The sequence below is a fragment of the Wandonia haliotis genome (assembly GCF_039523435.1).
Classification (GTDB): domain Bacteria; phylum Bacteroidota; class Bacteroidia; order Flavobacteriales_D; family Crocinitomicaceae; genus Wandonia; species Wandonia haliotis.
In genome coordinates, this window is the sequence record NZ_BAAAFH010000022.1 from 39,436 (window position 1) to 97,106 (window position 57,671).

Below are 57,671 nucleotides of genomic sequence, written 5' to 3' on the forward strand. Positions count from 1 at the left end.
CCACCTTCACAGGTGTCCCATTGATCCCCAAGCGTTCTGACCCATACAAGTGGCGCTCATCCAATTGGTAATTGCGCTGATCCGGATTGGCAGTATACACCCCCATCACCTGTCCGTTCGCATCATAACTGTAATAGGTATACTTCCACTGCGACGGATTGATAACATTACCGCCCTGACGCGGTTTCTCCACCTTCAGGATCCGTTGACCAAATGGATTGTAATAGAATTCTAGTTCAGGGCTGTCTGCATCCGTTCGTTTTATCCCTGACAGTTTATGATCCCCTAATCGCCAATCCAAAAGGATCCCCTCCGATGCGTCTTCGGTCAACTCACCAATCTTGTTGTAGGTGTAATTCCCTGCAACCTGACCGGGTTTAATATCATCATACCCCGGATGGTCTATGGCATCATCTACAACGTAACTCAATCGATTCGATCGTTTACCTCCCAATATATAATAACCATACGAAAACCGATCCATATCTACTGCGGAACCAAAACCATTTCTTTCTAAAGATAGTAAATTTCCGTTACGGTCGTACTTGTAATGAGAACCATAGTCTTCCGTTGCATACGAGTGATTCCAATCAAAATCAGGCCCTTCTTTTCGGTAGGTATTTACCTTTATGAGTCGCTGCAGCTGATCATACCGGTATGCGTACCCCTGAACCTCCATGCCCTCTATGGCCGTGACCATGTGGCGGATATTACCATTGAAAAGATCAGGAGCTCCATTACCAAAATTAGTTCCCATATAGGTCGCTTCAGCCGGTATGCCCCCTATTGGATCGTAATCTCTGTCAAAATACCCGAGCGAAAAACCTACTACATCCTTTACACAGATGACGTTGAATTCCCTTCAAAGTCTTCCGTTTTTTTTCATTGGAAAATTACAACAAATCATACGAGCAATAAATCTGATACACGTAGTACGTAATTATTGAATAATAGGTCGAATAAAACACGAAAAAAGGGCAATCTAATGATTCCCCTTATCGAACTATTCTTGCTAAAACCTCCTCTACCACCTGAAAAACAAATGGTTAATTAAACAAATTTCATTCATCAATAAATCTGGTACACTACCGAAGTTACATACATTTTTTACCGTCAGGTGATAGTTTGAGACACTACCGAATACACTACCTATTTTTTACTCACACACCAATATGTTTTATTTTTTTTCAAGAAAAAAATGTTTCCTTTTTTCACCTTTCGCAATTCACATTTGAATTCATCTAAAAATGTATTATTAAGAACTCCGAATTTCTTACTCTGTTCAATTTTTCTAACGGAATCATAGATTATTCTCGAATAGTTTTGATTAGGACCTGTAGCATATAACACACCTTCTTTCAGAAGAAAACTTATCATGTTATTTTGAATATCTACCAGTTTAAACATTCCATCCTCAGGTTGAGAGATATGCATCGAACCAAAAAAACCTCCCCATTTTTGTAGACTATTCTCCTGTACATATCTTTTAATTTTCAACGCCATGAGACTATCTCGAAATATCGAATCATCTAAATTTCCTGATTCGTATACTTCAAAATTGATATATGTCTCTTCAATACTCTGAATTAAAGTTAAAAATTCTGATTGATACTTTAGTAATAAAGGAGTTATGTGCGTTCTAATTCGCCCCAAGTAATCCATTAAAAACGGAATATTTAACTTTTTTGTTTTAAACAGTTGATAAGTAATTTCCGAATGCTCTCTATAATATTCAGATCCACTCAAAAAATTCTCATAATAAACCTCACGAATTACATTTAGTGCATTTAACAAATCACTCTCAATATCAATTGGAATAATTACAATATTTGATTTCTTAAAAGAGTCCAATTTTAATTTCTGATAGTCATTCTTACCAATAGATGCTTCAAAATATTCACTATATGGCATTTCTATAAAAACAGTATCAATTTCATTTTGAGTTAGTATTTCTATATATTGATCAAGTACATTGTATCTCTCTCGCCCCGAATGATTTTCACCTAATAATATTATTTTCGTTCGACAACTTATATTACCCCTTATCTCAGAAACGTTAATCACTTGTGCATCAAAATTAAAAACACAAAAAAAAACAATAATTACTGTAACTATACTACTCCTCATTCCTATCAATATTCTTAATTTCTTTTTCTTGCTTTACGTCTTTTACTTCGACTCGTAGCTCTCTTTTTTGATAAATCCCATACCCAGTTACTAGTCCTACCATTTCTTAAACGTATTGCTTTTCCAATATAAATCCAATTATATGTTCCTAATTTTGTTTTCCACTTAATTCCAAAAAGAGGAGTAAAGGAACGATCGGTAAATTTCCTAGCTTCTTTATGTCGTGTAAAAATCATATTATGTGTTTTCCAGTTTCTTCCTATTGCTATTGAAATAAAATGAAATTTACGAGACTTGGTCTCTAAGCTAAAAGAAAAGCCCCATCTAACCTTATTTGATCGATTCTTCTTGTTTCGATACTTATCTCTAGCACGAGTCATCCTTAACTTTTTTTCTTTAAAGGTATTTTGAGTAATATTTTCATGTTTATCATCAACAATATGCGACAAAGACTCATCCCCCCCCCTTATCGAATACTTCCAAAAAATAATATCTTCATCATCAGATTGCTCAAAAACACCTCCGTATCTAAGTGCTGGAGAGTCTTTATCTAACTTGATATAAGTAACCTGATCATTTTGTTTCGCTTGATTTAAATTCTCTCGAACAGTTTTGTTAAATAATGCCAGTACATGAACCCTTATCCAATTACCTACTTTTTCACCAAACGATTCACCATATCTAATACCTCCTCCACTATTAATATTAGATATGTCATCCGGAGGTAATTCAGTAGGTAATTCTAACTTTTTCCTTGCTGGACCACCTTCCAAACCTTCAGGGTCGATAAAATATATAGGATTATTATTAAACGCCGTATACGGACTCATTTCAGGATAATCCGCCATCAACGGATCCAACGACTTCCACCTACCCAACCTCGGGTCATATTGCCTGAACTCGGTAGTATAACTATTTCCATTCCCAGACAGTTCCCCATCGTGTTCCATCCCATTGAACTGGTAGCGGTAATCCACTCCCCCATTTCTACCCGGCATGGTCATACCAAACGCATAATAATCACTCCATGAAAGTAGTACAGGGTCGTAGTCACCATCCGTAACATTCCACATTTTCCGGTCGTTTATGACGGCAAGGACGTTCCCCAAATGGTTGGTCAACTCATACCGTTTATTTCCACGTTGATCCGTGTGTACCACGTCTACCCGCTTATGCGCAAACGGTTCTAAATTACCATCGACAATCACCTTCACAGGTGTTCCGTTGATCCCCAAGCGTTCTGCCCCGTACAAGTGGCGCTCATCCAATTGGTAATTGCGCTGATCCGGATTGGCAGTATATACCCCCATCACCTGTCCGTTCGCATCATAACTGTAATAGGTATACTTCCACTGCGACGGATTGATAACATTACCGCCCTGGCGCGGTTTCTCCACCTTCAGGATCCGTTGACCAAATGGATTGTAATAGAATTCTAGTTCAGGGCTGTCTGCATCCATTCGTTTTATCCCTGACAGTTTATGATCCCCTAATCGCCAATCCAAAAGAATTCCCTCCGATGCGTCTTCGGTCAACTCACCGATCTTGTTGTAGACGTAATTCCCTGCAACCTGACCGGGTTTAATATCATCATACCCCGGATGGTCTATGGCATCATCTACAACGTAACTCAATCGATTCGATCGTTTACCTCCCAATATATAATAACCATACGAAAACCGATCCATATCTACTTCGGAACCAAAACCATTTCTTTCTAAAGATAGTAAATTTCCGTTACGATCGTACTTGTAATGAGAACCATAGTCTTCCGTTGCATACGAGTGATTCCAATCAAAATCAGGTCCTTCTTTTCGGTAGGTGTTTACCTTTATGAGTCGCTGCAGCTGATCATACCGGTATGCGTACCCCTGAACCTCCATGCCCTCTATGGCCGTGACCATGTGGCGGATATTACCATTGAAAAGATCAGGAGCTCCATTACCAAAATTAGTTCCCATATAGGTCGCTTCAGCCGGTATGCCTCCTATTGGATCGTAATCTCTGTCAAAATACCCGAGCGAAAAACCTACCACATCCTTTGCCACCCGTAAGTTACGTGCTGCAAATAGTCCTGTTGGGTAAACCGTTCCGTCTTTTCCGGGATCTTTACTTTTGTCCAGCATATTACTGTTCATCCCTTTCAGCCAACCGTTAATGGTGTACATAAAGTCTTGTCCCTGTACCCGCGCACTTCCGATTTCCTTGCGAGCCAACGGTCCGTAGTCGTAATAGCTATACCCCGCTTCCCGGTGATAGTGAATCGCATCCGTACTGCTGTGCACTTCCGTCAAACGGTTCAAAGCATCGTATGTATACGTCTGCGTATGTTGATCGATTTTTTCTGCCTGGTACAGGACTTTCTTCATGTTTCCACTCAGCAGCTCATACTCATATTGCGTAGAAACATTCTCTGTCGGTAATCCATCCAATGGCATATCCTGAATCACTTCTTTCACATTCCCGTGCACATCATACGAATAATGTACAGCACTTTGGTATTTCCCAATCTCCGACTGATAAACCGGATAATACATCACTGAAGCTACACGCATACGCAGATGCTCCTGTTGACCGTTCGCAAACTTACTCTCGACATAAGAATTCAGAGGTTTATCATACTGTGTCCGGGTAATTTCCATCCGATAACTTGAAGTTACCCAACTTTCAAATGCGCTTCCTTTATCATCCACTTTAAGAATCGATTCAGCAGGGGGATTATTTTTAATGAGTCCCACTTCAACAGGTCGTCCTATTTTATCATATAACGTATAACTCAGATACCCCAAGCTTGCCTGATGCGGATTCTGTGAAGCCGCAATACGTCCGTAGAAATCATACCAGAATCGGGTGTCTCCTTCCTGATCCGGGTTGGTTGTGGTTACCAACTGATTGTAACTGTTATATCCATACGAAGTTATAAACGTATGATCCGGAACAACACGAGGCGTTCCCGCCAGTCGGGCCGTATTTACATCAGACTGCGTCGTGGCATCGTTCTGAATAAAGTTTCGATCGCGTCCTTCGGGAGCTACCGTTTGTACAAGATTACCTGCCTGATCGTAATAGAACAAAGTGTGTTGATAGCTATTAAAGGGCGCAGAGTACTCCATCACTTCTGTTTCAAATGCCTGTGAACAGGTTGCCATGTATTGCTCGTAGAAAGCAATACGCTGTTCTTCCACATGCTGTTCATAAGCCTGAGTTGCCTGATAGATTAACATTCCCAGATCCGGCTCATAGCAAGCTTCCTGCCAGGGCATGTCTTCAAGAGAAAGAATGGGTGTAGTATTGCAAAGTTGAGCTGTGGACGGATCGCAAACACAACTTAATAAAGAAACACATCCTGAATTTCCAGTAATCGTACTGACAGCAATCTGACCACAATCCACATAGTACACCTGAATCGTAAAATCACGATCATCCGTACAACCATCTCCCAGAGGTTGAAGGTTTGCAAATCCAATTACCTGCTCAATTCCAAACGAGTTGTCTTCAGGAAACTGCAATGTAAGATTACAGCTTGTCTGGAGTTGAGGGTCTTCGAAATGTAGAATTAGCTCTCCTGCCAATGCTCCAGGTTGAATACTAAATCTCTGATAAAGAGATGGTGTTTCCAGCTTTCCGTATGTCTGGGCATACACTACATTTTCCTGTATCAAGTCAATAGTAGTCGAAGGCGATAAGCTCAACTGTCCGCGTCGGGCGATGAGATCTAACACCGCCGTAAGTGCCTCCGCTTCTTCTGATAGTTCGCATTCCGGCTCTGTAACCGTAGTATTACAAGCTTCCGCAAACTCTCTATAATTCCCATATTGTAATGCAAGCTTAAAACGATCATTCATAAAATGAGTAAGTAATTTACCGTAATTCACAGAATTTTCAGTTATTCCTGTAAATCTGGAAGCAAAAACTGAAGCTGCCGCATCAAACTCAGTACACCCTATACATCTCGTACATGCCAGATTTCCTGGTGCAACCTGTTCTTCATTTTCAAGATTAACCATTTGTAAACCTGACCATACCGCTCCGGGAGTCCATCCAGCTCCAAATGCTTTATCGCAAGCACATAACATATCATCGATATCCGGAATTCGGATACCATATAAATCATACAATACTTCTTCCTTGTTAGCATATTGCAAAGGATTCTGTTGCCACTCATAACGAGCTGTCATCAGCTTATCACATCCACAATCATCAAGTGTCATGTCATTTGTTCCTGTTGACGGAATCTCAGGTTTGGTAAGTAGTAACGGACTACATAAATTGGTTTCGTATCCACTCCCAAGAACATTCGTTAGAATAGTATGTACTTCACCATAAAAATCGAGTGTTACAAACTGATTATTGTTTACAGCAGAAAGTGAATTACACAAATCAGACAACTCTGTTTCAACCTGACTAAGTTGTGAACTTGTAAAACCACATAAACTGAGTTGACCTGTCCAGTCACTCACCAATTGTACACACATTTGTTCCATTGCATCATCAACCTGACTTTGCAAATCTGTATAAAGAGATGATCCATCCTGTAAAAGATTAGGCAACATCAACGAACTTTGGAAACGAGGGTGCTTCGAACTGTAGTCTCCTGGCGTATTACAGGGCTGAGGATCAGTCTTCAGAGAGTTGTATGTCCCACCTGCATGATCAATAACAGCAGTCGGAGAAAATGTCGGATTACCAATACAGCCATTGTAACAGCCATTATCCAGCGCATACTGTTGTTCGGCCAGGTAATAGTACTTCTTCTTTATTGCCTGGTACATAGAGACATAATTTAACCAGATCTGGTCATTAAGACAGAAATCTTCTCCTTTATATTCCGTAATAAGACGTATTGTCCACGGATTATCTAATGATTCATTTGGAAAAACAACTGACCATATTGCTATTTCTGTAATCGTGTAGGGATCTCCATATTGGTTTTGAGTATAATTCTGGAGGTCTGATAACATATCACTATAATAAACAGATCCCGGATAAGTTTGAAAGAAGGGATCTATTACTGGGTTCCCGGATGTACAATCAATTCCCAAATGCACATTCGTAAATTCTAAACGCTTTCTCAGAAAGTTATTCGGAAAGAAACTCAATGGATCCGCCGAAGTAAGATTAAGCGGGTTGTACCAGTGATCACCACATGCATCTTTCTGTTCAATTACAGAACGCATGGCATGATCATAATCATGTGAAGCCTGCTGAGAAGTACAAAACGTGTAATAACAGTATTCTGGATGAAACACAACTAACGCATTGGCCCATGAAGACTTCCATTCCGAGATGAAATCTTCAAAATTCAACAGATTTTGAGGTACAGTTACGGTTTGCCCAAATCCATTTGTAGTAATTAATGCAGGATTACTGACTTGTGGTGTATACCCTCCATTACCATCATCAAATACAGTGATATAAGATGGTGTAACACCATCTTCTTCCATATATACAATAGTGTTATCTTTCCAATTCCCGGAGAGTGAATTAGATGTATTAAATACTGATAAATCAAAAAGTGATGGATTCATTGTATATACACCACCTGACCATTGCTGATATTGCCCATATTGCCCATTCGGACTCACATCCATGTTCATAATAGCAAGGAAATCATCACAACTTGCTCCAGCCGGATTAAAAGGCGCAGGTTCAAAGACTTGTTCACAAACGTCAAATACAGCATTGTTATACAAGCCATTGAAAAAATCAAAGTAACTGGTCGTACAATTTTCAGAATTAACCTCCATACACCAGTAGTCCGGAATAACTTCTGTCGCAATACGTAATTCCTTAGAAATAACATAAACTCCGGTTTCAACAATAAATGGATCTGTAAAAACGTAATCAGCAGAAGCAGTAGAACAGGATTCATCCAATGTATAGGACTGTAAATTTTCCAACTCACTCCCATTAACGAAACGTTGTTCAGAAAGTACAATCTCCCCACAATCATCCTTCACCGTCAAAGTCAATTCGTAAACGCAATCAAAGCAAAGTTCGCTTTCCTGACAAAAGGAGGAAAAGTGCCCGGGAGTAAATCCATAATTAAAGGCTACTTCTGCATCCGTATCGAAAAAGATATGTTGAACTTCCTGACTTACTCCATCAACGGGAGGATTATTTTCATCTATTCCATTAATCATATTAACAGTCATCGACACAGCTCCTACATCATTAATAACAAGCAAATTTGTTGGTTTATTGCCCAATAGAGCACTCGCAATAACACGTCCCGCCATGTCATAATATTCAACATAGTGCTGACCGTTTGCATCGCGCATTACACGCTTCTGGTAATGCGTATTGATCCCTACATCTGTACCAAAAAGAAGATTTAATTCTTCCTGAGATGGAATCACGTAGAAAAACTCTGTTTCATGACCACTACCAATCTGGAATTCTTCTCCATAAGCTCCTGCTCTTTTTATACGTCCTGTCTGATCCGGCATATATTGAATTCGTGCAAAGGGGAATCCTTTCGCATCCGGTATATAGGCATTTTCCCGCTCTTTATCCGGATTATTGACTGAATAGTATTGTCCCGATCCATAGTTTTGGGAAAATCCTTCACTTTGCGGAATACACGCAATCATAGGGTCTGCATCTTTATCAAAAAATGCCGGACCATAATTCACTAACGGATTACTTTCGGGACGGTTGAACGATTCGTAATACGCAAGACTTTCTCCGTCCACCGGAGTACCCAAATCACTGACCACAGGACGACCATGATAATCATAATACACATTGGATACAATAGCTTGTGCTGTTTCTGTATTTCGGGCTATTTGCTGTCTTCCCCTACCTAATCCGTCGGCAAATCCAACACTCTCAAAACGTTTACCTTCCTCCGTATATCCAACGGAGTGAACCCAGTTTTTTTTACCCCCTTCTACTTCTGAAGTTATTACCAACTTATACTCAGATGGAAAACTGGAAATAATACCACTTTCCGAAGCGCTCCATGCTCCTTCCTTACGATGCTCGTAGTTAATACCCTGACGACCTACTCCACGTAAACGAAAAATAAGGTAGCCATGATCAAATAATTTGGGGATTCTGTATGTTGTCCCAAACACCTCAACACGTGTAGAATTTCGATAAAAATCGTACGTAAGTAACGATGGATTTTTAAATACGTTTTCTGTTTCTGTATAATCATTAATATGTACAAATTCCAACTCATAATGAGTTGCTCCAGTAACAGCCGTCCAGTAAAAAGTGACGTAATCCGTTTCACTGGTTGCATCTATTCCTATCCCTAGAGGAACCATCCCGGAAAACAGATACCCTCTCTCCACAGTAATCTCATTTTTAAGAATTACGGAAGCATTAGGCATATTGCCACCTAAACTTACAATTTTCAGCTCTACTTCATGACCCCCAGTAAAAAAATAGGTTGACCGATCAGTAACTACAATTGCTCCATTTGGATCATATTCGATTTCTAATGTTTCCTGTCTGGTATGTGAAACAAAATTCTCATCTTTCCATGTAATATTCACACCAACCGTTGTATTTTCATATACTCCACCAGTAAGCTCGACTGTAGGGTCATATTGTAAACTTACTTTATTTTCAACCGCAAGGTTTTTAAAGGATGAAGTCCAGGAAGTAGGGTTTGATTCCATAAAATTATACTTCTCATCCTGCGACACACACACTTCTCCCGGAGTTAACACCCCTGTAAGCTGATTCGTATATACTTCTGTTTGTCCGTATCCAACAGAAAGAATCATCAGGAGCAAAAGCAATATACTATACTGTCTTAATCGTTTCATTTTTTCTTGTATTGAGCGGTTAGTTTCCTGTGTATCGTTTGCGAATCCCCGTTTGTGTTTCCGATATGGTTTTAATTCCTTCTATCGTTTCTACACGTACCCGAACCAATTGATTATTTTCATCATAATTGTAGAACGTCGTAAAATTGTTTCCATCGTGTGTGGCTATCGGAAGCAAATTATCAGGATCATAGACCGTTGTACTCATCTCAGATTGAACCGGATGAATCCTGAAATCATCTATAAACAGATCTGTTGAACTAGTGTTACTAACCGAGACCGTTACAGCCGTTTGTTGAGCAGGAATCATAAAACGTCCTTCAACTCTCTGCCATCCCTCTAATATAGGTCCTGTTGGTGTTAGAGTGTAAACAGTTCCCCCAACACCTACTGTTACTGAAACATTAGAATAAGAAATTTCCGGCGCATTCTTTTTTACCCATGTACTCAGTACATATTCTCCGGGAAGAGGCGAAAATTGTTGAATACAATCACACTCTTCAGGAACATATTCACCTGTAACCGTGCGATCATCAGCAAGTGTACTACATGACACCGACGAGATTCTTCTAACAGTTGCTCTTTTTCCCGGTGCTATTTTTAAAGAGTTGACTCCTGAATGTCTGGTTTCTTTTGTTATAGATACCCCTGAAGATCCCTCTTCTAAAAAATCAAAATGGGAAAAGGCAGTTATAACCGGAAAAGAAGACGGAGCGTAAATATTATCATCGAAACTCTCAAATACAATCTGATTTGATTTTGCATTAACAGCTTGAGCTATTGGAAGCATTTTCTGCTTTTTATTGTATCCATATAAAACTGAAGCGCTTACCCCAAGAGGATCTATAGCCTCCTGAGCCTTAGCAAATTCATCAAACTTATCCAATTGCTGTAATTCACGCCATTCCTGATAATCTTCTGATGCCACATAGTCAGGGTGTCCGTTTTCATAAATTTTAAACCATTTTCCACCATTCAACCCATAAAAAGGTTTATAGTTGAGTAACTCTGCATCTTTACGGATTCCGTCTGTCTCAACTTCTCTCTCTGATTGAAAAGCAAGTTGATTAATGATATATGGGGTTCCCATTAGTCCTCGTACAAAAGGGTTTACCTTTTGACCTGTTCCCGGAACAAAATCATAATCCCCAGGTTTATCGACTATTTTGTCATTATGTTTTTCAAAACAAGGAATATTATAGTTAAAATCATATTCTACCGCACTCACAGAAAGAATATCTTTTTTCGGGAAAATAAATTCACTTCCATTTACAGGATTGCTCTTTGTTGTAACCTGCATCATCTTTTCAGTAATGCGATTTTGCCTTCCCGATTTAAACAACTGCACATCAACCTGTTCAACCACTGTATTAAATCGACTTCCGTCAAGCTGAATAAGAGAACCTCCTTCTCCTCCCGTTAATGCCCATGCCTCTTTTATCAGTCCGTTTCTGTTAATCAATACCACATCACCCGACACTAAAGAAGGTTGATTGGAACCTCCAAAACTTAACTCCCCGTTATTCAACAGAACATTCTCTAATTCAAAGTCTTCACTAATATATCTGTTTTGTAAATTCGGATAGTACCAATGTGCGGGATACGACACTGCATACAACTTATCATTGAACTCATCGTTAAGAGAGGAAACTATCACCTCTCCGGAGTATCTATCCCGAACAAGATTTTCCGCACTGTTTTTTGAGCCGAGATAAGTTGTTTCAACACGCTCTAATACTGCGTTACGATTCAAGTGTTTCGTGAAGGTATGTACGTAAAACCCTTTTCTTGTCTTTGCACTTGAAATATCAAAAGGTAGAGATAGTGAAAAAATGAATGGAGGTACATAAGTAACAATTGCCCCTCCACCATATGCAAACATATTCGATTCATTTTCAACATAGCGTGCGTCAGAGTATATGTCATATTCCGTAGCGATAGTCTCATTTCTGAGAGTTCCGTCTCTATCCAAAGTTTTTACACTATTATCTGAAGAATAATGGTACGTACTTTTTTGAACCTGATTTCGATCCCTGTCAACTATCCTACTGGCTTTTACTTTCCCATGAAAATCATTTGTCACAACCAGATACCCCTGAGCCAGACCATTTAAACGTGTTTCTTTGGAAGTAAAAATATTATTTTTCTTGACACGTGCCCCTCTATCTACTCTAGTTCTTTCAACAATAGTAGGGAAATCTTTTGCCGTATGAAACTCCGTAACTGATTCACCAACAGCGTTCTGAGTAACATTGTTTATTTCTCCAAATTTCACTTTTACTTTTGAGTAGCCAACTATTGGAGCCGGGAATAATAATTCTCCTATTGGTTCTGTATTATAGCGCGTATCATCGGGAAATTGCTTGATTTCGTTCTTGTATGTTGACCAAGTATAGAAAGGATTTACTGTTTTTCCAATGATAGGTTCGTAGGCAGCCACTCCTGTATAGGTCAATACATCTCTTCCTGTTGGTCCTGTGACCCAATGTTCATACTGATATTCCCAGGTATAACTACTCTTCTCTTCAGTAGACATCTCATTCCAGTTGTCTGAATATGTAATTGATTTTACTCTCGCATTACCTCCGTATTTATATCCACGAGGATCATACGTTCGAATAAAACTGTTGGACAAATCTATATATCGACAATATTTCTCTTCATTTAATGCTTTATTAATGTCTTTTCCAAAAGCTACCTTTGCATCAATATCGTTCGAATAATCACAATCCGTTACTTGTGGGTTGGACCAATTGAACGTACAGTTTCCATATACTACATCCGGAATACTAAGACGTGCATATTGCCAGGCAGTTTTTTGTATGGGGTTCACCATGTAACCCGAACTACCTTCTTTATCTTTTATATCCACTGGGCGAAGACATAGATAGCCCAACTGCTCCCCTCCATGATTCACAACACCGACAGCAGGCTTAGTTATATCATTGTGTTTCAAATTTACAGCATCACTTAATATATTTGAAAAACCTATGATATTTTCATAACTTTCAGTGTTCGTCGGATGAATCATAACTCTGAACTGAAAAAAGAGTTCTTTCAAAATAGCTCCTTTTTCTGTTTTCAGATACTCCTTTTTCAATTTTTCGATTTGGTCCTGCTGACTCCCTGTCAAAGGTTCATCTAATTCAAAGAATACAACAATGTTTGGATTCTTTTTATCTCCACTGTCGACTAGTTGGTTCGACATATTGGAAGCTCCATTCAAAATAAAATCTTCCACATTAGTCATCCCTTTTACCCTAATCATTCGCATAACTTCTTTATCTTGCGTATGAGCGAAACGATCTGCTTCATAAGCAACTGAAATAGTTCCATTAGAAGGCGTGCGTACAGACTTTAATTTCCATGCTTGAGCGTATTCATTAACCCAAACATCATCTTGAGAAGCTTCCGGATAGTCAATATTATTATTCCAGGTATCATTTTTCTTAAACATCCCCCAACGATCTACATTTAAGTAACTAAAGTCGGGATTGTCGAAAGAATTACCCGCTTCATAAGTAAACTCATAGGGAGCTAATTTCCCTAATTCTGAATTTCCCCCAGAAAAATGGATTGACTTCAGCGTTAATTTCCCTGAATTGGATGAAATACCATTGGATGTATTACTATTCGAAGGAGTTCCCTTACATAAAGAATAATCATATTTGAAACTAACCACTTTTACAGGAATAGCATTCATACCGTTTTTAATCCTGTCATTTCGGTTGTACAATACTACTTTTTCAAGATAACGTAGTGGTTGATTAGCATTAAGCCCTCCGTTTTCACCATTAACTCCGTACCCATCTTTTCTAGGATTATTTGAAGGATCATTCAAATGAAACTCTACGATATAATTTTTTGTCTCTATCGATCTTGCATACCAAATTTCCTTTTCACCGTATGAATAAGTTGCTATATCATCAAATGGTGTTGATAAATGCCCCTGATTCAATTTAGCGCTATTTGTCTCATATGGAAATCGCCACTTATAAGGAGAGTTCTCACTATATATTCTAGTATAATTAAATTTATAGTAATTCCCGAAGTCATCTGTAGTAGGCCCATTCCCCGTTCTGTCAATATAATCGGAAGAAGTCATCAAGGACAACAGGTAAGAATGTGCATACCCAGGAGTTTTTGTTTTTTCATAAAATCCATTTCTTCCCCGATTATTATTCCAAGAATTATCCTGAGATGAGTAAACAATATTACCAGAAGATGTCGAGGTATTAAAATTCTGATTTCCTGATAATCCACTTGCATTAAAAACAATTTCTGACTGCTCAATATTATATACAGGAATATCAAAATGGTAATTAATACCGTTCTCGGAAACAGCTTCTATAGCAGATATATGATGTCCTTTTCTGACTCCTCCAACACGGGGAATTTCTTGAACGGAAGGATTCATCCATTGATCAGGTATAAAATAGTTTATTCTTTCGTTTAATGGAGAACGTTCAAAATAGACCTGCCCGGTCATGGGGCGATAGTAATTTGCACGTACTTCCCTTTCCTTCGGAGCAGCTAGGAAATTCATATAATTACCTCGAATAGTTGAAGACGGATCAACCATAATATTTCCACCTATAGCTAGAAAAGATTCTGATGAAGGAGTGCTTCCTCCCATCGCATTCCATAGCTGCATATTCCGTGGTGTTTTTTCCCCAACAGCTTTAAAAAACACATTTTTCTCAATTCCGTCTTTTTCTTGGTGATTCCATCTCAAAATTCTTTCAGAAAAATTTTCCCACCTCCCAGAACTTCCTTCTGATGTAACATCGCCTTTTGAGTAGGCGTAACCTACTGAAAAGCCAACAGGAACCGCATAACCAACATATATGTTATGATTTTCATTTGTTCCTTGGTTTTCTATTCTAATGGTAGGATCCGAAAATGTTCCGATATCATTTCTGTATCCTCTCACACTACCTCCGATCCCCATAGCGGACACATTAAAAAAATCATAAGTCGGTGCTGAAAAAGTAAGGTTTGCCATTTCTTCTGAGAATTCAGAATCATTCTCCCTGTTAAAATCCATTATTCCAAGGTTACTCTTCGCCTTATTCTGACCTTTTCCCAAGTGATAATATCCATAAGCGGGTAGATTTAAGGTTTGATTTTTATGCTTGTAGCGATCTGCTAATTCATATTGCACATTCGTATATGTAGTTGATAAATGAAAAGAAGAAAAAGATAACAGAGCATTAACATTAGTAGTTGTAGATTCGTTCTCTCCGAATCTAGGCAACTGATACCGAGGGACTGAAGTTGGCGTCCCCAAGGAATAAGTCGCAGACATATTAGTCGATATCGATGCATTAAATGAATTTGATTTTAGAATTGGAATACCCAAATTTCTCCCAAGTGTTGTAGAATATAATCCTTGTCTACTGTTAAATTGTTGAGACAAAGACCAATTGCCTAGCCCTATACTATTATTTCTACCCACTCCATTCTGAGAGTCCATAGAAAAACCAACCCCCCAATTAAAACTGATTAAATTTGCTACGTTAACGGAACTGTTAACTCCAAAATCCCACGTAGTTCCTTTACCATTATACGAGTTCATGTAGGTTCCGTAAACGGCACTTAAACCTATTCTCATTCCTCCTCCGAGTATCGTTCCTAATCCTCCTCCATTTTTCGAACCTTTCGTCTCATAATCCTTCATACCAATGGATCGTTGAACTTTATCTTCTCCGTTAAAATCGTCAGGAATACCTCGCATATCTCTTGAAACAGACCCCACATTAAGATCCCAGCCCAACCCCACCCAGGAAGCATCCTGGAACATCGTTACATTTGAGTTATAAGAAATCGTAATCGGATACCCATCTACATCCAACAAGGGAATCGAATACGAAAAATCTCCGGTAAATTCATCTACCATACCGGACGTAGATCCCAGAGTAAATCCGGTTGTTTCACTCTGGGAAGGTCCTGCCTGACCATATACCGGTTGTTGAATAAGTACAATCGGAAGCAATAGACAATAAATCAAAAATATACTAAGTACTTTCGATATCGGATGTTTGCGAATTTGCTGTATCATAATGACTTTAATTAACTTTCTTGAAATTTAAGTAGCGTTTTTTTCCATTTATGGAGTACACGATTAACGTATGTACAACATCTGCCGGAATATTTAAACCGGAAAGAAACAATGTATGGTAGTTTCCATGTGTTCGGTGAGGAAGGGCTGTATTAACTCCAACCGGAGCTCCAAAATGATCAGATGAAGCGATAACAGTATTTGTGTTATCACGTATTTCAAACTTCAACTGCTCCCCGGTTTCTGCATCTTGCAATTCATCAAAATGAAAAAATAGTACCGGTCTGTACATCAGATACAGCTCTCCATTTAAACGCTCCTTTAAGGTAACCGGTTTCGGACACTCTAAACTCACCTCAAATTCTATTTGTGGGCGTTGAGCTGGTGTTCCATTCTCCGACGAGCTGATTGCAACATTTCTTGAACCGGATGAGCTGGGATACTGTAAGTCTATAAAGTATCCGTAATTGGGATTACCCTGCCAGTATTCCCAAAATGCTTTGGTATCAATTGTTTTTAACCCCGTTGACGTAATGTTTGTTGATTTCTGAATGGTATTGTTATGCACTGGTTGATGATTGTAAGTAACTACATTCTCCTGCCATTGTTCAGTTATTAACTTTAAAAACGGTGTATTACCTGACCCTGAATTAGATATAACCTGTAACTTTAAATTAGACTTACTAATAGTAAAATCAGGATCAAGAAACAAATTAAATCTTACTAATGCCTTTGTATTATAACTGTTGTGCACTTCTCCGTACTGAGTTATTGAAGATTGACCTCTGCTAATTGTAAGAGAAGATGCCCCCCCATAGTTATGATCAATATAATCACTATACACTGGAGAAGGATACAGATTAAGTGTTTGCCGGAGGTTCGAGATATACGCATCATCTACATAATCAGATCCCGGATTATAAGTAATACTCACCTTCTCACATTCCACACCAACGATAAAAGACATATAGCTCTCTACGCCCAGACCATCTGTCACCTTTACACCGTACCAACCGTAATTCAATCCACTTATCGTCGGAGAATTCGTTCCGATAGCATTGCCTGAGCTGTTAAACCACTGATACGTATATGAACCATTACCCCCACTGGTAGTAGCCGTAATTGAGCCGTCTCCTGAACTCGTCGTTGAAGCATGGGTTACAGATACCAAATCGATTTCAATCGGCAATACGTATTGTACAATAAGCTTTGGTTTGTGATCAAGAGCCAATATCGGTCCTCCAGGATACAACTCGATATAAGAGATCCCTGCCTCTTTTGATTGATAAGAATTTTCGTAATCCATCTGAACTGCAGGATCACGATCAATAATGAACCCATAGTTTAGATTTGGGTAGTTGACCCAACGTTGTACCATAGTAGTTAAATTCAGGTCATCGAAATGATGAAACTTAACATTCGTATCCCAGGACCAATTACTTACGGTTGGTGTTTCCGTAAATTCATATTGTGTAGTTTCTGTAGGTATGGTATTCCATGTAACCGTTGATTCACTCCAATCTTCTGTCAATTGCTGAAATAAAAAACTGGAAGGAATTCCGGTTCGGAATTCCATTTTTAATTCTGCAGAAGTAATAATGGCATTATCAGGGATAGAAGATAAATCAAATCTCAATAAACTTTTAGTATACACAGACCCCTCCGATATTTTAAAGATACTTAATATCGTTGTTGTTCCATAGTTACCCGTTGGAACTATGGATATAGTATACACATCATCTGAAGGAGTAAATGAAGCCGAAGTCTGTGCCGAAGTCAGTCGGATTGAAAATAACAAAGCCACTAGAACTATGACATAAGTAGATCGTCCTGATACAGGCAAATAGTTTTGATGAATAAGCATAATATACTTCTTAGTATTAGCAGTTAATGGATAAATTCAAACGTGCTGAACACCTCCGGATTCAATAAGTAATCTTTCACCCGTACATGTATGGTATAATCAACTTCATTCATGAAAGGGATAAAGTCCAGGATAAATTGATTATCTGTAAAACTAACCGCTTCCGTTTCCAGGCGTGTCAGGTCATACTTTACCCGGTAAATGGGTTGCTGACTTGTTTTCTCCAATACTTCCACAAACAGTTCTCCGAAAAAATCGTAATCCGCTACGTATAAACTCAGTTTCAGTAAGGGGATCGTCTGTGTAGAATCCAAAGGGGAGGTAACATCTCCTTCTTCATAAATTAAGACGGATACACTGTCCATTTGAGCGGTAACCTCGTTTACTTTTAAGATTGCCAATAGACTTATCAAGAGAATAAAAATGTAGTTTTTCATGATATAGATTTGATTAAACTTTGTTTTCGCTAAAGATTAGGGATGGTTTTACAAGGTTTTTCCAGTTAGTTTTTGCTTTTCGGCGGCGAAACTAATCCTAAAATCCGGTTCCAACAAGCTTTTATTAACAAAAAAGTATGAATAATTTTTATCAGGAATTTAACAAGCTGCAAGGCTTCCCCGTATAATTCTAACACCTAATTACTTATCATATTTTCACAAATCAAGTTCATTAATTACTGAACTTATTGTACTTTTATAAAAATTGAAGAATTAGCATGAGGAAAAGAGAATTCTATATTGAGCAGGTAGGTTTGTTTTATGAAAACTACGGATTACCTCGTATGGCTGGTAGAATATTGGGGCACCTCCTCTCTTCGGAATCCGATGCGATTTCTTTTGAAGAGTTACAAAAATCTCTGCAAGCCAGTAAAGGCTCTATCAGTAGTAATGTAAATCTCTTACTCAATCAGAAGCTAATTATCAAGCACACAATACCTGGCGATCGAAAAACTTACTTTACTCTTTCCTACAACAGTCTGAATGCAATCATAGAAGAAAAAGCAAAATCAGTAACGGCTTTTCGAAAATTGTTTGAAAAGGGAATCGGGTTTCATACAGACCAACACACTCCAAAACACGAAATATTATCTGAGATCATACACTATTACCAGTTTTTGGAGAAAGAAATGCCGCTTTTGAAAGAAAAATGGGAAAACAAACGAAAAACAATACACAATGACAACAGAAAGAAAAGTTGCTAAGTTTTTTAATCTTACGGATGAAAATTGGATGAAACATTCGAACCCCTGGAGTGTCTGGACCCGTTATTCCGTCCTGCCACTTATTGTTTTTGCATTCTGGTCCAGAATATGGATTGGTTGGTGGTGTCTTGTCCCCGGAATAGTATCCCTTCTATGGATGTTTTTTAATCCCATATTTTTTCCCCGACCTTCTTCTACCAAAAACTGGGCATCAAGATCTGTTATGGGAGAACGGGTTTTCCTTAACAGAGATACAATAAAAATTCCCGAAATACATACAGGTGGAATCCATACGATTCTAAACCTGATTTCTTCTTCAGGAATGATCCTTGCGATCTGGGCAACGGTTACCTATTCTGTTTGGGGAGCTATTCTGGGAATTGCACTCGCCTATTTGGGTAAAAGCTGGTATTTGGACCGAATGGTCTGGTTGTACAACGACATGAAAGAGAAAAATGAAGAATACAAAAGCTGGGAATATTAAATCTACCTCTTTTCAACAACAAAACCATATCTATTTTGGTAAAGATCTTGGAATTTTTATCGGGTCATTAAAAGACAACTCTTTCCACAAACATTACGCCATACAGATATGTGTTTCTTTATCTTCTTTTACATTAGAGAGTAAAAACTCTGATTCGAAATTGCTACAATCCTGTTTCATTACCAGTAACACCTTCCACCGTCTTGATGCTTCCGCTACAACCTTAATTTTATTAATAAACCCCATTAGCTCTCTCGGACATCAACTCAGTTTACAGCATAAAGAAAATACTGTTCTTAATTTACATACGACGCTTGAGGAAAAATTTAGCGTAGTTCTTAAACAATTTCTATCCGGAACATTAGATTTCCGACATGTACAGGAGGCTATCAAAAGTTCCCTTCACACATTTACCTGCCAGTGCGAAGAAGATAACCACTTACAGGACAACAGGATTTATTCAGCCATCCAATATCTGGAAAAAAATTTCGACCGGGTTGTTTCATTACATGAGATAGCTTCACTTTGTTGTTTATCTGAAACCCGGTTTCTGCATCTATTCAAAGAAAAAACGAATATTAATTACAGACGTTACCAACTCTGGAATAAACTTGTAAAATCGCTCCCCTATTTAAGTCAGCATTCAATAACCGAAACTGCTCATACTTTTGGATTCACCGATAGCTCTCATTACACCCGAACTTTCCGGGAGACTTTCGGACTTTCTCCTAAAAAGCTTATAGCTTCAAAATAGCCGGTTTATACAAGTTTAGCAATAAGAGAGTTGGGACATTTGCACCAACACATTTATTGAATAAATAACACACGTATGAACAGGTATTTAAACTCCTCTAAACTTCTGGATTATCAGGAAGATGCTATTCAGGAATTAATCCGTAAAAAAAACTGGTCGGCACTCCCTAACATAGAGCGTATAAAAGCGATCTATAACTTTGTCAGGGATGATATTTATTTCGGATATAATCGCTCTGATGAACTTCCCGCTTCCCAAATTCTCCGTGACGGATATGGTCAATGTAATACAAAAGCCACACTATTGATGGCATTACTCAGAGCTACAGGGATTCCTAACCGTATTCATGGTTTCACCATAGATAAAGCTCTTCAAAAAGGAGCTATAACAGGAATCAGTTACTGGCTTTCTCCAAAAAACATTCTACACAGTTGGGTAGAGGTTTATTATAACGATCAGTGGTATTTTCTGGAAGGGGTTATTCTGGACAAGAAATACCTCACTGCTTTACAAAAAAAGAACCCGGATTGCAAGACAACATTTTGCGGATATGGCGCATATACTGATAATTTCCAAAATCCACCGATTGAGTGGAATGTAAATAACACATTTATTCAGGAAAAAGGAATTAATCAGGATTTTGGCGTTTTTGACTCTCCTGACGATTTATATTCAGCACACCGCCAAAACCTTAATGCAATACAGCGATTTGTTTTTCAAAAGATAATACGGCATAAAATGAACCGAAATGTAAGAGCCATCAGAGACAATAAATAGCAAAAGGGCATGATGATGAATCATGCCCTCGTCTGTATCTTATTATTCGGATTACTTCTGTGCTACAGCCTGCTCATCAAAAGACTGAGAAATTGCAGACTTTTCAAGACGAATCTTTGTTGAAGATTCACAAGCTATCAATACGGTAGTATCTGCCACTTCAAGAATCTTTCCATGTACACCACCAATGGTTACAACTTTATCCCCAACCTGTAAGTTCTCACGAAATTTTTTCAACTCCTTTTGCTTCTTCATTTGAGGACGAATCATGAAGAAATAAAATACTACAACAATTAAAATTAATGGCAAAAATTCACCCATTTCTTTCTCTTTTTTAATTTATAAATTAGTACTTCTGTACCTTAGTTTTTGATTACATTTCCTTTGATAAGGAATACCGTTCTTGTAGGATTAGTATTCGCCATCATCGTAACCGATTTTGAGATTTCTCCTGAAAAACCGGTTGTGTTCACAGAAGACTTAATCAATCCTTTTTGTCCCGGAGGAATCGGCTCTTTAGTATACTCGGCAACCGTACATCCACAAGCTGGTTTTACATCAATGATTGTCAATGGAAGGTCTCCTGTATTCGTAACTTCAAAAGTAACATCTACCACTTCTCCTTCAACTACATCTCCGAATTTATACACTGTTTCAGCCTCAATTGTCGTCGGAGCACCAAACTCCTGACTTCCTTCATTTCCACAGGCAAATAAAATTCCCGATACCAGTACAAACAGTAAATTTCTCATACGTTTTTCTTTTATTGCATCAGACCTCTTCCGGCCTTTCTGATTTTCCCTTCCTTTTCCAGATGTACAATTGCTTTATCCAAAATACCATTGATAAACATATTACTTTTCGGCGTACTGTAATACTTCGAAATTTCTATGTATTCATTCAATGTTACTTTTTTGGGAATACTTGCAAACTCCTGCAATTCCGTAATTGCCATATTCATAAGGATGACATCCATCTTCGCAATTCGCTCCAGTTCCCAGTTATCTGTCAATTTCTCGATCAATTTTGCATTTTCATCTTCATTCATGATTGACTTACGCAAAAGAGTAACAATAAACTGTTTTTCATCAATCGCATCGCGGTACAATTCAAGAATACGATTAGGTCCTTCTTCCGAAAATCCTTTTATCGTCTTGAGCACCATCGAACACATCAGATCTATATCATCCAACCAGCTAATGCTTTTCTCTTCGAAGAAATTGTACAGCAATCTTGAATTGGCAATTTCCTCCTTGAACAAAGCCAAAGCAAACGCTCTGTCTTCCTCAAATCCGGACAACTCATTATTCATGAACGTAAAATACGTCTCCGAATCTTTGATTACCAGAAACATCTTCCGGAACATTTCACGGTTTACATCCCCCATCCAGTTGATCTTGCGCTGTTCGGCAATGGATCGCAACTCAGCACTTTCCTCCAGAATCCGGACAATAGCATTATCCATAAATTTCATATTCGGATTCAGGTCTTCTTCTGTAGGACGAATTTTATTCTTTGCTTCTTCCGCACGAATAAGTGCTATCTGCTTAAGCTCACCAAAAGTCAGTAAAAGATATAAATACAGATCATACATTTTTTCCACGGAGTTTAATAACTCTGTTTCCGTTTTTCTGTAGTTTTCTTCGTCTGACTGAAAATAGGCATACAATGCCTGTAAAACTTTAATACGTAAGTGTCTTCTGTTAACCATGATCTATTATAAAGGAAGTTTTACTTTACCAATAGCTACAATACGCTCTTCAGCCATTTTGTTAGCAATCTGGTAAGCAGGAATCCCTTCCTCTTTAGAACGATTAATAATAGATGAAATAGTTGTATAAATTTCCTCCGCTTTTGCCATAGCCCATTCTCCGGAAAGATTTTTTACTTCAGCATAACAGTTTATAACTCCACCGGCATTCAATGCAAAATCCGGAGCATAAATAATCCCCCGATCCATCACTGCTTTACCGTGAATGGTTTCCTCTTTCAACTGGTTATTTGCCGCACCTGCTATAACAGAGCACTTCAAACGATCAAGTGTTTCATCATTAACCGTCGCCCCTAAAGCACAAGGCGCATAAATATCCATGTCAATATCATAAATTTCATCCAGACCAACTACTTTCGCGTTGTAGGTTTCTGAAATACGTTTTAAAGTCGGTTCATGAATATCAGTAATAAACACGTCAGCTCCTTCTTGCGTCAGGTGCTTAACCAAATACTCACCTACATGCCCCACACCCTGTACAGCAACTTTTTTCCCGGCAAGTGAATCTGTACCAAACTGAGCTTTTGCTGCAGCTTTCATACCAACATATACACCATAAGCTGTTACAGGAGAAGGATCTCCACTTTTCCCTGGCAGACCGACTACGTGATCTGTTTCCATATTCACCCAGGTCATATCAACAGGAGAAATCCCTACATCTTCTGCAGTGATATACTTTCCGCCAAGACTGTTCACAAACTTCCCGAAACGACGCATCAAAGCTTCTGACTTCATCGTTCTAGAATCTCCGATAATTACGGCTTTTCCTCCTCCAAGATTCAACCCTGAAATTGAGTTCTTGTAGGTCATTCCACGTGACAAACGCAATACATCGTTCAAAGCCTCCAGCTCATTTGTATAATTCCACATACGTGTTCCGCCCAAAGCAGGTCCGAGAACGGTATTGTGAACTGCAATAATAGCTTTAAGACCTGTTTCATTATCATTACAGAAAAGAAGCTGCTCATGATTATATCTGCTCATCTGAGCAATTACAGGATTCTCTGCCAGGTGAGTATCCTTAATATCTTTAACTTCAAACATACTTTTATCTTAATTGTTTCGAACTAGTGTCGTTTCTATTGACTAAATTTGCAGTGCAAACAGCGAATAGAAAGCAGCGCAAAAATAGTAAAATTCGAATGAAGTCTTTAAGCTATCTGAACAAATATTTGTTAAAGTACAAGTGGCGTCTGCTTTTTGGTTTTTTATTTATTGCCGTTTCCAATATTTTCGGAGCTTATATGCCTCTGATTGTTGGTGATGCAGTAGACGAAATGATCCTGATACAACAAAAGGCAGACACCAGAGATCAGTTATGGGGAATAGCATGGAGCGTATTTGGTCTTTATATGCTTATGTCATTAGGAAAAGGATTATTTCTCTTTTTCACACGACAAACCGTCATTGTCACTTCCCGGTATATAGAATATGATCTAAAGAATGAAATTTATAATCAGTACCAAAAACTGACCTACAATTTCTACAAAAAGAATAATACAGGAGATTTGATGAATCGCATCTCGGAAGATGTCAGCAGAGTCCGCATGTATCTCGGTCCCGGAATTATGTATTCTGTCAATCTGGTAGCACTCTTTGTTATTGTCGTTTACCAGATGATTGCTATCAATCCGGAAATGACCTTATATGTACTACTTCCCTTACCAATTATGTCATTTCTTATTTACCGGGTAAGCTCCAGAATGAACAGAGAGAGTGAGGCTGTACAGCGGCAGCAATCCTGGATCTCAACACTGGTACAGGAAACATTCAGTGGTGTACGTGTGATAAAAGCGTATTCGCGAGAAAAGGAAACCACAGAACAATTCAACACATCTTCAGAAGCATACAAGAACAAAAGCATGAGACTGACACTTACGAACTCTCTCTTCATGCCTACCATCATGCTTTTAATCGGGATTAGTACTATCATAACCATTTACATTGGAATATTACTTACCTATGAGGGCAGCGTAACACCCGGAAACATAGCTAGTTTTATTTTTTATGTAAACATGTTAACATGGCCTTTCGCTTCTATCGGTTGGGTGACTTCACTGGTTCAACGCGCAGCCGCTTCGCAAGAGCGAATTAATGAATTCCTTAATGAGCAACCGGAAATTACTAACTCCAATACCACTGCACTTAATGTGGAAGGGAAAATCGAATTTAAAAATGTATCCTTTACCTACCCTTACTCGGGCATAACAGCTATCCGAAACGTTAGTTTCACTGTAAAACCGGGTAGCTCTTTGGCTATTCTCGGAAAAACAGGAAGTGGAAAGAGTACAATCGTCAATCTTCTCACCCGACAATTTGATCCGCAGTCCGGCGAAATTGAAATTGACGGACAAAATCTCAATTCTATAAATCTTGAGCAGTTCCGGGAGCAAATAGGCGTAGTCCCTCAGGAAGTCTTTTTATTCTCGGATACCATTGGAAACAATATCCGTTTCGGAATGGGAAAAGAAGATGTCCCCCAGGAGACTATTGAAAAAGCTGCAAAGGCGATGCATGTTCATCATAATATCATACGTTTCAAAGAAGGATATAACACCGTACTTGGCGAAAGGGGAATTAACCTGAGTGGTGGACAAAAGCAGCGGATCAGTATGGCAAGAGCAATTATACGCAACCCTAAAATACTAGTTCTGGATGATTGCCTCTCTGCTGTGGATACTGAAACAGAAGAGATCATTCAGCAGAACCTGAAGTCTATTATGCACGACAAAACATCTCTTATCATATCACACCGGATCTCGTCCATACGTGAATGTGACCACATCATTGTTCTTGAAAATGGCAGTGTTATAGAAGAAGGAACACATGAATCTCTGTTAAAAATAAACGGGTACTATACAGAAATGTATGAAAAACAACTTTTGGAAGAAAAATCCACGACGGATTAGGCTCTTTTCCAAATATTTCACCATATTTGCTCGACAGTTATTGTGAAACCAACTTAATTAACACTATGAGAGAAGGAATGGAAACGCGTAATGATGAAGTGTTCTCAAAAGCAATACGTGCTGGAAAACGAACGTATTTTTTCGATATTAAATCAACACGGGGAAACGATTTGTACCTGACAATAACTGAAAGCAAACGAAAAACCCCGGAAGGAAATCAATACGAAAAACATAAAATCTTTTTATACAAAGAAGACTTCGATAAGTTTAGTGAAGGACTAAAAGAAGTACTTGAGAAGATTACTGAATTGCGCGAATCTCAGGAGTACGCTTTGGAAACTTCTGACGATCTTGCCGACATCAATTTCGAAGACCTGTAATCAGGCATCCTGCCCAAAATCCAATTTTCCGGATAACACGAAAGTTTTCTAATTTTTCGTTGATAACTCATCGTCTTTTTTCTGTCAAGTTGAGTAAATTTCTTTTATCTTTAGCCTTCTAAAATTTAGCGCAACTTTATGGGTAAAATTATTGCTATAGCAAATCAAAAAGGAGGAGTTGGGAAGACAACTACAGCTGTAAATCTGGCAGGTTGCTTCGGGGTACTCGAATACAAAACACTTCTTGTAGATGCTGATCCTCAGGCGAACGCCACATCAGGGGTTGGATTTGACCCCAAGAACACTCGCAATATCTATGATTGCCTTATCAATGAGGTTTCCCCAAAAGATGTGATCTTAAAAACTGCAAATCCGAATCTGGATTTACTTCCATCACACATCGATCTGGTAGGTGCTGAACTGGAACTGATCAACATGCCCAATCGCGAAAGAATGCTGAAAATGGCACTCGACAAGGTTCGGGACGAATATGATTTTATTATCATTGACTGTTCCCCTTCGCTTGGATTAATAACCGTTAATGCATTAACCGCTTCTGACTCGGTCATGATTCCGGTTCAATGTGAATTTTACGCGTTGGAAGGTTTGGGTAAATTATTAAATACAATCAAAATTGTTCAGGGGAGATTAAATCCTGAACTTGAAATTGAAGGAATTGTACTCACAATGTATGATACCCGACTTCGACTAGCCAACCAGGTTGTTGACGAAGTAAAAACACATTTTCAGGATCTCGTATTTGACACCATCATCCATCGTAATACGCGTTTGGGTGAAGCTCCAAGCTTTGGAGAAACGATTGTTATGCATGATGCAACCTGTAAAGGTTCCATTAACTATCTTAACTTTGCGAGAGAAATTCTGCAGCGTAACAACATGACGCAGATCAGTGATCAGGAGAAACAAGTGAACTTTAAATAAAATACAAGCGTGAAGAAGCCGGCATTGGGAAAAGGACTAAGTGCGTTACTGGAAAACGCCTCAACGGATATCACATCAAAATCAAATGACAAGGCGGTTTTGGGGAATATTGCTATGATCCGTATCGATCAAATCGAAGCAAACCCTTTTAACCCCAGAACTCATTTCGAAGAAGAAGCTTTACAGGAATTAGCCGACTCTATTAAAGAACATGGTATTATTCAACCGCTTACTGTTCGGAAGGTTGATGTAGATAAATTTCAGCTAATTTCCGGTGAACGAAGATTCCGCGCTTCTCAGTTAGCAGGTCTTGAAGAAGTTCCTGCTTATATTCGCTTAGCCAATGATCAGGCGATGCTTGAAATGGCATTGGTTGAAAACATTCAACGGGAAGACCTTAATGCCATCGAAGTAGCCCTGTCCTATCAACGTCTTATTGACGAGTGCAGTCTTACTCAGGAACAACTCAGTCAAAAACTGGCAAAAAGCCGCTCGTCGATTACCAACTTTCTGCGTTTGCTCAAGCTCCCTGCTGCAGTTCAGTCAGCCATTCGCGATGGACTGATTTCTATGGGACATGCCCGCGCACTGGTTTCCGCAGGGAATGAAGCGCGTCAGACCGCTCTTTTAAAGGCAGTCATTGAAGAAGAATGGTCTGTAAGACAACTTGAACAAGCTATCAAAACAGGTTCAGAGCCGGAAACAGAAGAGAAACCGGTTCGTAATAAAGATAAAAAGACAGACATTTCACTTGAGCAGGATCAATTCAGACACGTCCTGGCAGAACGAATTTCGGCAAAAGTTGACATCAAAAAATCGTCCAATGGAAGCGGTAAACTGATTATCAATTTTGATTCTGACACGGATTTCAACCGTATTATTGAGTTACTGAATGATTAATGAAACAAATCGCGCTCATTCTGTCAGTCATTAGTTTTTCCTTTATATCCTTTTCAGGGAAAGCACAGGAAATTGATACTCTGAAGCGTGAAAAAAAGCACTCCGTTACACTGGCGGCAGTTCTTTCTGCCGCGCTTCCGGGAGCCGGACAAGTCTATAATCATATTGCGATGCCAAAAGGCAAAAAAAAGGCATACTGGAAGGTTCCTCTCATTTATGCAGCACTGGGTACGACTACCTATTTTCTGATATCGAACCAATCCAAAGTAAATGCGTTACGAAAAGAATACCTTGGACGAGAAGAAAGCGGACTACTATTCATTGATCCTGCATATCAACAATATGACAATAACGCAATACTAACATTGCACAATCAACATCAAACTAATCGTGATTTGATGATTCTTGCAACAGCAGGAGTCTATATTATTAACATACTGGACGCAGCGGTGGAAGCTCACTTTGTCAACTTTGATATTAGTGAGGATCTTACGCTTAAAATTCGTCCTACAGTTATGCAGGGATATTCTCCGGGACTTTCTCTTCGATTTAACTTTCGTTAACTAAATTTGAAAAATTCGAATTCATAAACTAAGTTTACATCACATGCGCATCGGACTAATCGGCTACGGAAAAATGGGAAAGGCAATAGAAGAAATTGCACTGGAAAGAGGGCATTCGGTTGTAGTAAAAGCAACCAGTAAAACGAAAGACTGGGACAAAAATCTATCCGAAGTGGATGTAGCTATCGAGTTTACAAGCCCATCTAGCGCAGTAGACAACATCTCCCGATTACTTCAACATAATATTCCCGTTGTAACAGGAACAACCGGTTGGTATGATCAATATTCTGAGATAGAGACCCGTGTTCATGAAACAGAAGGTTCTTTTCTCGCCGCTACGAATTTTAGCATTGGAGTAAACCTGTTTTTTGCTATCAACCAGTTTGTTGCCCAACTTATGAATGCACATACTGATTACGATGTATCACTGGAAGAAGTTCACCATACACAAAAAGCAGATGCTCCCAGTGGAACAGCGATAACGTTAGGCGAACAAATAATTGCTCATACAGATCGTAAGCATGACTGGAAGTGTATCGAAAACACGACCATCGACTTTGAAAAAAAACCGGAAAATCTCCTAATTGAGGCAGTTCGTAAAGAAGGAGTTCCCGGAACTCACACAGTACGCTATACTTCCGATATTGATACTATAGAATTAACTCATACAGCTCATAACCGGAAAGGTTTTGCATTAGGTGCTGTGCTGGCAGCTGAATTTATTAAAAACAAAAAAGGAATCTTCACTATGCGTGATGTTCTGAATCTTAAATAAACTTATAAAGCTATGAATGTTTTATACTTCTACCTCCTGTTCATTCTTTTCCCTGTCACTGCTATGTGGTGGAAAATCTTCCCTAAAGCAGGTCGCAAATCATGGGAAGCGTTTATCCCTCTTTACAACTATTGTATTGCCTCGAAAATAGGTGGTCAACCCTGGTGGTGGGGGCTTTTAATGATTATTCCCGGTATTCATATCCCAATGTGGGCGATCTTTAATGTCAGCCTGCAAAGACGATTTGGTTTCTTCAGTCTTGGAGAAACTGCTTCCGGCATATTTCTTCCATGGATCAATGCATTCAAAATTGCTTCTGATGACACCATCACCTATTTACCGGAAATGGATTGGAACAACTCCGAACTTGTAAAAAAACGGGAGATGGGAGATCATCTGGTACTATTCCTTTCTCTTCCTATTATCGGTCATATAGTAGCTTACGTACTGGGAGGTATCTCAAAAAGAAAAAAAGGGACAAAAACATTCATCAAAGAATGGGGAGACGCAATTTTGTTTGCGTTAATTGCAGCCACAGGAATACGTACCTATGTTTTTGAACCGTTCCAGATTCCTACAGGATCTATGGAAAAAACGCTCTTGATCGGCGACTTTCTTTTTGTAAATAAGCTCCCGTACGGTCCCAAAGTACCGGTTACTCCTCTATCCTTTCCGTTAGTTCACAATACACTTCCGGTAGTTAACACCCGTTCATACTCAACCTTAGAAACCTCTAACTACACACGACTTCCGGGTTGGTCTGACGTCGAAAGAAACGATGTGGTTGTATTCAACTTCCCATCCGGAGATACCGCCATTTTTGACCCAAGAGTACCGGACGGCTTAATGGGACATGACTATCACGGTTTATTATACAATCAGGCATGGGAGCTATATCTACAGGATGTACTTAAAGGAAGTGTAAATTATAACACATTGGTTGATAACCGTCATCGGTTCTCATTTGATGATTATCTGAAACAACTCCCTTACTACAAATCAATTGTACGTGAAGGTTTTGAGCGTCAATATGGTTTGATTTACCGTCCCGTCGACAAACGTGAAAATTACATCAAACGCTGTGTGGCTATTCCCGGAGATAAACTGGAAATTAAAAATGCAGTTTTGTATATTAATGATAAGAAAGCATTTGTACCGGAAAATGTAGTCTTTAAATACAACGTGAGCAACTTCCCGGCCAACTCAAACGCTTCTATGGAACGAAAATACGGGATGCATCAGCAATCTCCCAACGATTTTGAAAGAGGAGCAGATGGAAGTATAACAAAAATGTCGCTCACGCAAGCGATGTTGGAACAGCTAAAGAAACGTCATCCTGAGACGGTATTTGAGCAAATCGTTTATCCTAAAGGAACTTTCAATGAAGTTGTTCCTATGCAAAACGGAGAAATTATTCCGGCACCACTAAGTTGCTTCCCTCATGATCCTCGCTTTGACTTTACGACATCTAATTTCGGACCGATCATGATTCCGAAAAAGGGAGAAACGATTAGCATAAACGCGTCCAATATCGCCCTCTACAATCGTATCATCACTGCATACGAAGGTCACACTTTGGGAGAAAAAGCAGATGGAATTTACATCGATGGAAAGAAATCTGATTCGTATACCTTTGCGATGGACTATTACTGGATGATGGGAGATAACCGGGATAATTCTGCAGACTCCAGAATCTGGGGCTTTGTACCGGAAGACCACATTGTAGGACGCGCAGCACTCGTATGGTTCTCTAAAGACGGTCATAAAGGATTTTTTGACGGAATACGTTGGGATCGCGTTTTCAAAAACATTCAATAAGACAGGAAACATGCAAGAACAAAGCAGGGATTTATTTCCCTTACTTTATTTCGGACCATTCGGATATTATTATAAACTGGGGAAGGCAACTTCCCCTTGTTTTTGTACTTCCGAACGCTTTTCTAAGCAAACATTACGTAACCGATGTGATCTCTACGGAGCCAATGGAAAATTAACTCTATCCATTCCTGTAAACCGTCCTTTCGGGAACAAAACAAGAGTTGATGAGGTACTACTCTCTTCTGCCACACCCTGGCAAGCGATTCACTGGAAAACGATTAAAAGTGCATACGGGCGCACACCTTATTTTGAACATTACGGACCAAAAATAGAACAACTCGTATTACAAGAGAAAACACACCTTTCAGATTATCTGCTTACTATTAATAAGCAAATCATAGAATGGCTGGAACTTCCGCTACCGCAACTAACAGATACTATTCCTGGCATAGTGCAACAAAAAGAATTAGATCATTTCATCGCTACCGGAGTTTACGAAAATTCATACGGTGAATATTGGCAGGTTTTCAGTGAAAAACTTGGATTCCTACCCAGCCTATCGATTCTCGATATTTTATTCCACGAAGGTCCTCAACTCTTATCCAGAATTCATCGATAGAAAAACACATTTAGACGAAATTAAGAACCAATTTTATATCTAATTCAAAATAAAGCGTTATCATTGTTACGATTTAGGTGGTTAGGTTAGGTTGATTAGTGGATGGGGAGGAAACGCTCGTTTTCTTCCCATTTGCATTTTAAGAGGAATCCTATTTCTTAATTTCTTACAATAGAGTCCCCTGAATTTGTTTTAGCAGATTTGAATTCCAAAGGCAGTCTTTCCCGATACAAAAATTTCTTTTGCGCTGACTCAAAGGGACGGTAGATATAATAGGCTGAATTATTATATACCTCCAATTTATCCACGTATTTATAATGTAACACAATTCCCTCTCCCGTCTTTCCCGTTGCCAGATCTATAGCACGCAATGTAGTAGTCCCCGCCTTTTCATAAACGGCATACACCTGCCCCGTGTACCGATCCTGCAACAACTGGTTCTTCCATCCTGTTTTACGGGGTTGAATATGATGTGAGATAGAAATCGAATCAATCGGTTCTCCGTCACAATCATAGACTTTCATCAACTCTCTGTAATAGTCAAATACATAAATAGTGTCTTCCTTCAGGAACAAAGGCGCATAAATTTCTTTGTAAAGAATACTATTGGAAAAAACAGTAGCTCCGACAATAATTTCTTTATCAACCCCCAGTTCCTGCTCCATTTCTCTCGCCCATAACTTTGTCCGGACATCCACATACTTATATTCTGCAAGATACATTTCCATCATTACTTCATCCGTTACGGAAGTAAGTTTCGTGTACACACTATCCAACTTGTCAAAACTGAAAAAATCTACTGCAGGGTACATTTCCTGGTAATTTGAAAAATAGATCCTGTTATCCATTGTATCAATTACAGGTTGAACATATTTATCATAATAGGCTTTCTCCATTTTATACAGCTGAATTGTTTCTCCATCCGGAAACAGATGATAAACACTCCCTGATGTTACGAGATGTACATTCCCTCTAAAATCATGAACCAGTTGTTTGGCGTCATCCCCTGCATTCCTGGCATCAAGTACTTTTTGTTCATCATCCACCAGTAATACTTCTGCTCCTTTCCTGAGTTTTCGTTCATAGGTCAGCAATACCATCTTTCCATCACTCAGTAACTCAAAATCCTCAACACTCAATCTATCAGAACCAAAAACAGGAACCGGCTTAAAAGGATTCGTTACAATAATATCTGTCGACTCATAACTCTTTAGACTCAGAAACAACTGATGAGTAATCGTATCTCCTTTTGATCCAGTATTTACTAACACGGTATCCAATGGCTCATATGCAACGTGTTTAACAACCACTGAAGCCTTTCTATCTTCTCCCCTAAAGATAACCTCCCCCTTACTGTTTGATACAAACAATTGCTTTTCCAATCCATTTTTTTGCTCAACCGTTAGCTCTGCATTTCGGATCGGTTGTTTTTTCTCCTCAGCATCTCTCAAAACAACTTTGTAGAACACTTCCTGCCCATACCCCGAAACAAGCGTTAGAAAAACAAAAACCGATAATACGATGGCTCTGATCATAGATTTGATTTTATATCAGGATGCACAAAAGTCTAAAACTCCACAAAATATTTCCCGATAACACAACGTTTTATTTTTAAACCTGCAAATTTCATTCCGTAGAAAATGAAAAATATAGCATCTATTTTGTCTCAAAAATTACGTAACTTTCGGCTATGAATTACAGATACGCCTTATCACTCGTTATCACGTGTTTATTACTTCTTTCCTGCAAAAAAGGAGACAACACACCTGTTGACCTTGCTTTTGAGTATTTTCCTTTACAGGAAGGACATTACACGGTGTATGATGTATTGGAAGTAAGACATGATGCGCAGGCAACGATCCAACATGACACAAACAGATACCAATTAAAAGTTGTCATCGGGGATACACTCTTAGATTTACAAAATGAAATTGCGAGAGAATATTTCCGCTACACCCGACCAGACGCAACAACATCCTGGGCATTAAGCGATGTATGGACTGCTAAAATATCAGGCAACCGGGCAGAACTTGTTGAAGAGAATCAACGCGTAATAAAACTTGTTTTTGCTCCAACAGAAGATAAAAACTGGGATGCGAACGCATTTAACACATACGATGAATTGGATTGTTACTATACTAATCTTCATAGTCCTGCCTCATTATCAGGCTATCAATTCTCTTCTACAATCAAAGTGGAACAGGAAGACTTCTTTTCATTAATCGACCACAGAAGAAAACATGAAACGTATGCCAAAGGAGTCGGTTTAATCCAAAAATTCTACAAGCATCATGAAATCATGAACTTTGATACACTGGACGTTCGAAAAGGTAATGAAATACACATGAAACTAATCGAATACGGAGAAGAATAACTTTCTGACTTCGATCCTCTTGGGCCTCTGCCAATTACACTACAGACAAGCGCTGCAGGCTATTGATATCCCTCTGAAAATAACATCCGGATAAAACGTTAATAAACAAGATTTACGAAACTATTGATATTAATCATCTGAAATTCTATATTTGCAGGCCATAATAACAAACAAAAATGCGTAATAAAGGATTTTTCTGGTTTCTAACAATTGTAATCGCAATTGTATGTGTTTACCAAATTTCGTACACATTTGTCACGAACCGAGTTGAAAATGAAGCAGATGCATACGCTCAGGAACAATTAGACTCCCTGAGAAATGCGCTAAGTACAAACGGTGAATCAACTGTTACACTACCCAACGGAAGAACTGTTTCAATAGATGGTCAGGAGTCGGAAGACATCATCCTGAACTTTTATACCAACGCGTACCTGATTGACAAAGGTGACAAGAAAGTGACCTGGACCGGGGCCACTTATAATGAAAGTAAAAACAGAAGTATTAACCTTGGACTTGATCTTAAAGGTGGAATGAGTGTAACTCTTGAAGTTTCCATTCCGGATCTTGTAAAGAGTGAAGCTGTTAACCCACGAGGAAGTAAGTTTGCAAAACCTTACGAAGAAGCTCTTAAAACATACCAAACGCATGGGGGTGATTTTGTAGATCTTTTCGTATCGTCGTATAAAAAACTGAACGGCGACCGTAAGCTTGTACGTGATTTCTACTCTTCATCAAGTGATGAATTGAACAAAGAATCAACTGATGATCAGGTAATCACTTTCCTTAAGGATCGTGTGAAAGGTTCTCTTTCCGGTGTGGAAAACATTATGAACCGTCGTATTAATCAGTTTGGTGTTGCTCAACCTAATATCCAAAAAGATGAGCAGTCGAATCGAATTTATATCGAATTACCAGGTGTAAAAGATAAAAACACGGTACGCCAAAAGCTTCAGTCTACAGCAAATCTTGAATTTTTTGAAACATACGATAACAAATCTTTCGCTGATTTTATCAACCGCGCAGACGAAGTTTTGTATGCAAAATATGGAAAAGAAGAAAGTAAAGAGACTGAGACAGATTTATCGCTGAATCTTGATGGAGAAACTACTCCTGCTTCAGATTCTACAACTTTAACACTTATTGATGACCCATCGGATTCAACAAAAGTAGACGAATCTACAGACCTATCTTTAAACCTTGGAGGAGATTCTTCGGAAACGACAGAACCTCTTAAAGCAGATTCATTATCGCCTGTTAAAACCATTTTAGGGAAATATATTCTTGCTCCCGCTTCAACCAATCCAACCGGACACTTTGATGTTCTTTTCTATGCTTTATCAAAAGATACCGCAACTATCGGAAGTTTTCTTCGTGAAAGAGAAGTACGTGAACTATATCCTTTCCTTGATGTTCGTTTTATGTGGGCTTCAAATCCTACTAAGTTCGGCGAAAATGGTGAATTGAATGGTTATGCGCTTCATGCAATACGTGTTCCTGAATCAGGAAAAGCTCCTGTAGGAGGTAGTGATATTGACAACGCAAGACAGGGATATGACCAGTTGAGCCGTATTGCTATCCACGTAACAATGACAGACAAGGGAACTTCTAAGTGGGCTGAATTAACTTCTCGTAACTTAGGTAAAAGTGTGGCAATTGTAATGGATGGAATGGTACTAAGTTCACCAACTGTTCAGGCAATTATGAATGATGGAAATGCTCAGATCACAGGTAACTATACAGTCGCTGAAGCAAAAGAATTTGCAGCACTTCTGAATGCAGGATCGCTTCCTGCTCCTTGTAGCATTATTGACGAGTCAATTGTAGGACCTACATTAGGTAGTGAGAATATCAGTTCAGGTATGATGTCTTTTGTTATAGCATTGGTTATCGTATTGCTTTACATGATCTTCTATTACGGTCAGGCCGGAGTAATTGCAAATATCTCATTGCTTGCTAATATTTTATTCATTTTGGGATCTTTAGCGTCTTTCAGCGCTGTACTTACACTTGCCGGTATTGCCGGTATCGTACTGACGATAGGTATGGCCGTCGATGCCAATGTACTTATTTATGAACGTATCCGGGAAGAAATTGCCGCTGGAAAAGGTCAGAAGCTTGCCATTAAAGATGGTTTTGCCAAAGCTCTTTCATCAATTCTTGATGCCAACCTTACGACACTTCTTACTGCAATCATCCTTAAAATATTTGGTTCAGGACCTATTGAAAGTTTCGCTACAACATTGATCATCGGTATCTTCTCATCTGTATTTGCTGCCGTTGTAATTTCTCGTTTAATTTTTGAAAACTTTAACGAGAGTAAGAGAAATATATCTTTCTCTACACCAATAACAAAAAATGCCTTTAAAAATCTGAATTTCTCGTTTGTTAGCAAACGTAAAATGTACTATGCAATTTCAGGAATACTTGTAGTTGTAGCAATTGGTGCACTTGCCACAAGAGGTTTGAAATTTGGTGTTGAATTTACCGGAGGGCGTTCTTTTGAAGTGAAATTTGAAAACGCTGCAAATCCAGAAGCTATTACTTCCAGTCTGAAATCAGTAATGATAGCTGAAGATGGTAAAGTAGCTGATGTTGTTGTAAAAACAAAAGAAAGTAAAAACCAGGTTGAAATTCAGACAAACTACCTTCAGGGAGTTGTAAATGCCGACACTATTGTTGATGCAAAATTGAAAGCAGGTTTACAGAAAGCAGAAGGAGATATGGGTAACTTTGAAATAATCCAAAGTAGAAGTGTTTCCGCTGTTATTTCAGATGAGTTAAAGCAGTCTTCTTACCTGTCCATTACTCTATCACTGCTTGTGATCTTCCTATATATCCTTTTCCGATTCGGAAAATGGCAATATGGTTTGGGAGCACTTATAGCAATGACACACGATGTTATTATCGTACTGGGTGCGTTTGCTCTTCTTCATGGTCTGATGCCATTTAATATGGACATTGATCAGGCATTCATTGCTGCGATCCTTACCGTTGTTGGTTACTCGATTAACGATACCGTGGTTGTATTCGACAGAATACGGGAAGTTCTGGGACTTCACAAACGCAAAGGAATGGAGGAAAATATCAATGATGCATTGAACTCTACGTTAAGTCGTACAATTAATACTTCGATGTCTACATTCGTTGTGTTACTTACGATCTTTATTTTGGGAGGAGATGCCATCAGAGGATTTATCTTTGCGCTTATGATCGGGGTTATAGTTGGTACTTACTCTTCAGTTTGTATTGCGACACCGGTTATTGTTGACTTAATGAAAAACAAAAAAGGTGAAGAGAAATAATTTCTCACATCTGTTGTAAAATAACTTAAAGCCTTTTCCTAATTGGAAAAGGCTTTTTTGTAACTTTGATGTCGCAAAAGGAATACGAATGACATTACTGTTTTTAAATAGTATCGGAGGAATGGAGATTATTGTTATTCTCCTTTTCATTCTTATGTTTTTCGGAGCTAAAAGCATTCCGGGAATAGCACGTACGTTAGGTAAAGGAATGCGTGAAATTCAACATGCTTCTAACGAAATCCGGAACGAGATCAGACAAACCACAGATCAGATAAAAAAAGACGCTTCTATCGGAAGGGAACTCGACGAGACGATTCGTACTTTTGAACACCGTCAACAGGAAACGATCAATAAGATCAATACGGAAATTAACAATGCTGTAAAACCGATTGAGCAGGGAGTAAACTCTACTGTACGTGATATTGAAGATTCAGCAAAAACTGACCAAACAAATAATCCTTCTTCCTTAAAAGAAAAGGAAGATCTCTCTGATAAAAACAAGGAAAATCAATGAGTTATTTAGTACTGATTCTGGGACTCGCCACATTAATAATTGGAGGTGAATTTCTGGTTCGTGGAGCTGTTGGAATTGCTCAAAAACTGAAGCTATCTTCACTTGTAATTGGAATGACTGTCGTTTCTTTCGGAACTTCAGCTCCCGAATTAATTGTGAGTATAAAAGCCGCTCTGTATGGTAACTCAGAGATAGCATTGGGTAATGTTATCGGTTCCAATATTGCTAACATCGCATTGGTTCTCGGTATAACAGTTTTAATCTTTCCCTTACCAGTAGACCGGAATTCGAAAATCATTGACTGGCCCATGATGCTCTTTGCATCAGTCTTGTTCTACGTATTTGCCATGACCGGTACAGGAAGTACTGAAACCGGCGGATTGATTGAGCGCTACGAAGGAATTATTCTTTTCGTTCTTTTGCTCGCTTTCATTACTTTTCTGATTCGTAATTCCAGAAAGCACACTGCGCGCTTAATGGAAGAAGACGAAGCTGTAGTCATTCCCACTTCGCGTCAATTTATTCAGGCAATCTTGTTTCTGGCAATAGGTCTTGTAGGACTTTACTTTGGTGCCGAATGGTTATTAAAAGGTGCTGTTGAAATAGCACTGGACTGGGGAATGGAAGAACGCATCATCGGAATCACAATCATTGCTTTCGGAACTTCCGTGCCTGAACTGGTTACCTCGGCTGTAGCTGCTTACCGGAAAGAGACCGATATTTCGATCGGAAACCTGATAGGATCCAATATATTCAATATTATGGCTGTTATAGGCATTACAGCAATTGTTAAACCCATTGATGTAACTGAAAACACTTTGAATATTGACATGATCTGGATGTTGGCAATTGCTTTGGCTTTATTACCTATGTTAGTTATTGGGAAAAAGATCACACGTTTTAAAGGGTTATTATTACTGGGGTCGTATATTGCTTATATTGCCGTTTTGTTACTCAGTCAATCACCTCAGTAACACCCAGATATTTTTTCAGGTATTTCGTTCCGATATAGAAAGGAATCGTATCAAGTAAAGCTACGATAAACTTAAACAAATAGCCACTCAAAATCAGCATCACCAACTGTGGGATAATCGCGCTTTCTGTATCTATCGGCAATGCCGGAGTAAACCAGTATGTAATCAAAATAACAGCCACCGAGTCAACCAGCTGACTTGTTAGTGTCGAGACATTATTTCGCAACCACATTTTCTTTCCCTGTGTTCTTTTTTTCAACCAGTGAAAAACGTGAACATCGATAAACTGAGCTGTAAGGTAAGCTATCATAGAAGCGGCTGTAGCACCAAAAGCCAGATGTCGGATATAGTAAAAGGAATATTCCGCAGGAATTTGATGCTCCTCTGTTAATCCCATCAATCCGGATTCCTGTAAACCTTGTGGAGGATTTAACTCTCCCCCTATCCAGAGAATAGCCAATACCCATAAGTTTAGTACAAATCCAATCCAAACAACAAAATTTGCGCGTTTCCTACCGTACAATTCAGAAATGAAGTCGGTACAAAGAAAGGTAATGGGGTAAGGCAAAACTCCTACAGCAATGACAAACTGTAATTCACTCCCTGTCAATCCTAACCAATCCGATAAATTAATAAACCGAGAGGTGCCCAGGATGTTCAACATCACAAGAGAACCTAAAAAGATTCCGGACAATAAGAGAAATACACGCTCCTGTCGTTTTGCATACTTAACTTCATCATCCCGGTATGTAGGTAAATTAAACATAGTGTAAATGTAAGGAAAGTTCCTGACAGCTGTTCTTCTGATTCTTTCATTCAAAACTGTAAAGTAAGCTATCCGAAGCCACAACGAATGATTACATTTGTTACAAATACAAACGACATGAAAGTAACTGTCTATCCTGTAAGAGGAATAAATGCCGAATGTAGTATCCCATCCTCCAAGAGTCATGCCCAACGTGTACTTGCTCTTGCTCTGTTCAACCCGAATAAAACGGAAATCACTGGTATAGGACAGTCCGATGACGAACAAGTATTACTCAAAATAGCTGATAAATTAGCTTACCGGGTGGATCAATATGGAGAAGTTACGAGCATAGAGGGAATCCGTGACATTTCGTCACTAACGCGCCCTCTGGAAATCTCAACGGGAGAGTCGGGATTGGCTACCCGAATGCTTACACCAATGCTGGCAAACTTTCACGCAGACATTATTATTACAGGAAAAGGAAGCTTGCTTACACGTCCAATGAATTTTTTTGATACGGTTCTTCCTCACCTTGGGGTACAGGTAACTTCAAACAACAAAAAACTTCCCCTTCATATCAAAGGACCACTTCAACCCAAAAGTTATCAGTTAGATGGTAGCCAAAGTTCTCAGTATATCACAGGACTCCTGTATGCGTACGCTACCTCACCTTTATTGCGTGAATGTACTTTACAATTAGAAAATGTTACCAGTCGTCCTTATATAGATTTAAGTATTGCTACGCTCCGACAGTTTGGTATTACTATTCCTTTTCAGGATGATACGCTATTTTTTACATCTCCTGCTCAACTCTCCCCTACTACCGTTAAAATAGAGGGAGATTGGAGTAGTGCTTCTTTTTTTATCGTTGCAGCTGCCCTAAAGGGAAAAGTAACGCTATCGAATCTTTCTAAAGAGTCTAAACAAGCTGATAAAGCTATTTTATCGGTAATCCGGGATTTCGGAGCCACGGTTACAATCAACGAAAATTTAATCTCCATTGAAAAAGGGAACAACAAAGGATTTGAATTTGATGCAACTCATTGCCCTGACTTATTTCCTCCATTAGCTGTTTTAGCAGCTTCTGCCGACTCTGTTTGTAAAATAAAAGGACTGGGAAGACTGGCTTCAAAAGAAAGTGACAGAGCTACTGCTTTACAGATTGAAATGGGAAAACTGGGAATTCGCATCGATACAGATCATGAAAATGACACTATGCTTATTTATCCAGGGATCGCTTCAGGAGGGACTGTCTCTGCTCATAACGACCATCGTATTGCAATGGCTTTGTCTGTTCTGGCTCTTTCCGCTTCATCTCCTGTTACCATTTCAGAGGCAGAATCCGTCAATAAATCCTTTGCTGAGTTCTATGATTTACTGTCAGAAACCGGAGTGCGAATAGAAAAAGCGCCCTGAAACAAGACGCTTTTTCCTATATCATTTTTACTAAAAGTTTCTAAAAACCATTTACGCCATTAACGGTCGTATATTTCAACACATTCTTCTTATCCGGGTGAATGCGTGCAAAGGCGGACTGTACAGCTAATGTCCCTTCATGGAAACCACAAAGAATCAGTTTTAACTTCCCTTCGTAGTGATTTACATCTCCTATTGCGTAAATCCCCGGACGATTCGTTGAATAATCACTTGTATCCACTCTAATCGCATTTTTCTCAATTTCCAGCCCCCAGTCTGCAATAGGTCCTAAAGCTGGCTTTAATCCAAACAAGGGAATAAAATGATCTGTCTCCTTTTTGATTTCTCCTTCTTTATCATGTTTTATGACAACATGATCCAATTTTCCATTTCCTTCAAGTCCGACTACTTCTGCTTCCGTAACTAATTTAATTTTACCTGCATCTGCCAGGTCCATTACTTTTTGAACCGAATCCAGGTGTCCGCGGAATGAGGAACGACGATGAACCAAAGTAACTTCCGAAGCAATTTTTTTGTCTGTAAGGAAAATTGACCAGTCCAATGCTGAGTCACCACCTCCTGCAATTACACATTTTTTTCCTCTGTAGAATTCAGGATCCTTAATGATATACTCGACTCCTCTGTCTTCGAAATCAGTAATATTTGAAATCGGTGGTTTTCTTGGTTCAAACACACCCAATCCACCTGCAATCATAACGATTGGAGCTTTGTGTTCTGTTCCTTTATCCGTTGTAACAATAAAAAACTGCTTTCCATCCTCTGAAATCTCATCAATTGTAACAGCAGCCTCGCCCAGCGTAAATCCGGGCTTAAATGGAGCTGCCTGCTCCATCAGGTTATCAATAAGATCTCCCGCAAGAACAGAAGGAAATCCGGGAATATCATAGATTGGTTTTTTCGGGTAAATTTCCGAGCACTGTCCTCCCGGTTGTGGTAAGGAATCAATAAGGTGACATCTTAATTTTAACAATCCGGCTTCAAATACGGTAAAAAGACCTACCGGACCGGCTCCTATAATGATAATATCTGTATGAATCATTTCGATTATTTTTGAGACAAAATTAGTCGTTAATCGCTTAAAGAACGACTAATTCACTTTTAAAATTCGAAACGCTGACAAAAATCAGTCCCAGAAACTCGTCTATGAAATCGTCTTACAACCTATTCTACAATCTTTCCGTACAGATCGTAATGATCCGCTGAAGAAATTTCTACATTGGCAAAATCACCCAACCGAACAAATGTGTCCGCAGTCTTTTTCACCAGTACTTCATTGTCAACCTCCGGAGAATCAAATTCCGTTCTTCCGATAAAGTAATCTCCTTCAACTCTGTCAAACAGAACTTTGAATGTTTTTCCAATCTTATCCTGATTTAACTCGTAGGAAATACCCGATTGCAACTCCATAATAAGATCTGCTCGCTCCTTTTTCACCTCTTCGGGAACATCATCCTCAAAATTATAAGCATGTGTATTTTCTTCATGTGAGTAAGTAAAAATTCCCAAACGGTCAAAACGTGTTCTTTCTACCCAATCATACATTTCCTGAAAATCTGCCTCTGTTTCCCCCGGATAACCTGAGATCAATGTTGTACGTAGTGCTATTCCGGGAACTTTATCCCGAATAGCCGCAACCAGATCTTCAGTCTTTTCACGTGTAATTCCTCTACGCATCGCTTTCAACATTCTTGTTGATCCGTGCTGTAAAGGCATATCCAAATATTTACAGACATTCGGATGCTCATTCATAACATCCAGAATATCCATAGGGAAACCAGCAGGGAAAGCATAGTGTAATCGTATCCAGTCTATACCATTTACATCGGCCAGTTTTCCCAACAGCTCCGCCAGATTTCGTTTCTTATACAGATCTAACCCGTAATACGTTAAATCCTGAGCTATCAACATCAACTCTTTCACACCCTGAGCCGCCAGTCCTTCCGCACGCGTCACCAACTCCTCAATCGGTGTAGACTGATGTTTCCCTCTCATAAGCGGAATAGCACAGAATGAACAAGGACGATCACATCCTTCTGCAATTTTAAAATATGCATAATGTGAAGGGGTCGTAAGTAATCGTTCACCTACCAACTCGTGCTTATAATCTGCTTTTAATGTCTTTAAAAGACGCGGGAGATCTCTTGTTCCGAAATAAGCATCAACTTCAGGTATCTCTACCTCTAGTTCATCTTTATAGCGCTGAGAAAGACACCCTGTGACGTATACTTTATCTACAGCACCTTCTTTTTTAGCATCTACATAACGTAATATGGTATCAATCGATTCCTGCTTGGCGTTATCAATAAAACCACAGGTATTGATAATTACTATTTCAGAATCATCTTTCTTCGCTTCGTGCTCAACATCAAACTTATTTGCTTTCAATTGAGCCATCATTACTTCAGAATCAAACAAATTTTTCGAACACCCAAGTGTTACGACGTTTACTTTATTCTTTTTTAATGTCTTTGTTTTCATCTATCTCCTGTCAACGTTTCTCCAAATACATTCTACCCGTTACTAAAGGAAACCCTAAACGGGTAGCTGTATACTCATAATACTTCTTACGAATTTTTGTAATGGTTACAACAATCCGGATTTTATCCTCTCCTTCCGTATGCTCCAACACAAATTTACATGAATCGATCCATTTCAGATCGTATAGAACTGCTTCCTCTCCTTCGATAATTTCCTTTTGCGTAGTTTCTGTTCGCTCTACGGAAATTGATGGAAGCCCTTTTTTAGAACCTGTATTTGCATAAAATATACCTGTCCTGATTTTCTCGCAGTCGGTTTTCTGAGAAAAAGTACTTGTCACGACAAGTAAAGAGACTATCACTAGAATTAACTGCTTCATCAATTAAATAATGAATCAACAAACTCCTGACGATTAAATACCTGTAGATCTTCAATTCCCTCTCCAACTCCGATATATTTCACCGGAATTTTCATTTGATCGGAAATTCCTATTACAACCCCACCTTTTGCTGTACCATCCAGTTTGGTAATTGCCAGGGCATTGATATCCGTGGCCAGCGCAAACTGTTTTGCCTGTTCGTAAGCATTCTGACCTGTCGAACCGTCCAGAACCAATAAAATTTCATGGGGTGCTCCCGGTACTACTTTCGCCATCACACGTTTAATCTTACTCAACTCGTTCATAAGATTAACTTTATTATGTAATCGTCCTGCAGTGTCTATAATCGCCACATCCGCGTTCTGTGCTTTTGCCGACTGTAGTGTATCAAATGCAACAGAAGCAGGGTCGGCTCCCATTCCTTGTTGTACAATAGGTACGCCTACGCGCTCTGACCAAATAATCAATTGATCTACAGCCGCTGCACGGAATGTATCTGCTGCTCCTAGAACAACTTTGATGTCTTTCTTTTTAAACTGATTGGCAAGTTTTCCGATCGTTGTCGTTTTTCCGACACCATTCACTCCCACCACCATTATTACGTAGGGATCTTCTCCTTTATCCGGAACCGTAAAGTCGTTTACTGAATCCGAATTATTCTCCTCCAGTAAGTCCGCGATCTCGTCTCTCAGAATCAAATTTAATTCATCTGTAGAAACAAACTTATCCCGCGCTACGCGCTCTTCAATGCGTCCAATTATCTTCAGAGTAGTTTCTACTCCAACATCAGAAGTAATCAAAATTTCTTCAAGGTTATCCAAAACCTCGTCATCAACTTTTGACTTTCCAACAATAGAACGCGAAAGTTTGGAAAAGAAACTTTGTTTCGTTTTTTCCAATCCTTTGTTTAGCGTCTCTTTTTTATCTTTCGAGAATAATCCAAAAAATCCCATACCGTTATAGTAAAAAAGCTTCCCTTCAAGAAAGGAAGCTCAAGTTACATATTTTATCGAGTTTGTCGGGAGAATTAGTTCTTATCAAACCACTCCTTAACCTTATCGTTGTGTACGATTTCTTCTTTGAAAGAGTAAGACCCTTTCTCCGTTTTCACCATCTTGATAACCTTGGTGTGTTCCTTTCCTCCACCTGATTGCAACGATGCTACTACCTTCTTAGCCATAACGCTTTATTATTTAATTTCTTTATGTACTGTATAACGCTTTAGAACAGGATTAAATTTCTTAATCTCCATTCTGTCCGGCGTATTTTTTCTGTTCTTAGTCGTAATATAACGTGAAGTTCCCGGCATACCACTTTCTTTGTGTTCTGTACACTCAAGAATCACCTGAACTCTGTTGCCTTTACCTTTCTTTGCCATCTTTTAAGCTTTTATTGAATCTCCCGACTCGATAGTTTATTACTTCATTAACCCTTTTTCTCTTGCTTCCTTCAAACAAGCAGAAATTCCTTTCTTGTTGATTGTTCTCAAAGCGGAAGTAGAAATTTTCAAGGTAACGTACTTATCCTCCTCTGGGATATAAAATTTCTTAACTACCAAGTTCGGATAGAACTTACGCTTCGTTTTACGGTTAGAGTGAGAAACATTGTTCCCGACCATTACCTTTTTTCCTGTTAATTGACAAACTCGTGACATTGTATAACGATTTACCTTTATTCAAAATTGGGGTGCAAAGTAAATACTTTTTTCTCTCTTATCCAAACAAGGAGTTAGATATTTTTATTTTTTCTTTCAAATCCCTGTTTACCCAAGTTTTACTGCACCTGTTTTTCCGGGTGCAAAAATAGAAAAGAGTTCTCAAATACAATACTCCGCGTTCAATAAATCAACAAATTTTCTTGAAACATTGTTCATGTAACGTTTGGTTCTGTAGCCTCCAACCCACATCACCCCTCTTACAGCATTGGTCAAAAACACCTCATCCGCAACTAAAAGATTCTGCGGCATGATACTACACTCGTATACCTTCATCTGATTCTCCAGAGCAAGATTTATAATCTGCATTCGCATTGTTCCTGCTAGACAACCATCCTCCAGTCCCGGTGTATATAATACCCCATTACTTACAACAAATAAGTTCGAAGAGGTAGCCTCAATAATTATCCCCTTTTCATTCGTCAGCAACACATCATCCAGTTGTCTTTCTTCTGCCTCCAGAGAAGCCATGATATACAACAACCCGTTCTTTGTCTTGTAATTCGATAATTTACATACCTGCTTTCGCATATTGATATACAAATCAACTTCCAGACCTTTTGCATTCAATTCAAAACAATTAGAAGGGCGGTCTTCCACTTCAATCAGATAACAAGCCTCATTGGAAACGGGGCGATAGGCTCCACCGGAAGTCCTGTCAATAGAAATCCGAACTCTTCCACCAGCTTTTATACCGGATTTATCAATTAACTCCTGCGTTTTTTCTCTAAAAAATTCGGCAGAAAAATAATTCGGAAGACGTAACTTCAGCAATTCAGCACCTGCTTTTAACCTTGCAAAATGATTCTCAATATTGATCGGCTTTCCATTAATTACTTTAACCGACTCAAAGAGTCCGTCTCCGTATAAAAATGCCCTGCTCGAACTTTCAACAGCGTGTGCCTTACCTTCAATTATCTCACCATTATTATTGACCAGACAAGTCATAGCAGTTTCGTTTTAGTTCACAATGTAATTGATGAAGGCTTGAAATTGGTTGAATTTAGTGGCTATTACAAAAACGATCCCAAAAATTGCTCCTCCTATGTGTGCGTCATGAGCAATTCCTGAATTACCACGTTTGTCCATGTAATATTCGAAAGCAATATACAAAATTCCAAATAAATAACCGGGTATCTTTGGTAGAAAAATAAGTCCGATTTCAATATTTGGCGCAAGAATGATAGAAGCAAAAACTAACGAAGAAACCGCCCCTGAAGCTCCTAAGGATAAGTAGTTAGGATTGTCTTTGTGTCTCCCGAACGGAATAAGCGTAGCAAAAAGGCCTCCTCCGAAGTATAACAACAGATAGTTTAGATGTCCGTTAACCGCACCGTCAAGATTCATAAAAACAGACTCTACCAACTCTCCGAAAATGTAGAGCACGTACATGTTAAAAATAAGGTGCATCCAGTCGGCATGAATGAACAAATGAGAAAAAAAGCGATATCCCTGGTTCTTTCTGTGCTTGATATTAAACGGAATAAACATCAGTTTATACTTCTGTTCAGGGTTAGAAAATGCGTAAACAGATAGTACAGAAGTAATACTTACAAGTATGAGTGTTATTGACATTATTTTTCCTTTTTCGTCCTTTACGAAGGAATAAAAAAAAGGTTCGGATTCACTTGAGCTGATGTTAAATTCTCTTAATTTTTTGCTCATGTATTGTTTATTCGTGAAAATGCAATAACTTTGAATTTCAAAGAACTTTTCAATATGACTAAAGAAAAATATCTGAACGACCTGAAAGACATCAAACAGTTGATGAATCGTTCTTCTCAATTTCTCTCTCTTAGTGGCTTATCAGGAATTCTCGCCGGTATTTATGCCATCATAGGAGCTGTTATTGTATATTACCTTATACACGCACATCCTTATCCTGTCATTACTCTGGAAAGCAGAACATTTACATTTATTCTACTCACTACCTCTGGTGTTTTACTGGCTTCTGTCTTAACAGCCGTTCTACTGAGTAAGGCAAAAGCGAAACGTCATGGAGATCAGATATGGGGAGAAAGTTCAAAACGAATGCTTATTAACTTTCTAATTCCTCTGGCAACAGGCGGTTTGTTCATTCTTCTTCTTCTCAAGCATCAATACTACGGATTAATCGCACCGGTTATGTTAATTTTCTATGGCATGGCCTGTGTCAATGCGAGTAAATATACTTTGCGCGATCTCAGATATTTAGGTATTACAGAAATCATACTTGGCTTACTTGCCACTGAATTTCCGGGTAATTCTTTATACTTTTGGGCTGTCGGATTCGGCTTTTCACATATTTTGTATGGTACCATTATGTATTTCAAATACGATCGAAACCAACCCGCGTGAAGAACATATTAGAAAATATAAATAAAGCTTTTGATCACCGGGTTCGCCTTGCTATCATGTCTGTACTTTCTGTAAACGAAAGCATTGACTTCAATAGTCTTAAAGAACTTTTAGGTGTTACGGACGGGAACCTCGCCAGTCATATTAAAGCACTCGAAAAAGAAAACTATATATCAGTAGAAAAACAATTTATCGGAAAAAAGCCTAATACCAGATATAAGTCTACCCCATCCGGAAAAAAAGCATTCAGAGAGCATATTGAGGCTCTGGAGCAACTTTTACAGAACGAATAATTTTTTTGACTTTTCACTTTGAAAAACAAAGTTCTTTTAAAAAAATAAAATAAACAAATATGGAAAAACAAGAAAAGAGTCTATTCAGCTTTCTGAATACTGCAACAGCCCGCTTTATACTAGTTGGTATTTTAACCCTCCTGTTATTAATCCCACTTGAATTTGTCAGGCAATTAATTAGTGAACGGAAGCACAGACAACAAGAAGTTATCGCTGAAGTCAACGATAAATGGGGGGAAGAAGTTATTATCTACGGACCAATCTTAAAAGTTCCTTACAAAGTATATTCGGAAACCATTATTGTTGACCAAAACAATGAAACAACAAAGCAGCGCAACTCCACTACAAAATATGCCTACTTTTTTCCTGAAACACTATCTAATTCAATTGATATAAATACCAAATCATTAAAAAGAGGCAATTACCAAAGCATTGTCTATTCCGGTGGTGTTACCTGTAATGGGAACTACCTGCACCCTGATTTCTCGGATATCAATACACAGGACAATGCTATTGAGTGGGAAAAAGCAACCCTCCTAATCCGCACCACTAACCTCAAAAACATAACCAAAGAAGTACAAATTAACCTGAACGGGAAATCATACACACTTGAATCACAATACAGTGGTGATGATTATGGGAATATGCAAACTCTTTCCTCCGGTTATCTGGATTCATCGCTGTTTTCTTCAAAAAAGCCCAAGGACTTTTCTTTCTCCATTCAGTACAATGGAAGCAAAAGCATCCGACTTGTCCCAATAGGAAAAACAACAGAAGTTCACCTGACTTCTAATTGGCACTCTCCTAGTTTTACCGGAGAGTTTCTCCCCAACGATGAAACCAAGGAAATCAGTGAATCGGGATTTTCCGCAGACTGGAAAATACTAAATCTCAACCGTCCGTTTGGTCAAAGCTTCTTCGAAAATTTACCGGACCTCATGGAGTATTCATTTGGTGTTGATTTTATTATCCCCAATGATGAATACCAACAAAATGAACGCACTGCCAAGTATGGATTAATGGTAATCAGCTTAACTTTTCTGGTCTTCTTTATGATACAGGCTATCAACAAAATACACGTACACATCGTTCAGTATGTAATGATCGGTATAGCTTTGGTGTTGTTTTACACCTTACTACTCTCCATTTCAGAACACAGTAGTTTCAATTTTGCGTACCTCATCGCAGCAACCGGAATCATCACTATGATTTCACTTTACTCGATTACGGTATTAAAAGTCAAAAAATTTGCGCTCTTTGTCGGCAGTTCACTTACTTGTATTTACACCTTCATATTTATCATTATCCAAATGGAAAATTACGCCCTTCTTGCAGGAAGTATAGGTTTATTCATCATACTGGCACTCGTCATGTATTTCTCACGAAAAATCGACTGGGCAAACAACTAAATTCACAAAAGCTCCCGCTGCCCGTTTCTCTACTATGCGGGAGCTTTTCTACTTATTAATATCCCTTCACAAGGCTCTTGTTTTTGATTTTTTCAGGGAAGACATTACTTTTGCGGCTTTAAATCAAAAAAATGCGACTATTCCTATTTTCCTTTCTCTCCGTATTTTGTATTCAAACAGGTTATACACAGATTCTCATACTTTCAGACTCTGTTAACCATGAAATCATCAATGAAGACGTCTATTTTGTTCACCATACGATTCTGGGGAAAAACGTTTCCAATACTACTGACACAAAATATGAGTTTGTTGTAAAAGGAGACGACTACACGAGTATTACAGGGCGAATAGGGAAAAAGAAAATCAAACCTGAGAATCTTACCATCTCTGACATTCATCATGGATTCTACAGCGGTATTAAATACGTCTCTGTTATTATTCCGCCGGAAACTTCTTTTGAAATCTATTATACCAGAAAAGAACCGGGTTCTGTTTTCTTTTCTTCAATCTCCAAAGACAATCGTTATCCTACTCTTCAGCATAAAATTGCCATCAAGATCCCCCCCAGTTGGAAATTAACACAACGAGACAGTTCTCTACAACTTCTGGAACAAAATAGTTTTATTTCTCTGAAGAATATTGATGCCCTGGCTGACAGTATTCAATACCCTATTATCGTCCACCCCTATGAGTATTCTCCCAATGATTTTTTTAATGACTGGTTCTTTACCAGAATAGAACAACTAAATCTTCAAAACCCCTGGGTTCCTGAAAAAAACTTAACAGGAACATCTCCTGAGGAAACAACTATAAACTGTCTTGATTTCGTAACACAAAAAATAAAATACATTGACATAGAAGACGGTATTGGAGCTGTAATTCCTTTTTCATGTCCGGTAACCATGAGGAGACTGGCAGGTGATTGTAAAGATATGGCAAATGTTCTCACCAATTTATTACGATCATACGGTATCGAAGCCTATAATGCAATTAGTCGCACAAACGCTAAAAAGGAAGTATTCGATTTCCCCTCGATCTCTCTGGCTAACCATATGATAACGGTCGCGGTAATCAATAATCAGTACTATTTTCTTGACCCTACTGAGGATCATTGTACATTCGGTCTCCCCAGTCTACAGACAATCGATACTGATGCCTTTATTCTCAATGAAGATTCCGGAGAATTTACAGTAGTTCCTTCCACACCCGCGAACTTAAATAGTATAGAGTTAACGTGGTCTTTAAACGAAGACTATTCCAGAGCTACTTTTCAAGCCATCCTTACAGGAAAGGCGAATGACTTTTTCAGAACTATTCTTTATTCTGCTGATTATAAAAAGCAAAAACAACTGGTAGAGTACTGGTTAAAAAAGGTGATTGAGTCTGATCTCACACTATCATTCCCAAAAGATTCTACGGTCATTTCCTTCACTGAATTAATTACTGAAAATCAAAAAATCAGGACTTCAAAAGATCTAATTATTAAGCACCCTTTATTTGGAAATTTTCAGGCTATCAATGATCTATTTATCTCCGAAAACCAGTACCTGTTTCCACTAACCTTCACCATTTCTTTGCGTGTTCCTTCTTTGGAGAAAGAACAGGATTCAATACCCACCTTGTGGGAGTATGAAAGTGATGAACAAACAGCTTTCTCCTCAATCGCTCAACAGAAAACACTAAAATGGAGTAGTTCAGGGATTGTGTTTCCAGAGGAATCAGAACTCCAGAAACAATTTGACACTTACTATAAACGATTTATTATTACTAAATCAGAACAATAACACCCTATGAAAAAGTTATTATTTATTATTACGCTCGTAGTTTATTCATCTTTTCAAGCTCAGAACAACAATGTCTTCCCCGACTACCAAAAACAGGACATTCCTGACCACCTGATTGATGAACCTGTCATTATTCTGGAGAACAGAACAACACTTGATTATCTGACCGGGGCTGACTTCCGAAGACTTTTATTTCGTCGGGCCATTATACAAAACAAGGAGGGAGCTGAAGAGTACAGTAAAATCTTTATCAACGAAGTAAATAACGAAAACCTTGACAGAATTGAAGTTCGAACTATAAAACCTGACGGACGAATAATCAATTTACAAGAAAATGATATTATTACAACCCGTCATCAGGAAGGAAATGGATACTACACTGTGAATGGATATAAAATTGTAGTTCCCAATTTAGAAGCAGGAGATGTCGTTGATCTTTATTATAGTTTTTCATTTAATAGAATTGAGATTTCTCAGGAAGTGTACTTTGCTCAAAAATACCCATCATTGATCTCTACAATAGAAATACGTAATGCCAGCCGTTTTCAGGTAAATGCATTTCTGGAAAACGGAGATACTCCATGTGATGTTTCAGAGCGTGATTTGATGAAAGTATATCGCTGGACCAAAACGGATCTCCCCGGATTAGGATCTGACGATTACAGTTCTCTTTCCCGAAAAATGGAACATCTTAATTGTTACTTATGGGAAAAAGGATCGTCCTTGACTTACGATTATTTCTATTTCAGGTTTTCTGAGTCTGTAGCTTTCGATGAATTTAATCTGGCCAATATGAAAATGCTTTTGGCAAATGGAGTCTTGAAAAAAGAGGATACCCCCTTAAATAATCTGATACGATTCAATGATTTTATCGACACAGCTTTTACATGGGAATCTGTATCTTCTTCCAAACTGAACAACAGAAATCCTAATGATTGTTTTAGTGACAAAGTAATTGCTTACTCTCTTCTGTACGACTATTGGTCCAGGTATTTAAAATTGTTAAAATCAGACTATATTCTAGGATACACAAGAAATAAATTTGATGGACCGATTGCCGAAAATTATTTCATCCCGAATCATCTTGAGACTCCGTTCTTTATTCTAATGGAAGAAGAAACTCCTTATTATTTTTTCCTACCGGGTAGAGACCGTAGTTTCAAGGTAAATGAAATTCCGTACGAATTTGAATTTAACAATGCTGTTCTATTTTATCATTCTTACAAGAAAAAAGATGCCACCGACATTAAATTCATGGACATTCCTCTAAATGATTTCAGAAAAAACAACTGGAACTCACGAAAGATGATAACCATTCAGGATGACAATATTTCTTTTCGTCGTCAGGATAACTGGTCAGGAGTTTTTGCACAGGAATTTCGGAAACCACTATCTGACGGAAACTATCCATTTGACATAGATGAAATGTTAACAGAAGCTGAAATACAAGATAGCTCTTTTCAATTTGATATTACAGAACAAGAAAGTAAATGCAGTTTTTCATGGAAAGGAACTGCTACAGGATTACAAGAAAAAGTAAGTGAAGGTATTAGTCAGTTCAATATAGGCAAAGCACTTACCGGATTTAGCTTTGAAATTTCGTCTGACGAGAGAAATAATGACATCTTTCTACCTTTTGGATACCGGGTTAAGGATAACATTTACATCACTTTTGATAGCGAAGTCCAATTAGTGGAAGCAGACGAAAACCTGAAAAAAGAACTCAAAAATGATGCGGGATTTTTTGTTTATTCTATCGCCCAGGCAGATCCAAAAACCATTGTAGTCACTCTGCAATACGGTATGTTCGGATCCATATTCCTTAGTAATCAGCTACATCTAATTACAGAAATTGAAACCCAGGTAAAGAAACTTTCCGAACAGTCTTTTATGTATCAGAAAATTTAATTACTTTTTTGAAATGAAAACACTAAATTTTGCAAACGGTGACTCTATTCCCGTTCTAGGTCTGGGAACCTGGAAATCTGCACCGGGAGAAGTAAAACAAGCTGTTATTGAAGCGGTAAAAGCAGGAATCCGTCATATAGATTGTGCTGCTATCTATGGAAATGAAAAGGAAATCGGTGAAGCATTTAGCGAACTTTTTAAGGCCGGCATTGTTCAACGCGATGATCTTTTCATTACGTCAAAACTCTGGAACAACATGCATCACTTTGATGATGTTGAACCTGCACTACGAAAAACGCTGGAAGATTTACAACTCGATTATCTTGATCTGTATTTAATTCATTGGCCGGTTGCCCATAAAAGAGAAGTTATACATCCCAAAGATGCATCAGGATTCCTTCCTTTAAGTGAAGTTCCGCTTATTGAAACATGGGAAGGAATGCTTAAAGTGCAAGATATTGGATTAACAAAACACATTGGGGTTTCTAATTTTAGCTCCAACAAATTGCAATTTCTGATTAACAACTCCAGAAAAAAACCGGAAATGAATCAGGTTGAATCTCATCCTTACTTTAACCAAAACGACTTATTTGATTTTTGCCAAAGACACGAGATTTTATTCACAGCATACTCTCCACTAGGCTCCAGAGACCGAAATATTGAAGACGCTCCGGACCTGTTTTCTGATAGTACCGTACGACAGATTGCTTCCACTCATGCCTGTACACCAGCGCAAATTCTTATTGCATGGGCAATTAATCGAGGAACTATTGTTATACCCAAAACTGTGACACCATCACGAATGAAAGAAAATCTAAAAGCTTCTGAGATTGTATTATCCGATGATGAGATGCATCAACTGAATCAATTAGATAGAAAATACCGCTTTATAGACGGCTCTTTCTGGATAAAAGAGGGAAACGGCTATACACTTGAATCTCTTTGGGGATAGGTCTCAATATTATCAAAAAGGAAGGGTAGGATTAAATTCCTACCCTTCCTTTTTATTCCGTTTATCTCCTCTTATTTCTTTTTTTCCTCTTCGAAGTTGGCTAATCGGTACTGAATTCCGATTCCCAAAACCTGCTTAAACTGAGTACGTGGTGCCATATAAGTGTTTCCGGCAGCATCCTGTACCTCTATACGCATATCATCATCATAAATAAGATTCAACTGAAGGGAAGCCGAGAACCAGCTATTAATCTTAAAGTTGAACATTACTTCTGCATTTACGTCAATATTCTGCGGTTTTTCCAGGTAATTCGAAAACAACTCAAGTCGAGTTTGCATCAAAATATTTTTCATAATTTCCTTCTTATAACGCACTTTTATGTACGCCCCCAGTTCAGCACGAAAACGCTGCCCCGGAGTTACCACATTTCCAAGAGCATCCAAGGTTGCAGGTTTTACGCCAAACGCCCCTTCATTTGCTAATCTTTCATCGTTAACAAAAGTGAACTTACCTGTTGCCGGCGCCATTAAAACGGTTAGGTTATCATTTGGCGTATAATCCACACCTAAGGCAGCTAATGAATACCCCGGAGCCAAAAACCTCGAATTAGGAACTGAATCATTCGGATAAATAAATCCATCCATAAATTGAGTACGGAAATCAGCTAATGCAGAAAAATACCACTTCTCCTTGATTTTGTATTCGTACTTCGTACTGACAAGAATCTGATCATCCGTTTTTTGCATTTTAGGTTCATCAAAATACTGAACCCCTCCCAAAGCAAAACGTATTTCATTACTCCATTTATGACTGTTTTTTGTAAAATTAAAGTCTGAATTAATAAATGCCAGAGCCGAGACGTTATTACGTCCCCCTGCTGCCCAGTTCACAAATGCAGACTGAGTTGCATTCAATCCAAACACATTACTTATCTTCCAGTACTTTACCGGTGCCTGGATTGAATCCTGTGCTTTCACAGAAAAAGTAACTGCTAATAACACAGCACAAGAAATAGCTTTAAGAAACTTCATTACTATACTTTGATTAAACAATTATATGTCACAAAATTACAAGAATAAAATTATCTGCCTACTTTTTATGTAAATGTGGATTCATAAAAATACTATGTGTTCACTGCTTTTTAAAAATGAAATAGCTAAATTCGTGCTGAAAAACGTGGAAAAATAATCAAAATGAAAGAAGTTTATATTGTTTCTGCTGTCAGAACTCCTATGGGTAGTTTTGGTGGTAGCTTGTCAACAGTTCCGGCTCCTCAATTGGGGGCAACTGCAATAAAAGGTGCTATTGAAAAAGCTGGGATCGATAAAGATCTTATTCAGGAAGTATATATGGGTAATGTTCTTCAGGCTAACCTGGGACAGGCACCTGCTCGTCAGGCTGCTATTTTTGCCGGACTGAACCAGAATGTACCTTGTACTACGGTTAATAAAGTTTGTGCTTCAGGGATGAAAGCCATCTCAATGGCCGCTCAAAGTATTATCGCCGGAGATAATGATATTGTTGTTGCCGGAGGAATGGAAAACATGAGTATGGTTCCTCATTATTACAATGCTCGAGTGGCGACTAAACTCGGAGATGTAAAAATGATTGATGGTATGGTTAAAGACGGTCTTACAGATGTTTACAACCATGTTCATATGGGGAACTGCGCTGAACTTTGTGCAAAAGAACGTAATATCACCAGAGAAGACCAGGATGCATTTACAGTAGAGTCTTATACAAGATCTGCTGCCGCCTGGGAAGCTGGAAAATTTGATAACGAAATCGTTCCGGTAGAAGTTCCTCAGCGAAAAGGAGATCCGATTATTGTGAAAGAAGACGAAGAATACAAGAACGTTAAGATGGATAAGATTCCTTCACTTCGTCCGGTATTTGACAAAGAAGGTTCTGTAACAGCAGCTAATGCATCGACATTGAATGATGGTGCTTCTGCGCTTATTTTGGCTTCTAAAGAAGCGGTTGAGAAATATGGATTGAAACCAATTGCAAAAATCGTTGCATACGCAGATGCTGCGCACGCTCCGGAATGGTTTACCACCGCTCCTTCGCAAGCTATTCCAAAAGCATTGGCTAAAGCTAATCTTTCTGTGAATGATGTTGATTTCTGGGAACTGAATCAGGCATTTGCAGTTGTTGGTTTAGCAAACATTCGCGAATTAGGATTAGATGCTGCTAAAGTGGATGTAAATGGTGGAGCCGTAGCTTTGGGACACCCTCTTGGAAACTCCGGTTCACGTATCATTGTTACACTTATCAATGTTTTGAAACAAAACAATGGAAAAATTGGTGGTGCCGGAATCTGTAACGGAGGTGGAGGCGCTTCAGCTATGATTATCGAGAATATCTAAGATTCTTTTTTGAAATAGGAAAACGAGATAGCCGATCAAGGTTGTCTCGTTTTTTATTTATATCCTCCTCCCTATTCCGTATATTTGTACACTAAAAAAGATCCGGAATGTCCGCACCACTAGCAGAACGATTACGCCCCAAAACCCTGAATGAATATGTAGGTCAGCGTCATTTACTCCAACCGGGAGCAAGCCTGCGCAAGGCACTTGATTCGGGAATGATTCCCTCTATGATTTTGTGGGGACCTCCGGGCGTCGGAAAGACAACTTTAGCCCAATTAATTGCTTCTGAACTGAAGCGCCCCTTTTATACACTTAGTGCTATAAGTTCTGGTGTGAAGGATGTTCGTGAAATCATTCAGAAAGTAGAACAGTCGACACTATTTCAAAGTGGAAAAGGAGCTATACTCTTTATTGATGAGATACATCGCTTTTCCAAATCACAACAAGACTCTCTTTTAGGTGCCGTAGAAAAAGGAACCATCACATTGATTGGTGCAACTACAGAAAACCCTTCTTTTGAAGTAATTTCTGCCTTACTGTCGCGCTGTCAGACATACGTTCTGGAACATCATACAAAAGAAGATCTTGAAGGTCTTTTAAATAAGGCAATAGAACGGGATGATATCCTGAAACAAAAAGACATTGAACTACGGGAAACCACTGCCCTACTTCAGCTTTCAGGAGGAGATGCACGTAAACTGTTGAATATTTTTGAATTGGTAGTCGGAACTTTTGGTGACAGAAAAGCAACCATTACAGATGATGTTGTACTAAGCTCTGCTCAACAAAACACTGTAATCTATGACAAAGCCGGAGAACAACATTACGACATTATCTCAGCGTTTATTAAATCGATAAGAGGAAGTGACCCTAATGCTGCAGTGTACTGGCTGGCCCGTATGATAGAGGGAGGTGAAGATCCTAAATTTATAGCAAGACGGATGCTGATTTCCGCTTCCGAAGATATTGG

Annotated in this window: 47 protein-coding genes (1 of these 47 running past the window's edge); 25 read left to right on the forward strand and 22 right to left on the reverse strand. The window is 38.7% G+C overall.

Annotated elements, in window-relative coordinates; translation table 11 throughout:
* The 6 genes from ABDZ97_RS12970 to ABDZ97_RS12995 form a co-directional block, all read right to left on the reverse strand.
* A partial coding sequence (locus ABDZ97_RS12970; RefSeq protein ID WP_343788348.1) for a hypothetical protein occupies window positions 1-757 on the reverse strand: 757 nt, incomplete at its 3' end.
* A gap of 392 nt (window positions 758-1,149) precedes the next feature.
* Complete coding sequence (locus tag ABDZ97_RS12975) at window positions 1,150-2,127, reverse strand: hypothetical protein (protein ID WP_343788350.1); 978 nt, start codon at window positions 2,125-2,127, stop codon at window positions 1,150-1,152.
* Between the two features lie 14 nt (window positions 2,128-2,141).
* Window positions 2,142-9,908 carry an RHS repeat domain-containing protein gene (locus ABDZ97_RS12980; protein ID WP_343788352.1) on the reverse strand — a complete coding sequence of 2,589 codons (7,767 nt, stop codon included), beginning with the start codon at window positions 9,906-9,908 and terminating at the stop codon, window positions 2,142-2,144.
* Window positions 9,909-9,927: 19 nt separating this feature from the next.
* The gene (locus tag ABDZ97_RS12985) at window positions 9,928-15,969 is read right to left on the reverse strand and encodes a hypothetical protein (protein WP_343788354.1); all 6,042 of its coding nucleotides are present in this window, start codon (window positions 15,967-15,969) and stop codon (window positions 9,928-9,930) included.
* Window positions 15,970-15,976: 7 nt separating this feature from the next.
* Window positions 15,977-17,833, reverse strand: coding sequence for a DNRLRE domain-containing protein (locus ABDZ97_RS12990; protein WP_343788356.1), 1,857 nt, complete (start codon window positions 17,831-17,833; stop codon window positions 15,977-15,979).
* 23 nt (window positions 17,834-17,856) lie between these two features.
* Entirely contained in the window at window positions 17,857-18,270 is a 414-nt protein-coding gene (locus ABDZ97_RS12995; RefSeq protein WP_343788358.1) for a hypothetical protein, read from the reverse strand.
* Between the two features lie 278 nt (window positions 18,271-18,548).
* On the opposite strand from ABDZ97_RS12995, the gene ABDZ97_RS13000 reads away from it, so the two are divergent.
* The 4 genes from ABDZ97_RS13000 to ABDZ97_RS13015 all read left to right on the forward strand — a co-directional run bounded on the left by ABDZ97_RS13000 (window position 18,549) and on the right by ABDZ97_RS13015 (window position 21,049).
* A complete protein-coding gene (locus ABDZ97_RS13000; protein WP_343788360.1) occupies window positions 18,549-19,034 on the forward strand; it encodes a GbsR/MarR family transcriptional regulator in 486 nt (161 codons plus the stop codon).
* On the forward strand, window positions 19,009-19,518 hold the full coding sequence (locus tag ABDZ97_RS13005) for a DUF6653 family protein (protein WP_343788362.1): 510 nt from the start codon (window positions 19,009-19,011) through the stop codon (window positions 19,516-19,518). The genes ABDZ97_RS13000 and ABDZ97_RS13005 overlap by 26 nt, the downstream gene beginning before the upstream one ends.
* Complete coding sequence (locus tag ABDZ97_RS13010; RefSeq protein ID WP_343788364.1) at window positions 19,490-20,272, forward strand: helix-turn-helix transcriptional regulator; 783 nt, start codon at window positions 19,490-19,492, stop codon at window positions 20,270-20,272. Before ABDZ97_RS13005 ends, ABDZ97_RS13010 begins: the two co-directional genes overlap by 29 nt.
* A gap of 75 nt (window positions 20,273-20,347) precedes the next feature.
* Window positions 20,348-21,049: a transglutaminase-like domain-containing protein gene (locus tag ABDZ97_RS13015; RefSeq protein WP_343788366.1), complete on the forward strand. Its 702-nt coding sequence runs from the start codon at window positions 20,348-20,350 to the stop codon at window positions 21,047-21,049.
* Between the two features lie 51 nt (window positions 21,050-21,100).
* Here the strand turns inward: ABDZ97_RS13015 and yajC are convergent, their stop codons facing one another.
* The 4 genes from yajC to ABDZ97_RS13035 are packed head-to-tail and all read right to left on the reverse strand — an operon-like array spanning window position 21,101 to window position 23,864.
* Window positions 21,101-21,370, reverse strand: coding sequence for a preprotein translocase subunit YajC (yajC, locus tag ABDZ97_RS13020; RefSeq protein WP_343788368.1), 270 nt, complete (start codon window positions 21,368-21,370; stop codon window positions 21,101-21,103).
* Between the two features lie 41 nt (window positions 21,371-21,411).
* The gene (locus ABDZ97_RS13025; RefSeq protein ID WP_343788370.1) at window positions 21,412-21,801 is read right to left on the reverse strand and encodes a DUF1573 domain-containing protein; all 390 of its coding nucleotides are present in this window, start codon (window positions 21,799-21,801) and stop codon (window positions 21,412-21,414) included.
* 11 nt (window positions 21,802-21,812) lie between these two features.
* Complete coding sequence (locus ABDZ97_RS13030; RefSeq protein WP_343788372.1) at window positions 21,813-22,760, reverse strand: transcription antitermination protein NusB; 948 nt, start codon at window positions 22,758-22,760, stop codon at window positions 21,813-21,815.
* A 6-nt stretch (window positions 22,761-22,766) separates the two neighbouring features.
* A complete protein-coding gene (locus ABDZ97_RS13035; protein WP_343788374.1) occupies window positions 22,767-23,864 on the reverse strand; it encodes a Glu/Leu/Phe/Val dehydrogenase dimerization domain-containing protein in 1,098 nt (365 codons plus the stop codon).
* A 98-nt stretch (window positions 23,865-23,962) separates the two neighbouring features.
* Between ABDZ97_RS13035 and ABDZ97_RS13040 the strand changes: the two genes are divergently transcribed.
* The 8 genes from ABDZ97_RS13040 (at window position 23,963) to ABDZ97_RS13075 (ending at window position 31,726) form a co-directional block, all read left to right on the forward strand.
* Entirely contained in the window at window positions 23,963-25,729 is a 1,767-nt protein-coding gene (locus tag ABDZ97_RS13040) for an ABC transporter ATP-binding protein (protein WP_343788376.1), read from the forward strand.
* A gap of 65 nt (window positions 25,730-25,794) precedes the next feature.
* Window positions 25,795-26,109 (forward strand): DUF3276 family protein, encoded by a 315-nt coding sequence (locus ABDZ97_RS13045; protein WP_343788378.1) that lies wholly within the window; start codon window positions 25,795-25,797, stop codon window positions 26,107-26,109.
* A gap of 138 nt (window positions 26,110-26,247) precedes the next feature.
* On the forward strand, window positions 26,248-27,051 hold the full coding sequence (locus tag ABDZ97_RS13050) for a ParA family protein (RefSeq protein WP_343788380.1): 804 nt from the start codon (window positions 26,248-26,250) through the stop codon (window positions 27,049-27,051).
* A gap of 9 nt (window positions 27,052-27,060) precedes the next feature.
* Entirely contained in the window at window positions 27,061-27,951 is an 891-nt protein-coding gene (locus ABDZ97_RS13055) for a ParB/RepB/Spo0J family partition protein (RefSeq protein ID WP_343788382.1), read from the forward strand.
* Window positions 27,951-28,514: a DUF5683 domain-containing protein gene (locus ABDZ97_RS13060; RefSeq protein WP_343788384.1), complete on the forward strand. Its 564-nt coding sequence runs from the start codon at window positions 27,951-27,953 to the stop codon at window positions 28,512-28,514. Before ABDZ97_RS13055 ends, ABDZ97_RS13060 begins: the two co-directional genes overlap by 1 nt.
* A 43-nt stretch (window positions 28,515-28,557) precedes the next feature.
* Window positions 28,558-29,289 (forward strand): 4-hydroxy-tetrahydrodipicolinate reductase, encoded by a 732-nt coding sequence (dapB, locus tag ABDZ97_RS13065; protein ID WP_343788386.1) that lies wholly within the window; start codon window positions 28,558-28,560, stop codon window positions 29,287-29,289.
* 12 nt (window positions 29,290-29,301) lie between these two features.
* Entirely contained in the window at window positions 29,302-31,107 is a 1,806-nt protein-coding gene (gene lepB / locus ABDZ97_RS13070; protein ID WP_343788388.1) for a signal peptidase I, read from the forward strand.
* A gap of 10 nt (window positions 31,108-31,117) precedes the next feature.
* The gene (locus ABDZ97_RS13075) at window positions 31,118-31,726 is read left to right on the forward strand and encodes a WbqC family protein (RefSeq protein ID WP_343788390.1); all 609 of its coding nucleotides are present in this window, start codon (window positions 31,118-31,120) and stop codon (window positions 31,724-31,726) included.
* Between the two features lie 158 nt (window positions 31,727-31,884).
* On the opposite strand, the gene ABDZ97_RS13080 is transcribed toward ABDZ97_RS13075, so the two are convergent.
* On the reverse strand, window positions 31,885-33,261 hold the full coding sequence (locus tag ABDZ97_RS13080) for a hypothetical protein (RefSeq protein WP_343788392.1): 1,377 nt from the start codon (window positions 33,259-33,261) through the stop codon (window positions 31,885-31,887).
* A 155-nt stretch (window positions 33,262-33,416) separates the two neighbouring features.
* Between ABDZ97_RS13080 and ABDZ97_RS13085 the strand changes: the two genes are divergently transcribed.
* From ABDZ97_RS13085 to ABDZ97_RS13100, 4 genes are all read left to right on the forward strand, one after another.
* Window positions 33,417-34,100, forward strand: a complete 684-nt coding sequence (locus ABDZ97_RS13085; RefSeq protein WP_343788394.1) for a hypothetical protein — start codon at window positions 33,417-33,419, stop codon at window positions 34,098-34,100.
* 176 nt (window positions 34,101-34,276) lie between these two features.
* A complete protein-coding gene (secDF, locus tag ABDZ97_RS13090) occupies window positions 34,277-37,402 on the forward strand; it encodes a protein translocase subunit SecDF (RefSeq protein ID WP_343788396.1) in 3,126 nt (1,041 codons plus the stop codon).
* 88 nt (window positions 37,403-37,490) lie between these two features.
* Window positions 37,491-37,916, forward strand: coding sequence for a Sec-independent protein translocase subunit TatA/TatB (locus ABDZ97_RS13095; RefSeq protein ID WP_343788398.1), 426 nt, complete (start codon window positions 37,491-37,493; stop codon window positions 37,914-37,916).
* The gene (locus ABDZ97_RS13100; protein ID WP_343788400.1) at window positions 37,913-38,890 is read left to right on the forward strand and encodes a calcium/sodium antiporter; all 978 of its coding nucleotides are present in this window, start codon (window positions 37,913-37,915) and stop codon (window positions 38,888-38,890) included. Before ABDZ97_RS13095 ends, ABDZ97_RS13100 begins: the two co-directional genes overlap by 4 nt.
* Here ABDZ97_RS13100 and ABDZ97_RS13105 read toward each other — a convergent pair.
* Entirely contained in the window at window positions 38,871-39,656 is a 786-nt protein-coding gene (locus ABDZ97_RS13105; protein WP_343788402.1) for a queuosine precursor transporter, read from the reverse strand. The genes ABDZ97_RS13100 and ABDZ97_RS13105 overlap by 20 nt on opposite strands.
* 87 nt (window positions 39,657-39,743) lie before the next feature.
* On the opposite strand from ABDZ97_RS13105, the gene aroA reads away from it, so the two are divergent.
* Window positions 39,744-41,054, forward strand: a complete 1,311-nt coding sequence (gene aroA, locus ABDZ97_RS13110) for a 3-phosphoshikimate 1-carboxyvinyltransferase (RefSeq protein ID WP_343788404.1) — start codon at window positions 39,744-39,746, stop codon at window positions 41,052-41,054.
* 40 nt (window positions 41,055-41,094) lie between these two features.
* Here the strand turns inward: aroA and ABDZ97_RS13115 are convergent, their stop codons facing one another.
* From ABDZ97_RS13115 to ABDZ97_RS13155, 9 genes are all read right to left on the reverse strand, one after another.
* On the reverse strand, window positions 41,095-42,114 hold the full coding sequence (locus ABDZ97_RS13115) for an NAD(P)/FAD-dependent oxidoreductase (RefSeq protein ID WP_343788406.1): 1,020 nt from the start codon (window positions 42,112-42,114) through the stop codon (window positions 41,095-41,097).
* 122 nt (window positions 42,115-42,236) lie between these two features.
* Window positions 42,237-43,553, reverse strand: coding sequence for a 30S ribosomal protein S12 methylthiotransferase RimO (rimO, locus tag ABDZ97_RS13120; protein WP_343788408.1), 1,317 nt, complete (start codon window positions 43,551-43,553; stop codon window positions 42,237-42,239).
* Window positions 43,554-43,563: 10 nt separating this feature from the next.
* Window positions 43,564-43,932: a hypothetical protein gene (locus ABDZ97_RS13125; RefSeq protein WP_343788411.1), complete on the reverse strand. Its 369-nt coding sequence runs from the start codon at window positions 43,930-43,932 to the stop codon at window positions 43,564-43,566.
* On the reverse strand, window positions 43,932-44,885 hold the full coding sequence (gene ftsY / locus ABDZ97_RS13130) for a signal recognition particle-docking protein FtsY (RefSeq protein ID WP_343788414.1): 954 nt from the start codon (window positions 44,883-44,885) through the stop codon (window positions 43,932-43,934). Before ftsY ends, ABDZ97_RS13125 begins: the two co-directional genes overlap by 1 nt.
* 74 nt (window positions 44,886-44,959) lie before the next feature.
* Window positions 44,960-45,112, reverse strand: a complete 153-nt coding sequence (locus tag ABDZ97_RS13135; RefSeq protein ID WP_343788417.1) for a DUF4295 domain-containing protein — start codon at window positions 45,110-45,112, stop codon at window positions 44,960-44,962.
* Window positions 45,113-45,121: 9 nt separating this feature from the next.
* On the reverse strand, window positions 45,122-45,310 hold the full coding sequence (rpmG, locus tag ABDZ97_RS13140) for a 50S ribosomal protein L33 (protein ID WP_343788420.1): 189 nt from the start codon (window positions 45,308-45,310) through the stop codon (window positions 45,122-45,124).
* 39 nt (window positions 45,311-45,349) lie between these two features.
* On the reverse strand, window positions 45,350-45,586 hold the full coding sequence (gene rpmB / locus ABDZ97_RS13145; protein ID WP_343788423.1) for a 50S ribosomal protein L28: 237 nt from the start codon (window positions 45,584-45,586) through the stop codon (window positions 45,350-45,352).
* 162 nt (window positions 45,587-45,748) lie between these two features.
* Window positions 45,749-46,594, reverse strand: coding sequence for an aminotransferase class IV (locus ABDZ97_RS13150; protein ID WP_343788426.1), 846 nt, complete (start codon window positions 46,592-46,594; stop codon window positions 45,749-45,751).
* Window positions 46,595-46,606: 12 nt separating this feature from the next.
* Window positions 46,607-47,221 carry a rhomboid family intramembrane serine protease gene (locus ABDZ97_RS13155; protein WP_343788429.1) on the reverse strand — a complete coding sequence of 205 codons (615 nt, stop codon included), beginning with the start codon at window positions 47,219-47,221 and terminating at the stop codon, window positions 46,607-46,609.
* 144 nt (window positions 47,222-47,365) lie between these two features.
* On the opposite strand from ABDZ97_RS13155, the gene ABDZ97_RS13160 reads away from it, so the two are divergent.
* The 6 genes from ABDZ97_RS13160 to ABDZ97_RS13185 all read left to right on the forward strand — a co-directional run bounded on the left by ABDZ97_RS13160 (window position 47,366) and on the right by ABDZ97_RS13185 (window position 54,329).
* Entirely contained in the window at window positions 47,366-47,983 is a 618-nt protein-coding gene (locus ABDZ97_RS13160; protein ID WP_343788432.1) for a hypothetical protein, read from the forward strand.
* A complete protein-coding gene (locus ABDZ97_RS13165; protein WP_343788435.1) occupies window positions 47,980-48,276 on the forward strand; it encodes a winged helix-turn-helix domain-containing protein in 297 nt (98 codons plus the stop codon). Before ABDZ97_RS13160 ends, ABDZ97_RS13165 begins: the two co-directional genes overlap by 4 nt.
* 59 nt (window positions 48,277-48,335) lie before the next feature.
* Window positions 48,336-49,685, forward strand: coding sequence for a cell envelope integrity protein CreD (gene creD, locus ABDZ97_RS13170; protein WP_343788438.1), 1,350 nt, complete (start codon window positions 48,336-48,338; stop codon window positions 49,683-49,685).
* A 131-nt stretch (window positions 49,686-49,816) separates the two neighbouring features.
* Complete coding sequence (locus tag ABDZ97_RS13175) at window positions 49,817-51,469, forward strand: transglutaminase-like domain-containing protein (RefSeq protein WP_343788441.1); 1,653 nt, start codon at window positions 49,817-49,819, stop codon at window positions 51,467-51,469.
* A gap of 6 nt (window positions 51,470-51,475) precedes the next feature.
* Window positions 51,476-53,377 (forward strand): DUF3857 domain-containing protein, encoded by a 1,902-nt coding sequence (locus tag ABDZ97_RS13180; RefSeq protein WP_343788444.1) that lies wholly within the window; start codon window positions 51,476-51,478, stop codon window positions 53,375-53,377.
* A gap of 13 nt (window positions 53,378-53,390) precedes the next feature.
* Window positions 53,391-54,329 (forward strand): aldo/keto reductase, encoded by a 939-nt coding sequence (locus ABDZ97_RS13185; protein WP_343788447.1) that lies wholly within the window; start codon window positions 53,391-53,393, stop codon window positions 54,327-54,329.
* A 71-nt stretch (window positions 54,330-54,400) separates the two neighbouring features.
* Here the strand turns inward: ABDZ97_RS13185 and ABDZ97_RS13190 are convergent, their stop codons facing one another.
* The gene (locus ABDZ97_RS13190) at window positions 54,401-55,360 is read right to left on the reverse strand and encodes a DUF3078 domain-containing protein (RefSeq protein WP_343788450.1); all 960 of its coding nucleotides are present in this window, start codon (window positions 55,358-55,360) and stop codon (window positions 54,401-54,403) included.
* 162 nt (window positions 55,361-55,522) lie between these two features.
* Here ABDZ97_RS13190 and ABDZ97_RS13195 point away from each other — a divergent pair, with 162 nt between their 5' ends.
* Complete coding sequence (locus ABDZ97_RS13195; protein ID WP_343788453.1) at window positions 55,523-56,698, forward strand: thiolase family protein; 1,176 nt, start codon at window positions 55,523-55,525, stop codon at window positions 56,696-56,698.
* A 107-nt stretch (window positions 56,699-56,805) separates the two neighbouring features.
* A protein-coding gene (locus ABDZ97_RS13200; RefSeq protein WP_343788456.1) for a replication-associated recombination protein A crosses the window boundary here: on the forward strand, window positions 56,806-57,671 show its 5' portion. Its footprint extends 406 nt past the window's final position; 866 of the gene's 1,272 nt are visible here — the first part of the coding sequence; it begins with the start codon at window positions 56,806-56,808; its stop codon lies beyond the right edge, outside the window.

Bases quoted from the DNA above. Each gene is read 5' to 3' on its own strand.
- ABDZ97_RS12975 (WP_343788350.1), bottom strand. From the start codon at position 2,127: ATGAGGAGTAGTATAGTTACAGTAATTATTGTTTTTTTTTGTGTTTTT.
- ABDZ97_RS12980 (WP_343788352.1), bottom strand. From the start codon at position 9,908: ATGAAACGATTAAGACAGTATAGTATATTGCTTTTGCTCCTGATGATT.
- ABDZ97_RS12985 (WP_343788354.1), bottom strand. From the start codon at position 15,969: ATGATACAGCAAATTCGCAAACATCCGATATCGAAAGTACTTAGTATA.
- ABDZ97_RS12990 (WP_343788356.1), bottom strand. From the start codon at position 17,833: ATGCTTATTCATCAAAACTATTTGCCTGTATCAGGACGATCTACTTAT.
- ABDZ97_RS12995 (WP_343788358.1), bottom strand. From the start codon at position 18,270: ATGAAAAACTACATTTTTATTCTCTTGATAAGTCTATTGGCAATCTTA.
- ABDZ97_RS13000 (WP_343788360.1), top strand. From the start codon at position 18,549: ATGAGGAAAAGAGAATTCTATATTGAGCAGGTAGGTTTGTTTTATGAA.
- ABDZ97_RS13005 (WP_343788362.1), top strand. From the start codon at position 19,009: ATGACAACAGAAAGAAAAGTTGCTAAGTTTTTTAATCTTACGGATGAA.
- ABDZ97_RS13010 (WP_343788364.1), top strand. From the start codon at position 19,490: ATGAAGAATACAAAAGCTGGGAATATTAAATCTACCTCTTTTCAACAA.
- ABDZ97_RS13015 (WP_343788366.1), top strand. From the start codon at position 20,348: ATGAACAGGTATTTAAACTCCTCTAAACTTCTGGATTATCAGGAAGAT.
- yajC (WP_343788368.1), bottom strand. From the start codon at position 21,370: ATGGGTGAATTTTTGCCATTAATTTTAATTGTTGTAGTATTTTATTTC.
- ABDZ97_RS13025 (WP_343788370.1), bottom strand. From the start codon at position 21,801: ATGAGAAATTTACTGTTTGTACTGGTATCGGGAATTTTATTTGCCTGT.
- ABDZ97_RS13030 (WP_343788372.1), bottom strand. From the start codon at position 22,760: ATGGTTAACAGAAGACACTTACGTATTAAAGTTTTACAGGCATTGTAT.
- ABDZ97_RS13035 (WP_343788374.1), bottom strand. From the start codon at position 23,864: ATGTTTGAAGTTAAAGATATTAAGGATACTCACCTGGCAGAGAATCCT.
- ABDZ97_RS13040 (WP_343788376.1), top strand. From the start codon at position 23,963: ATGAAGTCTTTAAGCTATCTGAACAAATATTTGTTAAAGTACAAGTGG.
- ABDZ97_RS13045 (WP_343788378.1), top strand. From the start codon at position 25,795: ATGAGAGAAGGAATGGAAACGCGTAATGATGAAGTGTTCTCAAAAGCA.
- ABDZ97_RS13050 (WP_343788380.1), top strand. From the start codon at position 26,248: ATGGGTAAAATTATTGCTATAGCAAATCAAAAAGGAGGAGTTGGGAAG.
- ABDZ97_RS13060 (WP_343788384.1), top strand. From the start codon at position 27,951: ATGAAACAAATCGCGCTCATTCTGTCAGTCATTAGTTTTTCCTTTATA.
- dapB (WP_343788386.1), top strand. From the start codon at position 28,558: ATGCGCATCGGACTAATCGGCTACGGAAAAATGGGAAAGGCAATAGAA.
- lepB (WP_343788388.1), top strand. From the start codon at position 29,302: ATGAATGTTTTATACTTCTACCTCCTGTTCATTCTTTTCCCTGTCACT.
- ABDZ97_RS13075 (WP_343788390.1), top strand. From the start codon at position 31,118: ATGCAAGAACAAAGCAGGGATTTATTTCCCTTACTTTATTTCGGACCA.
- ABDZ97_RS13080 (WP_343788392.1), bottom strand. From the start codon at position 33,261: ATGATCAGAGCCATCGTATTATCGGTTTTTGTTTTTCTAACGCTTGTT.
- ABDZ97_RS13085 (WP_343788394.1), top strand. From the start codon at position 33,417: ATGAATTACAGATACGCCTTATCACTCGTTATCACGTGTTTATTACTT.
- secDF (WP_343788396.1), top strand. From the start codon at position 34,277: ATGCGTAATAAAGGATTTTTCTGGTTTCTAACAATTGTAATCGCAATT.
- ABDZ97_RS13095 (WP_343788398.1), top strand. From the start codon at position 37,491: ATGACATTACTGTTTTTAAATAGTATCGGAGGAATGGAGATTATTGTT.
- ABDZ97_RS13100 (WP_343788400.1), top strand. From the start codon at position 37,913: ATGAGTTATTTAGTACTGATTCTGGGACTCGCCACATTAATAATTGGA.
- ABDZ97_RS13105 (WP_343788402.1), bottom strand. From the start codon at position 39,656: ATGTTTAATTTACCTACATACCGGGATGATGAAGTTAAGTATGCAAAA.
- aroA (WP_343788404.1), top strand. From the start codon at position 39,744: ATGATTACATTTGTTACAAATACAAACGACATGAAAGTAACTGTCTAT.
- ABDZ97_RS13115 (WP_343788406.1), bottom strand. From the start codon at position 42,114: ATGATTCATACAGATATTATCATTATAGGAGCCGGTCCGGTAGGTCTT.
- rimO (WP_343788408.1), bottom strand. From the start codon at position 43,553: ATGAAAACAAAGACATTAAAAAAGAATAAAGTAAACGTCGTAACACTT.
- ABDZ97_RS13125 (WP_343788411.1), bottom strand. From the start codon at position 43,932: ATGAAGCAGTTAATTCTAGTGATAGTCTCTTTACTTGTCGTGACAAGT.
- ftsY (WP_343788414.1), bottom strand. From the start codon at position 44,885: ATGGGATTTTTTGGATTATTCTCGAAAGATAAAAAAGAGACGCTAAAC.
- ABDZ97_RS13135 (WP_343788417.1), bottom strand. From the start codon at position 45,112: ATGGCTAAGAAGGTAGTAGCATCGTTGCAATCAGGTGGAGGAAAGGAA.
- rpmG (WP_343788420.1), bottom strand. From the start codon at position 45,310: ATGGCAAAGAAAGGTAAAGGCAACAGAGTTCAGGTGATTCTTGAGTGT.
- rpmB (WP_343788423.1), bottom strand. From the start codon at position 45,586: ATGTCACGAGTTTGTCAATTAACAGGAAAAAAGGTAATGGTCGGGAAC.
- ABDZ97_RS13150 (WP_343788426.1), bottom strand. From the start codon at position 46,594: ATGACTTGTCTGGTCAATAATAATGGTGAGATAATTGAAGGTAAGGCA.
- ABDZ97_RS13155 (WP_343788429.1), bottom strand. From the start codon at position 47,221: ATGTCAATAACACTCATACTTGTAAGTATTACTTCTGTACTATCTGTT.
- ABDZ97_RS13160 (WP_343788432.1), top strand. From the start codon at position 47,366: ATGACTAAAGAAAAATATCTGAACGACCTGAAAGACATCAAACAGTTG.
- creD (WP_343788438.1), top strand. From the start codon at position 48,336: ATGGAAAAACAAGAAAAGAGTCTATTCAGCTTTCTGAATACTGCAACA.
- ABDZ97_RS13175 (WP_343788441.1), top strand. From the start codon at position 49,817: ATGCGACTATTCCTATTTTCCTTTCTCTCCGTATTTTGTATTCAAACA.
- ABDZ97_RS13180 (WP_343788444.1), top strand. From the start codon at position 51,476: ATGAAAAAGTTATTATTTATTATTACGCTCGTAGTTTATTCATCTTTT.
- ABDZ97_RS13185 (WP_343788447.1), top strand. From the start codon at position 53,391: ATGAAAACACTAAATTTTGCAAACGGTGACTCTATTCCCGTTCTAGGT.
- ABDZ97_RS13190 (WP_343788450.1), bottom strand. From the start codon at position 55,360: ATGAAGTTTCTTAAAGCTATTTCTTGTGCTGTGTTATTAGCAGTTACT.
- ABDZ97_RS13195 (WP_343788453.1), top strand. From the start codon at position 55,523: ATGAAAGAAGTTTATATTGTTTCTGCTGTCAGAACTCCTATGGGTAGT.